47 protein-coding genes and 5 pseudogenes are annotated in these 57671 nt (G+C 59.1%); 42 read left to right on the top strand and 10 right to left on the bottom strand.

The annotated features are described in order from the left end of the window. Positions 1 to 156 precede the first annotated feature (156 nt). The 4 genes and pseudogenes from AOQ71_RS04725 to AOQ71_RS04710 form a co-directional block, all read left to right on the top strand. On the top strand, positions 157 to 963 hold the full coding sequence (locus AOQ71_RS04725) for a response regulator (protein WP_057742550.1): 807 nt from the start codon (positions 157 to 159) through the stop codon (positions 961 to 963). A 134-nt stretch (positions 964 to 1097) separates the two neighbouring features. Further along, on the top strand, positions 1098 to 1697 hold the full coding sequence (locus AOQ71_RS04720) for a nuclear transport factor 2 family protein (RefSeq protein ID WP_057742548.1): 600 nt from the start codon (positions 1098 to 1100) through the stop codon (positions 1695 to 1697). Positions 1698 to 1946: 249 nt separating this feature from the next. Beyond that, positions 1947 to 3212 carry a tyrosine-type recombinase/integrase gene (locus AOQ71_RS04715; RefSeq protein WP_057742546.1) on the top strand — a complete coding sequence of 422 codons (1266 nt, stop codon included), beginning with the start codon at positions 1947 to 1949 and terminating at the stop codon, positions 3210 to 3212. 275 nt (positions 3213 to 3487) lie between these two features. Next, positions 3488 to 3750: pseudogene (locus AOQ71_RS04710) on the top strand (transposase); the annotation flags it as partial. A 239-nt stretch (positions 3751 to 3989) separates the two neighbouring features. On the opposite strand, the pseudogene AOQ71_RS04705 reads toward AOQ71_RS04710, so the two are convergent. Continuing rightward, positions 3990 to 5040 (bottom strand): annotated as a pseudogene (locus tag AOQ71_RS04705) (IS110 family RNA-guided transposase). Positions 5041 to 5077: 37 nt separating this feature from the next. Between AOQ71_RS04705 and AOQ71_RS47180 the strand changes: the two are divergent. The 5 genes and pseudogenes from AOQ71_RS47180 to AOQ71_RS49610 all read left to right on the top strand — a co-directional run. Beyond that, a pseudogene (locus AOQ71_RS47180) lies at positions 5078 to 5278 on the top strand (IS3 family transposase); the annotation flags it as partial. Between the two features lie 148 nt (positions 5279 to 5426). Then, positions 5427 to 5624 (top strand): hypothetical protein, encoded by a 198-nt coding sequence (locus AOQ71_RS47175; protein WP_057742543.1) that lies wholly within the window; start codon positions 5427 to 5429, stop codon positions 5622 to 5624. A 348-nt stretch (positions 5625 to 5972) separates the two neighbouring features. After that, complete coding sequence (locus AOQ71_RS47170; RefSeq protein WP_245316714.1) at positions 5973 to 6299, top strand: DUF3322 domain-containing protein; 327 nt, start codon at positions 5973 to 5975, stop codon at positions 6297 to 6299. A gap of 7 nt (positions 6300 to 6306) precedes the next feature. Next, complete coding sequence (locus tag AOQ71_RS49880; protein ID WP_347336679.1) at positions 6307 to 6492, top strand: Wadjet anti-phage system protein JetD domain-containing protein; 186 nt, start codon at positions 6307 to 6309, stop codon at positions 6490 to 6492. Between the two features lie 29 nt (positions 6493 to 6521). Next, positions 6522 to 6788, top strand: a complete 267-nt coding sequence (locus AOQ71_RS49610) for a Wadjet anti-phage system protein JetD domain-containing protein (protein WP_347336678.1) — start codon at positions 6522 to 6524, stop codon at positions 6786 to 6788. Positions 6789 to 6974: 186 nt separating this feature from the next. Here AOQ71_RS49610 and AOQ71_RS04690 read toward each other — a convergent pair whose 3' ends face one another. Further along, entirely contained in the window at positions 6975 to 8141 is a 1167-nt protein-coding gene (locus tag AOQ71_RS04690) for an acyl-CoA dehydrogenase family protein (RefSeq protein ID WP_057742566.1), read from the bottom strand. A gap of 879 nt (positions 8142 to 9020) precedes the next feature. On the opposite strand from AOQ71_RS04690, the gene sfnG reads away from it, so the two are divergent. The 7 genes from sfnG to AOQ71_RS04655 all read left to right on the top strand — a co-directional run bounded on the left by sfnG (position 9021) and on the right by AOQ71_RS04655 (position 16466). Beyond that, entirely contained in the window at positions 9021 to 10127 is a 1107-nt protein-coding gene (gene sfnG, locus AOQ71_RS04685) for a dimethylsulfone monooxygenase SfnG (protein ID WP_057742541.1), read from the top strand. A gap of 8 nt (positions 10128 to 10135) precedes the next feature. Then, positions 10136 to 11053 carry an ABC transporter ATP-binding protein gene (locus tag AOQ71_RS04680; RefSeq protein WP_083513935.1) on the top strand — a complete coding sequence of 306 codons (918 nt, stop codon included), beginning with the start codon at positions 10136 to 10138 and terminating at the stop codon, positions 11051 to 11053. Next, positions 11053 to 11943: a branched-chain amino acid ABC transporter permease gene (locus AOQ71_RS04675; protein WP_057742539.1), complete on the top strand. Its 891-nt coding sequence runs from the start codon at positions 11053 to 11055 to the stop codon at positions 11941 to 11943. Before AOQ71_RS04680 ends, AOQ71_RS04675 begins: the two co-directional genes overlap by 1 nt. A 3-nt stretch (positions 11944 to 11946) precedes the next feature. Beyond that, positions 11947 to 13008 (top strand): branched-chain amino acid ABC transporter permease, encoded by a 1062-nt coding sequence (locus AOQ71_RS04670; RefSeq protein ID WP_057742537.1) that lies wholly within the window; start codon positions 11947 to 11949, stop codon positions 13006 to 13008. Between the two features lie 27 nt (positions 13009 to 13035). Continuing rightward, positions 13036 to 14364: an ABC transporter substrate-binding protein gene (locus tag AOQ71_RS04665; RefSeq protein ID WP_057742534.1), complete on the top strand. Its 1329-nt coding sequence runs from the start codon at positions 13036 to 13038 to the stop codon at positions 14362 to 14364. Positions 14365 to 14429: 65 nt separating this feature from the next. Next, positions 14430 to 15236 (top strand): ABC transporter ATP-binding protein, encoded by an 807-nt coding sequence (locus AOQ71_RS04660; protein ID WP_057742562.1) that lies wholly within the window; start codon positions 14430 to 14432, stop codon positions 15234 to 15236. A gap of 33 nt (positions 15237 to 15269) precedes the next feature. Continuing rightward, positions 15270 to 16466 carry an acyl-CoA dehydrogenase family protein gene (locus AOQ71_RS04655; RefSeq protein ID WP_057742531.1) on the top strand — a complete coding sequence of 399 codons (1197 nt, stop codon included), beginning with the start codon at positions 15270 to 15272 and terminating at the stop codon, positions 16464 to 16466. 34 nt (positions 16467 to 16500) lie between these two features. Here AOQ71_RS04655 and AOQ71_RS04650 read toward each other — a convergent pair whose 3' ends face one another. Together AOQ71_RS04650 and AOQ71_RS04645 are read right to left on the bottom strand one after the other, a co-directional pair. Continuing rightward, entirely contained in the window at positions 16501 to 16710 is a 210-nt protein-coding gene (locus AOQ71_RS04650) for a hypothetical protein (protein WP_057742528.1), read from the bottom strand. Between the two features lie 275 nt (positions 16711 to 16985). Continuing rightward, positions 16986 to 17888 carry a LysR substrate-binding domain-containing protein gene (locus tag AOQ71_RS04645; RefSeq protein WP_057742525.1) on the bottom strand — a complete coding sequence of 301 codons (903 nt, stop codon included), beginning with the start codon at positions 17886 to 17888 and terminating at the stop codon, positions 16986 to 16988. Positions 17889 to 18026: 138 nt separating this feature from the next. Between AOQ71_RS04645 and AOQ71_RS04640 the strand changes: the two genes are divergently transcribed. The 6 genes from AOQ71_RS04640 (at position 18027) to AOQ71_RS04615 (ending at position 25379) form a co-directional block, all read left to right on the top strand. Further along, positions 18027 to 18995 carry a hydroxymethylglutaryl-CoA lyase gene (locus AOQ71_RS04640; protein WP_057742522.1) on the top strand — a complete coding sequence of 323 codons (969 nt, stop codon included), beginning with the start codon at positions 18027 to 18029 and terminating at the stop codon, positions 18993 to 18995. Between the two features lie 7 nt (positions 18996 to 19002). After that, positions 19003 to 20187, top strand: coding sequence for a CaiB/BaiF CoA transferase family protein (locus tag AOQ71_RS04635; RefSeq protein WP_083513934.1), 1185 nt, complete (start codon positions 19003 to 19005; stop codon positions 20185 to 20187). A gap of 41 nt (positions 20188 to 20228) precedes the next feature. Next, positions 20229 to 21164: an MFS transporter gene (locus AOQ71_RS42020; protein ID WP_245316713.1), complete on the top strand. Its 936-nt coding sequence runs from the start codon at positions 20229 to 20231 to the stop codon at positions 21162 to 21164. A gap of 130 nt (positions 21165 to 21294) precedes the next feature. After that, positions 21295 to 21603 (top strand): hypothetical protein, encoded by a 309-nt coding sequence (locus AOQ71_RS47165; RefSeq protein ID WP_245316712.1) that lies wholly within the window; start codon positions 21295 to 21297, stop codon positions 21601 to 21603. A gap of 375 nt (positions 21604 to 21978) precedes the next feature. After that, a complete protein-coding gene (locus AOQ71_RS04620; RefSeq protein ID WP_057742513.1) occupies positions 21979 to 23799 on the top strand; it encodes an NEL-type E3 ubiquitin ligase domain-containing protein in 1821 nt (606 codons plus the stop codon). Between the two features lie 785 nt (positions 23800 to 24584). Then, positions 24585 to 25379, top strand: a complete 795-nt coding sequence (locus AOQ71_RS04615) for a YopT-type cysteine protease domain-containing protein (protein WP_057742511.1) — start codon at positions 24585 to 24587, stop codon at positions 25377 to 25379. A 179-nt stretch (positions 25380 to 25558) separates the two neighbouring features. Here AOQ71_RS04615 and AOQ71_RS44780 read toward each other — a convergent pair whose 3' ends face one another. The 3 genes and pseudogenes from AOQ71_RS44780 to AOQ71_RS50140 form a co-directional block, all read right to left on the bottom strand. Further along, positions 25559 to 25888 (bottom strand): hypothetical protein, encoded by a 330-nt coding sequence (locus AOQ71_RS44780; protein WP_157083379.1) that lies wholly within the window; start codon positions 25886 to 25888, stop codon positions 25559 to 25561. A gap of 414 nt (positions 25889 to 26302) precedes the next feature. Next, positions 26303 to 27145 (bottom strand): MFS transporter, encoded by an 843-nt coding sequence (locus AOQ71_RS42570; protein ID WP_245316711.1) that lies wholly within the window; start codon positions 27143 to 27145, stop codon positions 26303 to 26305. 97 nt (positions 27146 to 27242) lie between these two features. After that, positions 27243 to 27482 (bottom strand): annotated as a pseudogene (locus AOQ71_RS50140) (hypothetical protein); the annotation flags it as partial. Between the two features lie 2581 nt (positions 27483 to 30063). Here AOQ71_RS50140 and AOQ71_RS04600 point away from each other — a divergent pair. The 6 genes from AOQ71_RS04600 to AOQ71_RS04575 all read left to right on the top strand — a co-directional run bounded on the left by AOQ71_RS04600 (position 30064) and on the right by AOQ71_RS04575 (position 36608). Further along, complete coding sequence (locus tag AOQ71_RS04600; protein WP_245316710.1) at positions 30064 to 30423, top strand: hypothetical protein; 360 nt, start codon at positions 30064 to 30066, stop codon at positions 30421 to 30423. 54 nt (positions 30424 to 30477) lie between these two features. Next, positions 30478 to 31749 (top strand): divalent metal ion exporter subunit IhpA, encoded by a 1272-nt coding sequence (gene ihpA, locus AOQ71_RS04595; RefSeq protein ID WP_057742503.1) that lies wholly within the window; start codon positions 30478 to 30480, stop codon positions 31747 to 31749. Beyond that, a complete protein-coding gene (gene ihpB, locus AOQ71_RS04590) occupies positions 31746 to 32744 on the top strand; it encodes a divalent metal ion exporter adaptor subunit IhpB (RefSeq protein ID WP_057742501.1) in 999 nt (332 codons plus the stop codon). The genes ihpA and ihpB overlap by 4 nt, the downstream gene beginning before the upstream one ends. Next, a complete protein-coding gene (locus tag AOQ71_RS04585) occupies positions 32737 to 35931 on the top strand; it encodes an efflux RND transporter permease subunit (RefSeq protein WP_057742498.1) in 3195 nt (1064 codons plus the stop codon). Before ihpB ends, AOQ71_RS04585 begins: the two co-directional genes overlap by 8 nt. A 167-nt stretch (positions 35932 to 36098) precedes the next feature. Then, the gene (locus AOQ71_RS04580) at positions 36099 to 36371 is read left to right on the top strand and encodes a hypothetical protein (RefSeq protein WP_157083377.1); all 273 of its coding nucleotides are present in this window, start codon (positions 36099 to 36101) and stop codon (positions 36369 to 36371) included. A 48-nt stretch (positions 36372 to 36419) separates the two neighbouring features. Then, positions 36420 to 36608, top strand: a complete 189-nt coding sequence (locus AOQ71_RS04575; RefSeq protein ID WP_057742493.1) for a hypothetical protein — start codon at positions 36420 to 36422, stop codon at positions 36606 to 36608. 365 nt (positions 36609 to 36973) lie between these two features. Here the strand turns inward: AOQ71_RS04575 and AOQ71_RS44775 are convergent, their stop codons facing one another. Continuing rightward, on the bottom strand, positions 36974 to 37156 hold the full coding sequence (locus tag AOQ71_RS44775) for a hypothetical protein (protein WP_157083376.1): 183 nt from the start codon (positions 37154 to 37156) through the stop codon (positions 36974 to 36976). A 487-nt stretch (positions 37157 to 37643) separates the two neighbouring features. Between AOQ71_RS44775 and AOQ71_RS04570 the strand changes: the two genes are divergently transcribed. From AOQ71_RS04570 to AOQ71_RS04550, 4 genes are all read left to right on the top strand, one after another. Continuing rightward, positions 37644 to 37907, top strand: coding sequence for a P27 family phage terminase small subunit (locus AOQ71_RS04570; protein WP_245316709.1), 264 nt, complete (start codon positions 37644 to 37646; stop codon positions 37905 to 37907). Between the two features lie 261 nt (positions 37908 to 38168). Continuing rightward, positions 38169 to 38465: a hypothetical protein gene (locus tag AOQ71_RS04560; RefSeq protein ID WP_057742486.1), complete on the top strand. Its 297-nt coding sequence runs from the start codon at positions 38169 to 38171 to the stop codon at positions 38463 to 38465. A gap of 254 nt (positions 38466 to 38719) precedes the next feature. Next, the gene (locus AOQ71_RS47160) at positions 38720 to 38959 is read left to right on the top strand and encodes a hypothetical protein (RefSeq protein WP_057742479.1); all 240 of its coding nucleotides are present in this window, start codon (positions 38720 to 38722) and stop codon (positions 38957 to 38959) included. Between the two features lie 527 nt (positions 38960 to 39486). Beyond that, the gene (locus tag AOQ71_RS04550; protein ID WP_057742477.1) at positions 39487 to 40398 is read left to right on the top strand and encodes an ArdC family protein; all 912 of its coding nucleotides are present in this window, start codon (positions 39487 to 39489) and stop codon (positions 40396 to 40398) included. A gap of 94 nt (positions 40399 to 40492) precedes the next feature. Here the strand turns inward: AOQ71_RS04550 and AOQ71_RS04545 are convergent, their stop codons facing one another. Further along, a complete protein-coding gene (locus AOQ71_RS04545; RefSeq protein ID WP_057742474.1) occupies positions 40493 to 41551 on the bottom strand; it encodes a hypothetical protein in 1059 nt (352 codons plus the stop codon). A gap of 703 nt (positions 41552 to 42254) precedes the next feature. On the opposite strand from AOQ71_RS04545, the gene AOQ71_RS44770 reads away from it, so the two are divergent. The 10 genes and pseudogenes from AOQ71_RS44770 to AOQ71_RS04505 all read left to right on the top strand — a co-directional run bounded on the left by AOQ71_RS44770 (position 42255) and on the right by AOQ71_RS04505 (position 56640). Further along, on the top strand, positions 42255 to 42578 hold the full coding sequence (locus tag AOQ71_RS44770; RefSeq protein WP_157083375.1) for a hypothetical protein: 324 nt from the start codon (positions 42255 to 42257) through the stop codon (positions 42576 to 42578). Positions 42579 to 42582: 4 nt separating this feature from the next. Continuing rightward, the gene (locus AOQ71_RS04540; protein WP_157083374.1) at positions 42583 to 42867 is read left to right on the top strand and encodes a hypothetical protein; all 285 of its coding nucleotides are present in this window, start codon (positions 42583 to 42585) and stop codon (positions 42865 to 42867) included. Then, positions 42822 to 43547 (top strand): hypothetical protein, encoded by a 726-nt coding sequence (locus tag AOQ71_RS04535; protein ID WP_157083373.1) that lies wholly within the window; start codon positions 42822 to 42824, stop codon positions 43545 to 43547. Before AOQ71_RS04540 ends, AOQ71_RS04535 begins: the two co-directional genes overlap by 46 nt. A 487-nt stretch (positions 43548 to 44034) precedes the next feature. Next, positions 44035 to 46998, top strand: a complete 2964-nt coding sequence (locus tag AOQ71_RS04530; protein ID WP_057742468.1) for a CHAT domain-containing protein — start codon at positions 44035 to 44037, stop codon at positions 46996 to 46998. 244 nt (positions 46999 to 47242) lie between these two features. After that, on the top strand, positions 47243 to 50944 hold the full coding sequence (locus AOQ71_RS04525; protein WP_057742465.1) for a CHAT domain-containing protein: 3702 nt from the start codon (positions 47243 to 47245) through the stop codon (positions 50942 to 50944). A gap of 860 nt (positions 50945 to 51804) precedes the next feature. Continuing rightward, positions 51805 to 51996, top strand: a pseudogene (locus tag AOQ71_RS50135) (CpXC domain-containing protein); the annotation flags it as partial. Between the two features lie 72 nt (positions 51997 to 52068). Next, positions 52069 to 53103: a hypothetical protein gene (locus tag AOQ71_RS04520; RefSeq protein WP_245316708.1), complete on the top strand. Its 1035-nt coding sequence runs from the start codon at positions 52069 to 52071 to the stop codon at positions 53101 to 53103. Beyond that, a complete protein-coding gene (locus AOQ71_RS04515; protein WP_057742459.1) occupies positions 53100 to 54941 on the top strand; it encodes a CHAT domain-containing protein in 1842 nt (613 codons plus the stop codon). Before AOQ71_RS04520 ends, AOQ71_RS04515 begins: the two co-directional genes overlap by 4 nt. Before the next feature lie 145 nt (positions 54942 to 55086). Further along, positions 55087 to 56295 (top strand): tetratricopeptide repeat protein, encoded by a 1209-nt coding sequence (locus tag AOQ71_RS04510; protein WP_157083372.1) that lies wholly within the window; start codon positions 55087 to 55089, stop codon positions 56293 to 56295. 6 nt (positions 56296 to 56301) lie between these two features. Next, positions 56302 to 56640, top strand: a complete 339-nt coding sequence (locus AOQ71_RS04505) for a hypothetical protein (protein ID WP_057742454.1) — start codon at positions 56302 to 56304, stop codon at positions 56638 to 56640. Here AOQ71_RS04505 and AOQ71_RS42555 read toward each other — a convergent pair. Then, positions 56630 to 57578 (bottom strand): IS630 family transposase gene (locus AOQ71_RS42555; protein ID WP_157083369.1). Its coding sequence is split into 2 segments (ribosomal slippage): positions 56630 to 57241 and positions 57243 to 57578, totalling 948 coding nucleotides; the frame shifts between segments, so codons are not numbered across the junction. The two genes, AOQ71_RS04505 and AOQ71_RS42555, sit on opposite strands and share 11 nt — an antisense overlap. Between the last annotated feature and the right edge of the window lie 93 nt (positions 57579 to 57671).

Here is a 57671-nt window from a genome sequence, read left to right as displayed (position 1 = left end):
TTCCCTGGACGAGTTCAATTCGACGTTCGACAAAAAGTTCCCAGCCAATGGGAACTTTTCTTATGCTGAGGCGTAATCAGCCCCAGCAGGGGAACCCGGGCCTCCCCTCGTATTGCCTGGTTTCTCAAGGTTGGTCCGATGATGAATGGAGTGGGGATGTCCCGTTCACAGCTCGTTGCTGAACACTTGCCGTTGCTGCGCCGGTATGCGCGCGCCCTGACCGGCAGCCAGGCCTCAGGCGACGCCTATGTCGCAGCCATGTTGGAAGCCATGCTGGGAGATCCCAGCGTGCTCGACGAGAGCCATGGCCCGCGGGCCGGCCTGTTCCGGCTGTTCACCCAGATCTGGAATTCGGTTTCGGTCAATGACGATTCCGAGGTGGCGACGTTGCCGATGCCGCCGGAACGCCGGCTGTCCAATATCACGCCGCTGCCGCGACAGGCTTTCCTGCTGCTCTCGCTCGAGGGCTTTTCGGAAGAGGAAGTCGCCTTCATCCTCGGCACCGATGTTGCCGAGACGCGCCGGTTGGCCGATGCGGCCGGCCGCGAGATGGCGGCGGAGATCGCAACCGACGTGCTGATCATCGAGGACGAGACCTTCATCGCCATGGACCTCGAGAGCCTGGTGAAGAATCTCGGCCACAATGTCGTCGGCGTCGCGCGCACCCATGCCGATGCGGTGGCGCTGGCCAAGAACAAGCGGCCGGGCCTCATCCTCGCCGACATCCAGCTCGCCGACGGCTCGTCGGGCCTGGATGCGGTCAACGAATTGCTGCGCACCTTCGAGGTGCCGGTGGTGTTCATCACCGCGTACCCAGAGCGCTTCCTCACCGGCGAGCGGCCGGAGCCGGCGTTCCTGATCTCAAAGCCGTTCCAGCCCGCGATGGTGTCGGCCGTGGCGAGCCAGGCGCTGTTCTTCCAGCGCAACTCGCGCAACCGCGCGCCGAAGGCACCGGCGGCGTAAGAAAACGGGCCGCCATTTGGCGTCGAAGGTTTGATCCGGCGTGCTGCAGGGCACGCCGGATTTTTCGTGTCCGCTTGACGGGCATCGAATTCGCCGCTCATACCTCACCCATTGCCCAAATTGGAGACGAGCCCATGGACCCGCAACTGCTCGACCGCCTCGCCATTCGTGACCTCGTCGAGAACTGGGCAGTGTGGCGCGATGCCGGCGACTGGGAGCGGTTTGCCACCGTCTGGCACGAAGAGGGCTGGATGTCCGCGACCTGGTTTCAGGGGCCGGCACGGGAGTTCATGCGGGTCAGCCAGGAAGGCTTTGCCAGGGGCGTCCGCATCCTGCATTTCCTCGGCGGCACCAGCATCGACCTTTCGGGCGAGCGTGCCATCGCGCAAACCAAGATGACGATCTCGCAGCGGGCCCTGGTACACGACGTGCTTTGCGACGTCGTCTGCACTGGGCGGTTCTACGATTGCCTGGAGAAGCGCAAGGACCAGTGGGGCATCGTCCGCCGCCAGCCGATCTATGAGAAGGACCGGATCGACCCGGTCGACCCCGCCGCGAGCCTTCGCCTCGACCAGCGGGCGCTCGCCGCGCTGCCCGAAGGCTATCGGCATCTCGCCTACATGCAGGAGCTGATCGGCTACAAGGTCAAGCGCGACATGCCGGGCCTGATCGGTCCCGAGGTCGAGAAGCTCTATGGCGAGGGACGGGACTGGCTGGCGGGGAAGGCCAAATAGTCTGCAAGCCAAATAGTCCGCAAGCAAAATAGTCCGCAAGCCAAGTGAGCCCCAGACAAAAGTAAGGCGCGACTGGCATCACCGCGTCCGCGGTGAAATTCCATTCTCGTCCTCAACCGTTCGCCGAGGCTTCTAACCCATTGTAAGCTCTGCTATAATGGCGTCACTCGAAATTCGCCGCCGTTCACGGACGTTCGCCGCCTTCCGCTGCAATCCGTGTTCAATGGTGGGGCGGTTGGTGGGGCGGTAATGGCAAAAAGACAGTTGCACAAGCTGTCCGCTCGGGAAGCTGAGATTATCGTTGAGCCCGGCCGCCACAGCGACGGGGGTGGGCTTTACCTCGCGATTGAGGCTGGAGCACATGCGCGGCGCCAATGGATTTTCCTGTACCGCGCGCGCGGCACGGGCAAGCGCCGTGAAATCGGACTAGGCGCCGCTAAGGGCAAAGGCAGGGACGGCATCTCGCTGGCGGATGCCCGCCTCAAGGCCGCAGACACACGAAAGAAACTGGCCGAAGGCAAGGACCCAGTGGCGGAGCGGCGCGCCGAGGTAATTGCGACTGTCAGGTTCGGAGAATTCGCGGATGCCTTCCTCCTATCGATCAAGGCGGGCTTCAAAGGCAAAAACACGCTGGCTGACTGGACACGGGACCTGAAGGTCCGGTGCAAGCCAATCCGGGATATCGAACTCGCCAATATCACGGTGAACGATGTGTTGCGGATCTTGTCGCCCATATGGATTACGATCAACCGCACGGCGCGCGAAACGCGAAGCCGGATTGAGCGCGTGCTTGACGCTGCGGAGGCCAAAGGTCTTCGGTCGGGTAAGAACCCCGCCATGTGGAGGACTCTGAAGCCGCTCTTACCGAAGTCAAAGCGCTCGAAGCGCCATCATAAGGCCGCGCCCTACAAGGACGTCCCCGGCATTGTTCAGGCGCTACAGGCCAACCACGAAGCGGCGGACACCGCCGTCAATCTTGCGGCTGAATACATCATCTTGACGGCGGTCCGGACCGGAGAAGCCCGCCTGATGCGGGTGCGCGAGGTGGACTTCGCAGAGAGGCTTTGGACCATCCCTGCAGAACGGATGAAAACCGAAGACCATGCAGAAGGCAAAAATTTCCAAGTGCCTCTCTGCGACCGCGCGGTTGCGATTTTAAAAGCGGTCATCCCGAAGGAGGCTGTGCGCGAGGCCTATGTATTCGCCGGGCATTGGTCAAAAGACCATGCGAAGCCGCTCGGTATGAATGCCGTGCTCCATGCCCTCAAAGCCGTCTATCCGAGGATGACAACTCACGGGTGCCGGTCCAGCTTCCGCGATTGGGCAGGTGATGAGACCCGCTTCGAGCGTGAAATCGCAGAGATGGCACTAGCACACAAGGTGGGAGACGAAACGGAGCAAGCTTATCGGCGGGGCAATGCGTTGAAGAAGCGACGGCAGCTGATGGACGCTTGGGGCCGATACCTCGCAAGCAGTTCTAACGTGATCCGACTTCCTCATCGAGAGTCGGTATAACTCGCTGACGATGGCGTGAAGAGCCACTGGCTTCGCCCTTCAACTCTTGCGTTAGCGGAAGTTCAGGTAGTGCGAGTAGTGTTTCTTTGAAGGCCACGTCTTGAACTCATAGAGCTGGGGCGCGCTCGCTTCTCTTCTGGCAGCGGATCGTACCATTGGGTAACAAGCGGCCGGATGGCAGGTTTTCTCATAAGCTATTCTAGGAAAACAGGTGACCTTGCCCCACGGGCTTAATCCAGTTTGAAGTTCGTTCTGGCCCACAACAGGGCAAGAGCATGAAGCGCAGCCGCTTTTTGGACGAGCAGATCGTCGGGATTTGAAGGAGCATGAGGCCGGCGTTTCGGTCGCCGATCTGTGCCACAAGCATGGCGTTAGCGATGCCAGCATCTACAAATGGAAGGCCAAGTTCGGTGGGCTGGAGGTCTCGGAGGCCAAGCGGCTGAGGATGCTGGAGGACGAGAACACGCGGCTGAAGCGGCTGCTGGCTGACGCCATGCTGGACAATGCGGCCTTGAAGGACCTCTTGGGAAAGAATGTATGGTCGGCCCCGTCCGTGCAAGGGTTCGTAACAGCAAAAATGACGCTTTCAGTTGCATAAATGTATCCGGCCTCTCGCGAGTGGACTGCTGTTGCAGCCAGGCCATGATGAGATCCGCGCACGCCGTTCCCAATAAATGGTTCGGGCACGAAGCCCGCTTTTTTGCACAGGGCTTACGGCATGTTGATCCACTGTTTCGTCATCACTGTTCCTGAGCCTTGCAATCGAAGCCAGAAGCGTCAGGTGAAAGCAGGATCTCTGCGGTCGTAGAGAGCTTCAGGCTTGTTCAAGACCCCCCAGACAATGCGGGCCATCTTGGCGGCTAGAGCGACAACAGCCTTGTTCGGATGCATCCGAGCCTGCAGCCTGTCGAGCCAGCTTCCTAGGCGATCGCGCGTCCGGTCCAAATGCCGGAAGCAGGATCGTGCGCCATGCACTAGAAGCTTTCTCACATAACGGTTGCCGCGTTTGCTGACGCCAAGCAACGTCTGTTTTCCGCCGGTCGAGTATTGCCTGGGCACTAACCCCAGCCAGGCAGCAAGGTCGCGGGCCTTGCGAAACTGCAGCCCATCACCCATCGCGGCAAGTACGGTGGTCGCACCCAATGCGCGATACCAGGGATTGTCATCAGCCGGCGCGTGACGTCCTCTCGATCGGCGACCGCTTCGATCTCCTTTGTCACTTCGCGGATCCGTTCTTCGAGGCGGCGGAAATCGGCGAAGAGATCGCCCACCAGGCGACGCATCACTGGTGACAAATCGTTTCCTTCGTCATTCAAAGCGCGCGGCACTCGAGTTTGAATATTCCGGCACCCTGACGCAAAGGTACACCGTACTCGAGGCAGAAAGCCCGCATCTGATTGATCAGGCGTGTCCTCGAGCCGACCATCTGGTCACGGATTCGATGCAGCGCTTGAAGATCGACCTGGCCCTTCTCCTTCACGGCGACGAAGCGCATTGGCGGTCGCGTCGCGGCCTCGGCGATCGCCTCGGCGTCGATGATATCGTTCTTATTTGACTTCACGTAAGGTTTCGCGAATTGCGCGGGGATCAGGCGCACCTTGTGACCAAGTGCCTGTATCTTCCGAGCGAGCCACTGTGAACCGGCGCAGGATTCCATGCCAACTATGCTTGGTTGTGCGCGAGCAAAGAACTGAAGAAGGGTGTCCCGTCGAAAGCGAACTTTCTGAACAGGTGTGGCGTCGCAGCTCAGGCCAACGGCGTGGAACAGGCTCTTGCCCAATGTCGATTCCATAGAAGCCGCCGGTCGCGGCAAATTGCGATGGGCCATGATACTCTCCTCTTTTTGATCTGACCTTTCTATGATGAAGGAGGAGGACGCGCCCGCAGCTAAGCGGAAAGCTGTCGTCCATCTCCGAGGCGCCTTCGGAATGAGCGAACGGCGAGCGTGTAAAGTCATCGGCTGCTGCCGCATGACCATGAGATACCGGACGACCCGCGCGGACGAAGCCGGCCTTCGCCAGCGCATGAGGGCGATCGCCCTGGAGCGCCCTCGCTTCGGCTACCAGAACCGGCGCACGGCGAGAGCGGACTGTCACTTGCCATCTTTGACGAGGCCTTCAACCGCCTTAAGGCCATCGGCCAGTGTTCGGAATTTATGCGTGATCTCTGACTCCAGGTCATGCTGGCTACCCCGACGAAAAGCGTCATGTGTTCATGGAAGTGGTCGACACTGTCGTGAACGTGAACAGGCTGGGCAATCAGGTTATGATCGACACCGGATTCCTGACGGAGAAGGCCCGCGACGCCATCGTTGCCATCGATCCATACCGCAAGGGCTTCGACGTGTTCAAATCCGAGCTGATCGCTGCCGAGAAGGCTGAAGCTGTCCCGCGGGACCAGGCTGCGGAATGAGCGACGTTCGTACGACGGATCCGGGCGTCGAATTCCTCGAGCGGCTGCTGGAGCGGAGCGAGCGCAACCCTGATCGCTCACGGCCGGCAACCGCAGCCCCGGAGTACGACAGGCTCTCGACAGCGCAGCTGGTGAGCCGTTGCGCAGCGGAGACGTTCGGCGCCGTTGAGGTGCAGCGGGGCAAGAGGGAGCGGGACCACCTGATCGAGCGAGTCCGCGCTCGCGATCCTGAGCTGCTCGCCAGGCATCTCGGACGTCCGACTGCGCCGGCGACCGCGCAACGCATCAGAAGACTTGCTTCCTGTCGCAGCGGCCGGCGAACCGTGGGTCGAAACCCTATTGGACGAGATGACCGCTAGCTGGTCTCGCGGCGAGACCGCCTATCGCCTAACAGTCGCTCAGGCCGATGCCACCACGGAGTTCTTCACGTTGCTTGCGTCCATCTCGCGAGAGGAGGCTCGCGGACTGTACGCGCGTACCTTCTCTCTCAAGGCAACGGACGATCCGAAGGCCTTCGATCGCCACGCATCGAGGCTTGCCGCCGTCATCGCCGTTCGGATCGGCCAGCCTGGCGCGGCGGCCGACGTCGTCTGGACGAACATGGGGCTGGAGCGTTTCAGTCATCCTGTTCATATAAGAGGGCCTATTGCCTTGGATGGGGGCTCGGTCGTCTGATCGATAGCTGTGCCAAGCCGTTCGCCTCAGTCCATCCGGAGATGCTCTCGCAGCTGTCGATCTTGGAGCGGCGACCGCCATCCTGACAGTCGAGAATTACGCGAGCTTCAATCGGCAGGTTCGCGAGATCGAGGACGGCAGCCTGGTCATGTACACCGGCGGCTTCCCGACGTCGGGGGCATCGAGCTTCTAGCTAAGGTTCTGAAGCTCCTGCCGGCCGAGGTGCCGTTCCTTCGCTGCGGTGATGTGGACGCCGGCGGCCTGCGGATCTTCAGGAATCTTGAGCAAAATCTGCCCCGCGGGCCCCGTCCTCACTTGATGACCAGGGAGCTGGCCGAGCGAGCGGGCCAGCCGGCAGATGCCGATCCGAGTCTCGTCTCGATCGCAAAATCCGACAGTGCAATTTGTGAGCTTGCGGAGTGGTTGGCGTTCGGATCTGACGTGCGTCACCTGGAGCAGGAAGCGCTGGATCCGGCCCCCTCATATTAACTGGCTTTCACAATCGTGGTGACCCATCGTCATTTGTGCCGGCTGTTGACCGTTCGCAAAGTCCAGGGCCATATCACACGCCAAACCGGCCGCGTAGCAGTCCACGAAACCGGTTGAACGGTATCCTACGGCGTTGGTGCCTTCGTTTGGCGTGAATGCTCGGAAGGCGTCGGCGATCGCTTCTTGTTAGGAATAGAATCCCGGAACCGGGTAGCGGCCGGTCAGGATGAAGCAGCCCAGATCTTTCAGCTTGTAGTCAACCGGATCGTGCAACGAATGGGTTCGTAGGTTGCGCCAATAGCGGTCAAAGCCATGGCGTGCGTGGGTAGCTCTCGCGCCTGTAACCTCGAACAGTCGTGTTGCGATATCGAGCCCCGCCTTCATCGCGGCAACTTTAAAAGTGGCGATTGCCACCGCCGCCTCTCCTCTACCTTCGGCGCCAAGTTTGTCGCCCTCATCCCAGGCAGCCTTCAACTGCGCAAGTGCACGCTCCGAGAGGGCCTCGGCGCCGGCAAGCGCGACATGAAACTCGCCATAGTGTTGTTGAATATAAGCATCTTCCAATGCTGTCTCGACACCCGATCCCGGCCAAGGCCGCGATTGCTCTCGCGTGAAAGTAATCGCCTGCTCAAGCGCTCCCTGCGCAATGCCCAGATAGATCATGCCCAGCACGGTCTGGGCGAGGCAGGCGCGGAGCGACGCACGCGTACCGAAGGGACCAGGCGGCCCCAGCACTTCATGCTGCGCCACTGCAACACGCTCAAAGCTCACGGTGCCGCTGTCGGTCTGCCGCTGGCCCATATTGTCCCAGTCGTCCAGCACAGTGATGCCTTCACGTACCGTTGGCAAGGCAGCGATGTGGAATCCGCCTCGGGCATCATGTGTTGAAACCAACAGGCGATCCGAGTCTCGAGCGCCGGAACAGAAGCTCTTGATGCCGTCGAGGAGGAATCCTGTACCGTCTGCCGTGAGGTGTGTGCGCGCGTCCCGTGGATTGAGCGCGTTGCCCCAAAACCAGCCTTGTTCGACGGTGCCACGCAGCAGCGACGCCTGCTGTTCACGGCTAGCATAGAGCAGGATCGAGCCGATTTGGAGATGTTGGAAGGCGAAGAGATGGGCGAGCGAGGGATCGACCTGCGCCAACTCCCGCACCGCGCCGAAGATATCGATCCAGGATGCGCCGATACCGCCATACTCGCAAGGCACGGACAACAGAAGCAGGCCGGAGCGGCGCAGAAGATCGCGCTCCGCCTTGGCTGTACCTCCGCTGCGGTCGCGAGCGACTGCAGTTTCCGCCAACTGACCACGCACGTTCGACAGAACTGAGCGCCACCCAGCCCCACGAGATTTCACGCTCAAGATTTTTTCCACGGAAGATCTACCCCTACGCACATCGCGTCATGATGCAGTCCACAGTGACCCGTTGCGGCCGCCTGAGGCAGCAACGCAAAGAGCAACTCGGCCACGCGGGGCCGTGTTTCGAGAACGGCTGTGTTAGACCGAAAGCACCAAGGCGTCGATACCCAACGCTTCTTTCATCTGCTTGTTGGTGAAAGCGCAGGTCTATTGCAATGTTCGATCAGCAAGTGATGCTTAATCGAGCTGCTCGCGCATCGGCTTTCTTTCGCGATGCCACGCAGCCTGTGCTCGGTGACATGAATTGATGTGATGCAAGACGAGTTACGCTGTTCATGTTCTGCGAGGCGATGGACCGAGAGAATATCTTTGCCAGAGCCGGACGCAGCAAAGGCTTCATCAGGGCGGTCAATGCAGTCGTTGTCAGCGGCGACAAGCGAGCTGTCCCTCACGAGATCTGCATCGTGCAGTAACAAACGATCCGTTTGCCGCAAATCTAAGGAAGCGATTTTTACGAGTACGACGAAAAAGAGTTGATCTTAGACTCGTGCGCTCGTTGTTTCTCTGAGACTATTGATCGTCGATCAATGGTGCTCGAGAGGGGAGCTCGATGATTTGCAATGATCTCGTCGATGAGGCCGCAGGCGCCGATACATGTGGAACCGTGTGTTGCATGGCCCCGTGCGCCGATCTGTTGATGATGTCAATCTCGCATCGGCTTAACTGCACCGCAGATCGCCAAGACGTCTTCAAATCATAGCCTAGTTTCGAAACAGGCGTGCGATCGTTCGTATCGAACGACGTCCATGCGGTGAGGTGCCTGATTTCCGTCCGTTGTCCACATCGTCGCAAGCTAATTCACCTGAGGTGACAGTTATGACCACGAACAGCGACCCGATCAAATTTGCTTACTGGGTCCCGAATGTATCCGGCGGCCTTGTTATCTCATCTATCGAGCAGCGCACCAGTTGGGATATCGATTACAACCGGAAGCTTGCCCAGATCGCCGAGAAGGCCGGCTTCGACTACGCCTTGAGCCAAATCCGCTTCACTGCGGGCTACGGTGCCGACAAGCAGCACGAATCCGTCAGCTTCTCGCACGCACTTCTTGCTGCGACTGAGAAACTCAACGTCATCGCCGCGATCCTTCCCGGGCCGTGGAATCCAGCGCTGGCCGCGAAGCAGATCGCAACGATCAGCCAGCTGACCAACGCCCGCGTTGCGGTCAATATCGTATCGGGCTGGTTCCGCGGTGAATTCCATGCCATTGGCGAGCCGTGGCTCGATCATGACGAGCGCTATCGCCGCTCCGAAGAGTTCATCAATGCCCTGCGTGGGATTTGGAGCCAGGAGAGCTACACTCTAGGTGGTGATTTTTACCGGTTCCGTGATTATTCGCTCAAGCCGAAGCCGCTCGATCCTCTGCCGGAGATTTTCCAGGGCGGCTCCTCGCGCGCGGCTCGCGACATGGCGGCGCGGGTGTCAGATTGGTACTTCACAAATGGCAACACGCCGGACGGGCTGAAGGCGCAGGTCGACGACATCAGGACCAAGGAAAAGACGTTCGGCAAGAGCTGGCGAACCAAGATCGGCATCAACGCATTCGGCATCGTCAGGCAGACCGAAAAGGAAGCTAAGGATGTCCTCCAGGAGATCCTCGACAAGGCAATCCCTGAAGCGGTGGGCGGCTTCCATCACGAGGTCCAGAATGCCGGAAATGCCAGCCCCGAGCGCGAAGGCAATTGGGCCAAATCCACCTTCCAGGACCTGGTTCAATACAACGACGGTTTCCGCTCTGACCTGATCGGGACGCCGCAGCAGGTCGCCGAGCGCATTTTCGAGCTCAAGCGGGCCGGTGCCGACCTGATCCTGCTCGGCTTCCTGCATTTCCAGGAAGAAGTCGAATATTTCGGCGAGCAAGTGATCCCACTGGTTCGCGAACTCGAGGCCCAGAGCGCGCCACACGTTCAGGCGGCGGAGTAGGGCGACGTATGAGCCTCATTGCGACAGCGCCCGGTAACTCCCTGATCGTGGCGCGTGCGCGCGAGCGCGCCACCGTGCACTCGAATGTAGCGGGGGGAACGCCTCGTGCCGCGGGCGCTGTGCGCGTCGATGCCGGTGCGCCGGTATTGACGCTGCAGAGTATCTCGCTCAGTTTTGGCGGCGTGACTGCGCTTGACGGCATCGATCTTGCCGTTGCGAAGGGCGAGATCCGGGCCATCATTGGTCCAAACGGGGCCGGGAAGAGCTCGCTGCTCAATGTGGTGAGTGGGCTCTACCGTCCTGGTCGCGGCGTGGTGCAGCTCGGCAGCGAACGGTTCAGGCATGTGCCGACCGCGCGGCTCGCCGCGGTCGGCGTAGCGCGCACATTTCAGAACCTTGCGCTGTTCAAGGGCCTGTCGGTGCTCGATAACGTCATGATGGGCCTCGTGCACTGCCGACGGGCCGGCTTCGTGCGGCAGATCCTGTCGACGCCGCAGGCACGTCGCGAGGAAGCCAAGGCTCGCGCCGCTGCCGAGGAAGCGATTACGTTTCTTCACCTCGGCGCGGTCAAACATCAGCTCGCAGGCGGGCTCCCTTATGGAATCCTGAAGCGGGTGGAGCTCGCACGAGCGCTCGTCGCACGCCCACGGCTGTTACTGCTGGACGAGCCGCTCGCTGGCGTGACTCTCGGAGAGAAACGGGATTTGGCAGCACACGTCCGCAATGCGCGCGACGCGTATGACACCACTATTGTGTTGATTGAGCACGACATCGGCGTCGTCATGGGTCTCTCCGATCGAATCGCGGTTCTCGATTACGGCCGCAAGATCGCCGACGGCTCGCCGGATGAGGTGCGGTCCGATCAGGCGGTGATCGACGCTTATCTCGGTGTAGCTCATGAGGGCGAGACGGAGCTCGTGATCTGATGTTCGACTACCAGTTCTTCATTGAGGTCCTCGTCGGCGGGCTCTTATCGGGCGTCATGTACTCGCTGGTCGCGATCGGCTTCGTGCTGATCTACAAGACGTCCGGCGTCTTGAACTTCGCCCAGGGAGCGATGCTGCTGTTCGCGGCTCTCACCTTCGTGAGCCTGGTCGAGCGCGGCGTGCCGTTCTGGCTCGGCGCGGGGGTCACGCTCGTGATCATGGTGGCTCTCGGCGTGGCCGTCGAGCGCGTCGTGCTGCGGCCGCTGGTCAATCAGTCGCCGATGGCGCTGTTCATGGCGACGCTGGGCCTCTCTTATGTCATCGAGGGCGCCGCGCAGCTGTTGTGGGGCACCCAGGTCCACGGTCTCGATCTCGGCATCAAAGATATCCCGTTCGAGGTGGGCGGCGTCCTGATCAGCCAGTTCGACCTGTTCGCTGCGGCTATTGCCGGGACGCTGGTCACCGCCTTTGCGCTTTTCTTTCGCTACACGCGAACCGGGCTGGCGTTCCGCGCGGTCGCCGATGATCAGTTCGCCGCACTAGCGGTGGGGTTGCGGCTGTCCCGCGTCTGGGCGGCGGTGTGGACCGCAGCGGGGGTCGTCGCACTGGTCGCGGGTCTGTTGTGGGGCGCGCGCCTCGGTGTGCAGTTTTCGCTTTCGCTCGTCGTGCTTAAGGCGCTGCCCGTGCTGGTGCTCGGTGGCTTCGATTCGGTGGCGGGCGCCATCGTCGGGGGCCTCCTGATCGGCGCCATCGAGAAGCTGGCCGAGGTCTATGTCGGCCCGCTGCTTGGCGGCGGCATCGAGGCGTGGGCGGCCTATGTAGTGGCGCTCGCTTTCCTGCTGTTGCGTCCGTCAGGGCTGTTTGGACAGAAGCTGGTGGAAAGGGTCTGACCGATGACCACGCCCATTCGTTCCGCTGCTGTGCGCTGGTTCACGCCGAATCGCTTCGGCCTCGCGGTTTTGCTGATCACCGCCTACGCCGTCATTCCGTTCGCGGGCTCCGACTACCTGTTAGATGCGGTGCTGACGCCGTTTCTCGCGCTCGCGCTCGCGGCTCTGGGCCTCAACTTGCTCACCGGCTATGCGGGGCAGGTCTCGCTCGGGTCGGCCGCGTATCTCGCGGTGGGCGCTTATGCCGCCTATAATTTCAATCTGAGGCTGCCTGGCCTGCCGTTTCTCGCCAGTCTCGTGGCCGCAGGCTTTGTCGCTGCTGCGGTGGGGATCGTATTCGGTCTCCCAAGCTTGCGACTGCGCGGCTTCTACCTCGCGGTGTCGACGTTGGCGGCGCAGTTCTTTGTGCAGTGGGCGCTCACCAAGTTCGGCTGGTTCTCGAACAATAATCCATCCGGCGTGATCGACGCGCCGCCGCTGGCGGTGGCCGGCCTGAGCTTCTCCGGCGCAGTCGGGCGCTACGTCTTCTCGCTGACCGTCGTCGTTGTTGCGACGCTGCTCGGGACCCGGCTGCTGCGCTCGCAAGTCGGGCGGAACTTCATGGCTCTACGCGACCACGAGGTCGCGGCCAAGGTGATCGGCGTACCGCTGCTGCGCACCAAGCTGCTCGCCTTCGGGGTTTCGTCGTTCCTGATCGGCGTCGCCGGGGTGCTGTGGGCCTTCGCCTATCTGCGCACCGTTGAGCCCGCCGGCTTCAACCTGGACCGCTCGTTCCAGATCCTCTTCATGATCATAATCGGCGGCCTGGCCTCGATCCGCGGCGCGTTTCTCGGCGCGGCGTTCATCGTCGTATTCCCGCTGCTGCTCTCGCGGTTTGGCGCCGCACTGCTCGGCAACGTCTTCGATTCCGGCGTGCTGGAGATGAGCCAGCGCATCGTCATCGGCGCACTGATCATTGGCCTACTGATCGCCGAGCCGTGCGGCTTGATCGCGCTGGTCGATCGCGTCGCGGACAAGATCCGGCGCCGAGTTTTCCCTCCGCAGTCCCGTCCCATTCACAATTGAATTGTCTCCTGAATGAAAGGAAAATTTATGCTCCTGTCCAAATCTCTCCGCACTGCTGCGCTTGCCGCGGCGCTCGCCATCGGCGCTGCGCTGCCGGTTTACGCCGATGAGCAGTTTTTTCCGCTGCAGAGCTACCGGGTCGGCCCCTACGCGGCCGGCGGCACCGGCTTTTTCGGCGGCTTCATCGACTATCTCAATCTGGTCAATATCCGCGATGGCGGCGTCAACGGCGTCAAGCTGACCTGGGAGGAGGGCGAGACGCAGTATGAGGTCGAGCGCGGCGTTGAGGTCTATGAGCGGCTGAAGAACCATCCGGGTGTTGCGGCCTGGAATCCGCTTTCGGTCGGGATCGCCTATGCGATGATCGATCGGATCACCAAGGACAAGGTGCCGTTGATCACCATCAACCACGGCCGTACCGATTCCACCGACGGTCGCGTGTTCCCTTATGTGTTTCCGCTTCTGCTCAATCCCTACAGCGAAACTTCGGGTATCGTGAACTACATCGCCACGCGCGAGGGCGGCACCGATAAGCTCAAAGGCAAGAAGATCGTCGTGCTCTATCACGGCTCGCCCTATGGCAAGGAGACTATCCCGATCTATCAGCTTCTCGCCGACAAATACGGCTTTTCCCTGGAGCAGATCGAAGTGCCGCATCCCGGCAACGAACAGCAGTCACAGTGGCTATCGATCCGTCGTGCTAAGGCCGACTACGTGGTCTTGCGCGGCTGGGGCGTGATGAACCCGGTGGCATTGAAGACGGCGCAGAAGGTCGGCTTCCCGGTCGATCACATCATCGGCAATGTCTGGTCGAATTCGGAGGAGGACGTCATTCCCGCGGGCGATGCTGCCAAGGGCTATGTCGCGATCACGACGCAGGCCTCGGGCGCCGAATATCCAGTGCTGCAGGAGATCATCAAGACCGTCTACGGCGCCGGCAAAGGCAATCTCGACGACAAGAAGCGGATCGGCAGCGTCTATCACAACCTCGGCATCGTCAACGGCATCCTCAATGTCGAAGCGATCCGGATCGCCCAGCAGAAATTCGGCAAGCGCACGCTGTCCGGCGATGAGGTGCGGTGGGGCTTCGAGCATCTGCAGCTCGATCCGGCGCGAGTCGAGGCGCTTGGCGCCAAAGGGTTGTTCCATTCCATCAACGTGACCTGGGACAATCACGAAGGCGATGGCCGCGTGACCTTCCAGCAGTGGGATGGCGTGAAGTGGAAGGTGGTGTCGGATTGGATCGCGCCCGACTGGGCTTCACTGCGGCCGACCATCGAGAAGTCCGCGGCGGCTTACGCGGCTGAACACAACATCAAGATCCGCACCTCTGACGACACGGCAGTCAGCGAGTAAAAGGGACCCGAGACGACCAGGAGCCGGTGCGCCGGTTCCTGGTCCAGAAAATCCGGATCATCACCATGAGCGATCATCTTCTCATGCTCGAAGGCTTGGCCGCGACCTACAATCATGCCATTCGTGCCCTGTCCCATGTCTCGCTTACGGTGCGCCGCGGCGAGATCGTGGCCCTGCTCGGCGCCAACGGAGCGGGCAAGTCCACCACGCTCAAGGCGATTTCCAATCTGCTGCATGCCGAGCGCGGTCAGCTCACGCACGGACGCGTCGTGTTCGACGGGCGCGATACCGCCGCGCTCACGTCCGCCGATCTGGTGCGCCTCGGTCTGGTCCCGGTGCTGGAGGGCCGCCACTGCTTTCGTGCGCTCAACGTCGAGGAGAACCTGGTGGCCGGGGGCATTGGAGGAGGCTTGTCGCGTGGCGAGATCGCGGCAGGACTTGAACGCATCTACACATTATTTCCGCGCCTGAAACAGCGCCGGCGCTCTGCCTCGGGTCTCACCTCGGGCGGCGAACAGCAGATGACAGTGATCGGCCGCGCCTTGATGTCGCGCCCGCGGCTCCTGGTGCTGGACGAACCGTCGATGGGCCTTGCGCCACTTGTGGTCGAGACGATCTTCAGCACGCTGAAACGGCTCAACCGCGAAGAAGGATTGTCGATCCTGGTGGCCGAGCAGAACTCGACAGTGGCGCTGCGTTACGCCGACAGCGCCGCCGTGCTCGAAGGCGGTTCGATGGCGCTGTCGGGCGATGCTGCTGATCTGCGCGGGCGCCCCGAGATCAAGGCGCTCTATCTTGGGAGTCCTGAGGAGAGCGCGGCACATCTTGCCGCCTTGCGCGGTCCGTCACCGGCCGATCACGCGGCCGCTTGAACAGTTGTATTGGAAGACAGTGAGGAGGCTATCATGAGCAAGAACAACCTGGCGCGCGCCGCAGAGAACGACATCTATTCGCGCCTTGACGAAGCGATAGAGACGACAGTCAAGCTCTATGCAGGGCGCAATGACCTCGAAGGCCGGTTTCCGAGAGAAAATCTTCAGGCTCTGGCTGCGGCCGGATGGACAGGAGTCCTCAACGAGCTCCGTTTCGGCGGACTCGGATTGAGCCATGGCGACTTCGCGGAGGCTGCTTATCGGATCGGTCTGCATGATGCATCGACAGGCCTCATTTACGTCATGCATGTCGGCGCAGCGCAGACCATCAACCTGTTCGGCAATGATGACCAGAAGGAGCGTTGGCTCAAAGCGAAAGGCGGCACTTTGCTCGGCACATATTCGACTAGCGAACGGGCGTCGGGCGGACATTGGTGGTACAACTTCTCCGAGGCTTCGCGCGACGGCGCCAACTATGTCGTCAACGCAGAGAAATCCTTCACTACGAGCTCGGGTCATGCCGATTTTTATGTGATGCAAACACGCTCTCCCGGCGCCAAGGACCAGACCGATATCTCTTTCTTTATCGTCGATGGCAAGGCGCCCGGAATCGAAGCCGGGCCCTGGGAAGCGCTCGGCGTGCGGGCAAATCATTCCGGACCGATCCGCTATACGGACGTCAAGGTTCCAAGCCGCGACCGGCTTGGCGCTGAGGGGCAGGGCAAGGAGATCATCTATGACGGTGTCTCTCCGGTTTATCTGATCGGTCTCGGGGCCGTGTGGGAGGGGGTCGCACGAGGTGCTCTCAATGCGGCGGTCGCCCATACATCGAGCTTCGTTCACAAGGACAAGAACAAGAACTTGTCGGACTATCAGGCGATCCGTCAGGAGCTCGGCGCAGCGAAGGTGCTGGTCGAAACGTTGCGACCATGGCGCAACGAGCTCGCCGCCAAGCTGGATGAGCTGTGGCACGCTGGAAAGCCGCAGAGCGAGATCCTGATTCCATTGACGGAGTTCAAGGTCCACGCCGCCGAGGTAGCCAACAAGGTGGCGGCTGCGGCGTTGACCGTAACCGGTGGTTACGGTTATCGGCGTGGGCCGATCGAACGGTCGTTTCGCGATGCCCGGGCCGGTATCGCCATGGGGCCGTCCAACGTAATCGCGCGGGACTGGATCGGGAAGTCCCTGGTCGGCCTGCCACTCGAGCTGTTCTACGAGGGAGGCGAATAGTGCAAGTCATGCTCGAGGTGTCATCTTCTGCCTTTCAAGTCAGATAGACGTTGAGCATGACGATGTCAGGGAGCCCGCAATTTCTGGTCGCCGGCATCCGGCCGATCTTGTCGAGGGGGTAGTCGCACTGCTTGGCGAAGTCGCCGCGAAAGCGGACTTGGAGCGCGTATTGCGTGGTGCTATCCTCGTCAGCGCCGACACCCCTAACAGAAATTGTCCGGCTTCGTCCCGCGATGGTGACCATGTCGCTAGAGTGCCCCTGATGCTAGGCGGCCAAATTGAAGGCGAGCTTGGAGAACTGAAGGTCATCAGCCCGCAAAGGCTGATGATAACAAGAGCAAAGAGCCAAGTGTCGCAAGAATTAGGGGCTCGAAGCCTGTCTTCACTACACTTCCGTAGCCTGTTGTGATCACGCGGGCTCAAACTACGTCGCGTTCCGGTCTTGGACCAGCAAAACGGCAAGCCTTCAGTCTAGCAAACCTAACCTCCAGATATGGTCTATCTGATGTTTAGATGGGTTCAGTCCGCTGTGACCGTACTGGACCCGAGCGTCACAAATCGCATCAGGTGATCGGACGCGCGGTCTTGATTGTAGGCGAGGTAGAGATCGCTCTTGGCTTCAGCCGAGGTCAGAGGGCGCCGCACGACATCGCTCACGACGATCTTGCCGTAGCATTTCGGCAGCACGGCAACCCCCAAGCCCGCGGCGACAAGGCCCAGAATGGCACCGCCGTCCTCGGCTTCCTGAACCACCTTGGGCGTGAACCCCGCGCTTCCGCAGAGATGCACGACATGGCCATTCAATCCTCGTCGGCTGGCATTTGCAAAGAAGATGAACGGCAGCGGCTTAAGCGCCTGCACGGCGATAGCGCCGCGCGCGCGCAGTAGCGGATGCCCCTTCGGTGCAAACAACTCCAGCGGGTCGGACCAGAGCCGGCGAACGGTTACGTTCTTGGGGAGCGGATATGTCGGGGAGGGTCGCAGGAATCCGAGATCCAGCCGCCGGCCGGTCAGCATCTCGGCCTGTTCACTGGTGGAAGCATGAAGCAGCTCGAGGTGTATCTCCGGATAGCTTTGCGAAAAATATCGCAAGATCTTCGAGAACGACGCGTGGATGGGAGCTGACCCTGTATAGCCGATGCGAAGCAGGCCCACTTCTCCGCGCGCAGCCCGCTGCGCCGTCCTCATCGCTTGATCGAGCTTAGCAAGCGCCTCGCGCGCCTGTTCAAGCAGGATCTGTCCGGCCTGGCTCAACTCGACGCCGCGGCGTTGGCGCAGAAAGAGCGGCGCGCCCACCTCATGCTCGAGGGCCTTGATCTGGAGGCTGAGCGGAGGCTGGCTGAGATTGAGACGGCGTGCAGCTCTGCTGAAGTTCAGCTCCTCGGCGACTGCGATGAAATAGCGAAGCTGTCGGATATCCATCCTGGTATTTAAGAATCATATGGGTAACGCCGTCAAATCAGTATTGGACGAAAGAGGAACACGGCGGCAATCCTGTGCTCAGCGCAGAAATCGAGGCGCAGTCGCGGCCGCGGTCGCGACTGCGCCGAGCGAGGATAGATGGCAGACCTGCCAAACGAAGTGGAGATCCAGGAGGAGGGCCCGCGCGAAGGCTTTCAGATCGAACCGGGACCGATTGCCTCCGCGAACAAGATTCGCCTCATCGAAGCTTTGGCGCAAACCGGGCTTCGCCACATCCAGGTTTGTTCCTTCGTCAATCCTCGCCTCGTGCCCGGATGGGCGGATGCCGATGACGTTGCCGCCGGCTTTCGGCCGGCCCCCGGTGTTCACTATGTCGGGCTCTGGTTCAACGACAAGGGTCTCGATCGGGCCCTCGCACATTCGGACAAGCTGACGCTTTTCGGGTCGGTTGCGCTGTCCGCCTCCGATGCGTTCACCCGCAAGAACCTGCATCGCAGCCACGCGGAAAACCTAGAAGCGATGCGCAAGCAGACCCTCCTCCATCTGGCGAAAAACGTTCCGGTGCGGCGGATCGGGGTTATGGCGGCGTTCGGCTGCAATTTCCAGGGCGATGTCACACCGGCGCAGGTGATCTCTGCCCTTCGCGACGGCTTTCGCATTGCCGATGAATGCGGTGTCGCGATCGGCAACATTTCCCTGTCGGATACGATGGGCTGGGCGACGCCGCTACGCGTCGAAAAGCTGCTCGGGGAGGTGCGAAGCAGGTGGCCGCATCAGCGGATCACGCTGCATCTTCACGACACCCGCGGGCTAGCGATCGCCAACGCGATGGCGGGCCTGCGCATGGGAGTGACGAAATTCGACTCGACTGTCGGCGGATTGGGCGGTTGTCCCTTCGCCGCGCACAAGGGCGCGGCCGGCAACATCTGCACCGAAGAGCTCGTGCTGCTTTGCGAGGAGATGGGGATCAGTACGGGCGTCGACCTCGACGCGCTGATCGAAGTCGGACGGATGGCGGAAGAGATCGTCGGCCACAGCCTGCCGAGCGAGCTACTCCACGCCGGAAGCCTCAATTCATTTCGGAGCAAAGCGACAGGTGTCCGCTAAGCCGCTTATGGGACTGAAGGTCCTTGAGTTCAGCCACACGATCATGGGGCCGTGCGCTGGCTTGATACTAGCCGATCTCGGAGCCGATGTGATCAAGGTCGAGCCTGCGCCTGACGGCGACCACACGCGCCGTTTGCCTGGATTTGGCGCAGGTTTCTTCGCCGGCTTCAACCGCAATAAGCGCAGTATCGCGATCAACCTGAAGCATCGCGAGGGACGCGCGACGGTCCATCGGCTGGTGAAGGACGCCGATATCGTCATCGAGAACTACGCGCCCGGCACGATGGAGCGGCTGGGATGCGGCTATGCTGACCTGGAAGCGATCAATCCACGTCTGATCTATCTGGCGCTCAAAGGTTTCCTCACGGGTCCCTACGAGCAGCGGCCGGCGCTCGATGAGGTTGTGCAGTTTCAGGCGGGGCTCGCCTATATGACCGGTCCTGCGGGGCGGCCGTTGCGCGCGGGTGCTTCCGTCAACGATATCGCAGGCGCAATCTTCGGCGCCACGGCCGCACTCGCAGCGCTTCGCGAGCGCGACGCGACCGGTCGAGGCCAACGGATCAGCAGCGCACTGTTCGAGAGCGCGGCGTTCTTCATGGTCACACACATGGCCGGCGCGGTCGCGAGTGGACACCCGCCAAAACCCATGCCGGAGCGCCACCATGCCTGGGCCATTTACGACGTTTTCAACACGAGCGACGATCAGATTTTCGTCGGCGTCACTAGCGACAAGCAATGGAACCGGTTCACCGAGGAATTTGGGCTCACCGCCCTCGGCGCTAATCCTGAACTCGCCACCAATGTCATGCGGGCGAGCCATCGCAGCTGGCTCATACCCGCCGTGCAGGAAGCGCTTACCCCGTTTTCGAAGGCGGTGATTGCCGCACGTTGCGAACGCGCGTCCGTCTCTTGGGCGCCAGTCGGTAAGCCGACGGACCTGTTCAACGATCCACATCTGACCAGTCATGGCGGGCTGATAGATGTTGCGATCCACACGGCCGAAGGCACAACAGAGATGACGCGACTTCCCGCCATGCCCATCGAATTCGGCACGGAACGCGAGCGACCTGGATTGGCGCGCCAACCGCCACGTCTAGGTGAGCATACAGACGAGATTTTGATCGATGCCGGCTTCGACGCGCGCGAGATCGAGAGGCTGGCAAGGGAACAAGTCATCGTCGTAATGCCGTAGGTCATGCGTGCTGAACAAGGAAAACAAGTCGAGGCAGAGGGATGATCAAGGGCATGCATGGGCCGGCGACACGAACGACCGCAACACCCGCGGATGGCAGCGGAGTGAGGGCTTTGAACACCGATAACCCATCGGCTGCGGCTATGATCAATGCGCGCCTTGACCGTCTTCCGATGAGCCGGCCGATCTGGAAGCTCGTCTTGATGGTCGGCCTCTGCGCCTGGTTCGAAATCTACGACATCTTCTTCACTGCCTACATCGGACCAGGCCTCGTCAGAAGCGGAATTTTCACGACCTCGACTACGAATTTCTTCGGCTTCGCCGGACTGGGAGCTTTCGTGGCCGCCATGTTTGCCGGCCTGTTCGTCGGAACGCTCCTGTTTGGCCAATTGGCCGATCGCTTCGGGCGCCGGGCCGTCTTCACGGGCGCGCTGCTCTGGTATATGGCAGCAGCCGCCTTGCTGGCCTGTCAACACAGCGCAGGGCGGATTCTCTTCTTTTGGTTTCTCACGGGAATCGGCGCCGGTGCCGAGATCGTTACGATCGACTCCTACACGACCGTGCTCGTGCCGGCGAATTCGCGCAGGAGATCGTTTGCCTTCCTACAGGCTATACAATTTTCCGTCGTTCCGACCGTCGCGCTGGTTGCTTGGTGGTTCGTGCCGACGGCTCCCCTAGGCTTTGACGGATGGCGCTGGGTCATCTGGATCGGATGTCTGGGCGCGGTGGCCGTCTGGTTCATCCGCCTCGGCTTGCCGGAAAGTCCGCGCTGGCTGGCGCAGAGAGGCCGTGTTGCCGAGGCGGACGCGATCGTTTCCCGGCTTGAACACGAGATCGTAGCGCGCACCGGTATGTCTTTGTCCGAACCGGAGCCTCATCCTCCCGTGGTCCAGGAGCAGAAAGTGAGCTTTGCCGAGCTGTGGCAATCCCGATATCGAGGCCTTACCATCATGATGCTGGTCTTCAACTTTTTTTAGTCGATTGGATACTGCGGCTTTGCAAGCTGGATTCCGACCCTCCTGATCGCCAAGGGCATCAACGTCACGGCACAGTCTGCTCTATTCCTTCGTGATCGCGATCGCGAATCCTATTGGACCGCTGGTCTCGATGTCATTCGCCGAGCGAATCGAGCGCAAGTGGATCGTGGTGGGATCCGCCTCATCGATGGCGGTCATTGGAATAATACTCAAGGCAACTGTTCCCCACGCGTATGCGCAGCCGTGCGATTGGTGTGGTCTATTCGATCAGCCGCATCAGCGCGATGTTTTCGGGTTTCCTGACGCGTTTTGCCTCCGCGATTACGGTGTGACCGGTGTGTTCGCCCTGATCGCGGGGGCAATGGTGTTCGTCGTTGTGACGATCGGTGTGTTCGGCCCGCGCACCAACGGACTAAAACTCGAGGTGGCTTCAGGGTAGCTGACGCACAGTGACAAGACGTCGAGAACGAAGCCATTGTGGTCGACATCGAAGGGAGAACACAAAGATATTCTCCCAAGAAATTCATTCAAGACCCGTCAGCTTGCCGACAGCAAAGCTCCTTAGCGTCAGAATGTGGCTATCGAAACTGGCCGGTCCCGCTTGATCTCTCCGCGATCTGGCAGGGGAGAATAGGATGGTCCGTTAACAATATCAGGCGATTCGACGGCCCAGATTCCCTACGGACGTGCAAAGTTCAGGCTGCAACTGCCGGCGGGTGAATTGGCGGCGTGTTCGGCGGACTGTCGCCGTCTGCGACGGCAGCTGTCGGATGCGAAAAGCAAATTCCCTTTGGCGACCTAAGAGGCGGCATTCATGGACACAGGGCGGGCCCAGCGGGGCACTGGCATTACACCCGAAGCTTCCGAGCGAGCCCATCGGCAGGGTTGCCTATGCGGTCTCGCCCGCGCCACAACGGAGTGGGTGGGGGCCTTGACCAGAGCGCGGGCCTCCAGCCCTGCCGGCAATCCAACCAACCCTCAGGCCCCCGCCACCGGAGAGATGTCACTGCACGGGCTCTTGGAAGGCTGGGCTGCCGAAGAGGGGCAGGGCGAACACGAGAACCGGCAAGAGGCGGTAAGACGAACGAGAGCTTTGTGCGAGGAGGTGGTCAATGTCGATCAGGCGCCGCCGCTGGATCTTTCATCGCTGTCCCTGACCACCCTGTCTGCCGCGCTCCCGGCCGGACTTCGATGCCTGAACATCTATAACAATCAGCTGACCAACCTACCCGATACCCTTCCGACAACGCTTCAGAGTCTCGACGTCAGTGGCAATCAGCTGAGCGCCCTGCCCGTCCTCCCGGCCGGACTTCGGCGCCTGAACGTCGACGACAATCAGCTGGACAGTCTGCCCGATATCCTTCCGGCGACGCTTCAGGAGCTCAACGCCTGCGGCAACCGGCTGACCAGTTTGCCCGAGACCCTCCCGGCTGGAATCCGGCAGCTCGACGCCGGCCGCAACCGGTTGACGACGCTGCCCGAAGCCCTCCCAAGCGAGCTCAATTGGCTCAACATCAGCGGCAACGAGCTGACCAGTTTGCCTAACACCCTCCCGGCTGGACTCGTGACGCTCTACGCCGATCACAATGAGCTGACCAGCCTGCCTGAGACCCTGCTGACGCAGCTGGGCTCAGAGTGCACCATTGATCTGGATGAGAACCCGCTGCCAGAGCGGGTGCGAACCAACCTCGCGGCAGCCATGAATGTCGAGGGCTATGCCGGCCCGCAGGTCTTCTTTTCGATGGGCGGCGGAGCGGCGGAAAGTCAGGCGCGGCCCCTCGCCGTGGCAGTCGCGGCCTGGCTCAAGGACGAGCCGGCGCTGGTGGTCGCGTGGCAGGGCTTCGCCGATGAACCGGGTGCCCAGGAATATTCACGCTTTCTCGACAGGTTGCAGCTGCCGGGCACCGTGAACCATGGTGATGCCGCGTTCCGGCAGGCGGTGGCAGACGGTCTACGGCATGCAACGACGAGGCCGCGATTGCGCGAGCAATACTTTCAGCTGGCCATCGGAGCGAACGAGACTTGCGAAGATCGCATCATTTTGACCTGGAACAGCATGCAGACCGCACGTCTGAACGCTGATGTCGAGGACGGGGCCTATGACGAGCGGCTCGACGAGCTCCTCCAACAGGGTCGCGTCATGTTCCGCTTGGACGCGTTGGAGGGGATTGCGCGCGAGAAGGTCCGTTCGCTCCGGTTCGTCGATGAGATTGAGGTTTATCTCGCCTATCAGGTCAAGCTGCGCGAGCCGCTGCAACTGCGGCACATCGCCCCCAACATGCGCTTTTACGCCGTCGCCCACGTCACAGAGCACGACATTGCCGCGGCCGAGATATTGGTGCGAAACCTAGAGACGACGGGATTCACTGACTATCTGGCAACCCGCTGGCAGCCCTGGGAGACGGTGGTGAATCGCATCGCACCCGAAGCCCACGCAGCGACGCAGAGGCGGCTCGCCGATGCGATGGACGGTGAGTTTCAAGGCCGCTTGGCGCAACGGCTCGCCGAATATCAACTGACCGGCGACGCCGATGCAGAGCGGGAAATCGGAGCCCAGATCCTCAAAGAAATCACTTGCGAGATCAAGGGCACGCTAACGCACCAGGTGCTCGCAGACCGGGGCCTCGTGCTGTGAAGCCCGACCCTCATAACTGAGGCGGCTCTCAATCCCTGTTGCACTGGCCCAGTCATGACGTCGGATCGACCATTCGCGCGCATGTAGCGTTGATCTGCCAAATGTCCGGATCTTCGCACCTGGCCGAGCCGCGCTAGTAGGGCCAGCCGTCGGGCCAGCAAGTCTTGCAGGCTATCGCGCGGCCGAAGAAGACCCAATCCTTGCGCTGATCGAACACGACCGGCAGCTTTCCGCAGTATCGTTAACCGCGGAATTGGATGGGCCTGAATTTAATGAGGCTGACGAAATCCGCCGGAAAACGGATGGCTCTCGATCGGCACACGCTGATCTTTTCAAAGCCACTCACGAGGGCGGGCACCCTCGCTCCAACCTGTTACGTCGCGAACCTGAAGGCATGAGGCTGTCTGAGGATCATGAGTGGCATCACGTAAGCCTAGCGGTGCATCGAAATATTGAGTGCGGCGCAAACGGCCGGTGGGCTCGTCCGAACGACGTCCAGATGTCCCTTGTCGTGCGATCAAGTTCGACCGATACACAGATCACCGTTTGTGACGCGGTAGGACCGGCTGCCGCGCCATAGAATGCTCCATTGCCGTTTCTTGGAAAGAAACGGTGCATTGATACAGCTGTTACTCAAATCCAATGGTGCGGTTGTCGGTCAGGTCGTCTAGGCCCCGTATAGCTCAAAGCTCGTAAGACCTGCCACCGTCAGTTCGCCGTCAGCCTTGCTGCCTATCATTCGCTGTGATGGGACGGTGCAACCTTCATGCGAGGCGAGAATCGAGATGCACAATCGAATCGGCCAATCATCAACTCTTCCGCGCCAGAATGACGAATTGGACAATTCATTCAACAGCGACGGCTTTGATAAACAACTTAGCGATCTTGCACGCTACAGGAATCTACCGCCTGGGGATCTGCCCGAAGGAATGGGGTGCTGCGCAAGTAATCTGGCCAACGATACATCCTCCCCTGCAAGGATGAGCACCTCTGTGTTTCAATACAGGACTGCTGAATTGCGCGATGCGAATGTCCAAAACATTTGCGTTGGGCTCGTGGCTGGATGGCTTCCCAATCTCGCGCAAAGCCCAAGATCACGAATGACTGCGCTGTCACGCGGATCGAACGGCCACCACTCGGCGGCCAGCTCTCAACAACGGTATGAAGATAACTTTAGATCGTTGCGAGAGGACGGCGTAGAAGGCGCTGAAGCCAATTTTAGGGCACGGGCAACCTTGTTGAGGCAAGCGGGCTTTTTTCCAGCCAACGACGGTATCACGTACGCGTTCGGCGATACCGAGCAATTCTTGGAATTGAAGGACAAGATCGTGTCCGATGGGAGGACGTATTTGCTCAGCTTGGCTTTCGAGCGCGATGGGCGACAGGAACATCACTTAGTTGCGACATCAGCATCGGACGAGATAGTGACGCTCTTCGACCCAAACTACGGAGAATTTACCATTGAACCGGCGGATGTGGGTGAGTTCTTCAGAAGCCTCGCAAATCGGTACAGAAGTCCCCCCAACAGAATGGAACTGCTCTGTATCACCACACAAAGGGTACGGCTGACTAGGGACTAGCCGATGTGAAATGACTTCGATCCGCAAGGCAACAAGACCGGCCTCCTGACATTCGTCGAGAGTGGATGCCCCCGTCTGAGATAGCCGGGGCTATTTTGCGGGTTGCGGTCCGAGATGTGGTGCGTATCCGGAACGGCGCAATCGACGTCATTGTGAAGCCGGTTGGTTACGTCGTCAGGCTAATTGGCTGAGCGATTGACCTTGTGGCGTTCAGGACAGTCCGCTTTGGTGCGAGAAGCTGATTTTTTACGACGAACGAAGCGACGGAAAAAATTACAAAGTGGGCGATCGGCCTCCGCCACTGCGGGATGTGTCGGCGCCCATTCTGGCTGCGCCGGAACGGTGATCGCAGCCAGTGGCACCCACGCTCGTTCGAGCGTCACTGGATCGCGCAGTTGGGCGACTGTCTCGGTGCGAATGTCCAGCCACTCGAACGAGCGACCGTGGACGGCGACAAGCTGAGCGGGCCTGAGCGCAGCGAAATCATCTCGATGGAAAATCCTTATCACTCGACGGACTCGACTTGGATGTTGTCGAAGGGGTTCAAGATCATGTTGCCGACTTCATCAACTACAGGGAGTAGGGGGTTGACGGCCGCGAAGCCGGCAATTCAAAGGTCGTCCCACACAGAAACGCTGAAGGACGGGAACTCCTGCCGAACTATGTCGAGTGCGTTTTTGGTCCACAAGGCTTCGTGCTGCGCGCCTGCGTCACCCAGCGGATCGAATCTCGGCGTGTCCGCGCCAGAGTGCTTCGCAGCTCGCAGCAAGACATGCCGCCGTCAGCGGCGGCGACCAACCGCTATCGTGAAGATGGTGTCGCCATGCCTGCCGGCCTCCCTCACCAGCAGGAAGTTTGGAGCCCGGCCTGATTTGGGAATTCCAAATGCTTCCGGTTGGTTAGTGCGTGCGCCCAATCACCAGTTACTCCTTAGGCGCTACGGTGGCAGAATGGCGGAGCAATGCTGCAGCGAGCAAGGCTGAAAGAGCATAGCCGAGCCCCGGCACTATCAGCGTGACCCCATAGCCCAATCTCGCCGCTATAAACCCACTCGACGCGAAGCCCGCCAGTGCGAAAGCCGACATTGCCGAAGTCAGGAACGTGACATCGGTCCCCGCTTTGCCTGGCCGGGCGAGTCCGAGAAACCAATTTGTGAATGTGACATGCTGGACTGCGAGTGCCGCGAATACGAACCCAACACTTCCTACAGCGCTCACGCGAACGTCGACATAACGATCGATAATCGAAAGCGCTCCAAATCCGATGGCAAGGACTGCGCAGCCCCAGATCAAGCCCCGCTGTGGCGCCATTCGGGCCAGGATCGCGCTGGTCAACGGTGCCATGATAGTATACGTCACTACGTTCGAGAGCGCTCCGATCCATCCGATATCTGCCGCGGCAAAGCCGAGATCAACGAGCCGCAGCTGCACCGTTGCGAACGCCACAGCGATCCCGATAACGCCGGGCGCGATCAATGCGGCCGTCGTCCACAGGCCGTTGTTACGTAAGATCGCGAAGATAGACAGGCGCTGCGGCGAACGCGATAGGTCTTTGCAAAGGAACGGTTCAGGAATCGCAAACACCCATCCAGCGAAAGCGGCTAACACCACTGCTAAACTCAGCAAAGCCGGGCGCCAACCGACAATCTCGATCAATTGAAGGCAAACCGCGCCACCGATCACGTGGCCGATGACCCTGCCCCAGCCCAGCAGCGCAGCGCCGAGCGGACGTTCGCCGGAATCTAGGGCTTCCGCTATGTAGCCCAACGTTGCGATCCGCTGTGTGGCGGGCGAAGGTCGCAAGCGCCAGAGAAACTAGAAAGATCGCCACAAAATCGGTTCTCGGATTCAAAAATGCCATCGCTGCAAGCACGGCGGTCGTGGCGACTTGGGTCAACAGGATCCATGAACGCCTCAGTCCGAGACGGTTGAGGCTCCGTCGATCCACGACCGGGGCCCAAAGAAAGTTAACGGTGAAGGCAAAAAATGCCGTGCTGTACAAGCCGACCGATTCGAGGCTGGCGCCGTTGCCTCGAAGGATCACAGGAATGGCCGAATAGATGAACGCGATCGCCAGATACTGCTGACTCGCCAATGCAACCATGCCGATATGTGGCATGTAACGGTTTCCCATGCGCCTTTTCCTTCGAAAGAGCAGTTTGGCGCGTGCCCCAAAAGCACGGCTAGAACAGAGCCGCGGATCGATCCAGCGCAGGCAGCGCCTCGCACGGCCGGGTGTGCAACTCTCAAAAGGGTTAGAAAGCGCCGAGGCCAGCGACGGCTCGCTCGTTTCGATCGATCGTTCGAAGTCGCCTTGAAAATTGCAAAGTCTTCCGTTTGCGGCCGATTTTCCTCGTGCCTTAAAGGATTCGCCCCCGTTCCCGAGTGTCTCGCGCGATATCATTGCAGAGCACTCAGATTGAGGAGAGGGCAAGCGTTGTCCAATTCAGCCGCGTTCAGGCCTGAGCTTTGGTGCTTGCGGGACCGTGCAGTCGCAACGAGCCGCAACATCGTTATTCGTCGCCGGCGCCGCGTCGGGCTGGATCGGAATCCTTAGTACGGAGTGAGGTCCGGGCGGTAGTTGCTGCGTTCGCATCAGGCCGTACTCAGCGACGAACACCTGCAGTTGCCCCATCTTGTCGACCAAAAATTACTTGCCACGAGAACACGGTGGTCGAGGACGTTGCCATGGGGGCAAATACGTCCGGTAGTAATCATCCGACCTACGTGGCCATATATATTCCGATCAGCTCCACAGAGGTGGCGGCAACTTCAATGCTGGCCCAAAGCCCACCGAATTGGCTGCGCAGCTTGCGAAGGGCGCAATCATTGCGGCTCCGCAAGAACGAACTCCATATCTCATTATGTACTCCGCTGCGTTTTCCCGTTTTTCAGCCAGCGCCGTGAAGTGGCGTCGGGCGACGGCGGTGCGTATGAAGCAAGCAGCGTGCCGCTTGAAAATTACCTTCTTCAAGTGCCCCGTATCGGGTGAGCGCCTCGAATGCAGAAATTTGTCTCAAACCCAACAATCGCGTGGTTGGCGTATCGACGATACGGACTGTGTCGAACCACACGCAATCCGGTGTCATCACCGAGGGAGGGACCAGGGACAGCAGGTCCACTCCTTACACATCACCGTTCCGCCTCATCGCAGATGCCAGAGGTACAGAAGCAAACGACGGGCCGAACGCAGAAGATTTGCGTCTGCGCACCATGCGTCGCATTGCCGACATTTGGTTCGGCGCGGATAGTGCAGAGGAAAGAGTCGATTGCCGTCACGGCCGAATCTGCCAACGGCATCACCGCAATCCGCAGCAATATAGCTTTCTGGTGTGGAACACAAAACGGGTCGAGTTAAACACGCCGCTTGATCACGTCATCTATGCAAAATCCCGCATAACTCATCGCCGTTGCCGAGCTGAAACCTCTCTCGTGGTGTGCAGTTTGTCAGAACGGGCTCTCTTTTCCCTTCCAAGAGCAAAAAAGTTTCTCTGCCTAAGCGCAATATGAAATCTCCACATCATGGCCGCCGTCGGCCCTCGATGGACAGGGCTCCAGCTAACAAAACTACTTGCGTGTGCAGTGCGGTGGCGTATTATTGCAATGCGGTAGCACTTTGCTATCCTGCCCTCCTTGGGCGTTTCCTCCCTGGACTTGGGCCGCTTGTGAATCAAGCGGCCTCTTTTTCTTGCTCATTAATCCGAGGACTTGACTCGATTAAGCGAGAACTAGAATTGCGTTTGGTCAGTCGGCAGCCGCTGCTTCTTTAACTCGAACGTCAAATACCACCCGGAGGCGTCTTCCGCGGTCGCACTCGAGAGCGCCCTCTCCACCAGATCCATGTTCGAGAGAGAGTGGGAAGTGGCGACGGTGCCGTAGGTCGGCTCGCCGATGGCGTCGCCCGCCTTCTTCGCCGCGCGGAAGAGCCTAGAATTCAGCGCCTCGATGTCGGGCCGCGCCGCTTCGTACGGGAGAGCGGGTGCGACGACCGCGGACGTTCCGAACTTGCGGTTCTCGGCCCGCCTTCGCCTCGACCGTCGCGATCTCCGGAAGCACCGATCTCCACGGGGGCGGACATCACGAAGCTATCGTCCTCGGAGAGGACGATGCCGGACTCGACTAGACCCTCGATCGACCGCCTGACCAGGTTCGCATCGTAGCCGAGCTTAGAGGACATGGTCGCGAGCTTGGCCTTGCGTGCCGTCCTTAGATACGCGAGGAGCGCTCTGGACCTGGGGTCCTTGTGGTCGAGGGCGACCACTTCGGGTGAGCAGCCGGCCAAGATGATGTCCGGCTTGCCGTCACCGACGGGCGCCGAGCCGGCCCTCTAGCCGAGCCGATCCTGTTGAGGAAAGAGATCCCGCAACCGTCCTTCCACGGCCCGCTGCAGGGGCGCTTCGGGCCCCTTTTCCCGGCGCTGCGTATTGGATCATCTCGGATGTGTACATCTCTTCCCTCCCGGTCGAGGGTTATAGGGCGATTGCTGCATAGAAGCAGCAGCGTCTTAAGTTTTCCTGACGGTTCCGAGATGCGCTGTCTTGCCGGAAGCTTGACGGTCTCCAGCTTGCAACGCCGCCTCCCCGCGCGATTGCGTGCAGGTTGTTCGGCGACGTTATAATATTGCGGGTCGACACGTCGCTGCACTGCGTGGTACTCGGTTGTCTGCCGATGAACCGGAATGCCAAGTGGCCCAGTCAGCCCTTAAGTTTGGCCATGTTTTGCCGCGCTCGCTGCGGGGTGCGATGACCACTATCGTGCTGGCGATGTACCTGGTCGCTGGCGCGCTGCACGGCGTGTGCGACTTGGACGTCACGAATTCGTCGTCCAAATCCGTCATCTCGCTCGCCGAAAAAGGCGCCGGTCATTCCGACAAGGGCTCCTTGCCGGACCATCATTGTCACGGCTGTTTCTCCGTCTCCGTTCCGGCCCCTGTAGTTGCGGCGGTAGCCCTGATGCCCACCGTCAAGGTAGTACCCACGCTGCAGCTCGAGAGACGTGGGTTGCCGCCCGGAATCGATCCGCCGCCCCCGAAGTTCCTGACCTGAGACTGACCGCCGGGCGCGCCGCGCCCTGATTCCGTCTATTGTCAGGTTTTCATCATGTTCTCAAAGTGCGTCACGCGTCTCGCGTGCGCGACGGCATTGCTGGTCAGCCCTTGGCTGACGGCGGTGTCGCAATCCCAGAGCCTCAACATGGGGGCGGCGCTGCAGCGGGCTCTCGCGACCAGCCCGCGCCTGACCGCCGCCGAGCGCGACATCGGGATCGCCAGCGGTCAACGCATCCAGGCGGGCGCGCTGCTCAATCCGGAACTGTCCTATGAGCAGGACAATTCGTTCGGATCAGGCATCTATCGTGGCACGAAGTCGGCCGAGACGACGCTGCAGATCAGCCAGCTTTTCGAGCTGTTCGGCAAGCGCGAGGCACGGATTTCCGCCGGCCAGGCGGGCGTCGAGGGAGCTGCGATCGAGCGCAAAGCGGTACGCCTGCAGATCCTGTCGGAGACGGCAATCGCTTTCCTCAATGTGCTCGGACTGCAGCGGCGGATACAGATTTTGGACGAGCAGGTCGCCGCTCTGGAGCACCTGACGCCCTTGCTGCAGCGCCGAGTGGATGCCGGCGCATCATCGCCTGCCGAGACCGGCCGCGCGGAAGTCGCAGCGGCCTTGGTGAAGGCCGATCGCGAGCGCACCAAGGCAAGTCTATCGAGCGCCCGCCGCGAACTGGCGGTGCTCATGGGCGACACGTCGCCGAAATTCGCCGGCGTCTCCGGAAGGCTGGATGCCACCACCCGGGCGCCGTCGTTCCAGGCGGTGATCGCCGCCATCGACGCGAACCCGCAACTGGTTAGGTGGAACGCGATCTACGCCCAGCGCAATGCCGAACTCCTGCTGGCGCGGCTGAAACCCTACCCCGACGTTCGTCTCGCGGCGGGATGGCGTCACTTCAACGAGACCAACGACGACGCCGTGCGGCTCACCCTGTCTGTGCCGATCCCCGTGTTCGACCAGAACCGGGGCAACATCCTTTCCGCTCAGGAAAGCCTCGCCAAGACCCGGGCAGAGCGAGAGGCTAATCGCAACACGCTGATTGTCGTCGCAGGCCGAGCCTACGACACGGTCCAGGGCTCCCTGAAGGAGCTCTCGATCTTGCGCGAATCCGGCATCCCGAAAGCACAGGCGGCCGCGAACGAGATCGAACAGGGCTACGGCGCCGGCCGCTTCAGCTTGCTCGAAGTGCTCGATGCACAGGCCAATGTCACTCAGGCGCGTCTGCGCGAGCAAGAGGCGCTGCAGAACTATCACGTCGCCGTTGCCACGATCGAAGGACTCCTCGGCAATCCCTTCGCTCTGGCGCGGGAGAGCTCACGATGAGAAATTTAAGCGCAATCGTCCTCGCATTGGTCGCGGCCGCCGCAGGTGCCTTCGGGTATCGCTGGTTCACACCCAAGGACGCGCCCGCTGCGACCGAGCAGACGGCGAAGCAGGGAGGCAATGGGGCCAAGGGGGAGAAGGCGGGCAACGAGCACGTTGAGAAGGACGAGCACGGGGCCGACCGCATAGTGATAAGCGACGTCAAGCTGGCGGCCGCCGGTGCTACCTTCGCCGAAGCCGGGCCGGCTACCCTGACCGAGACCCTGTCGTTCAACGGCGTGCTGCGAGCCAATCAGGAGACGGTCGTCCAGGTAACCCCGCGCTTCCCCGGTATCTCACGCGCAATCAAGAGGCGGATCGGCGAAATCGTCGGCAAGGACGAACTGCTGGCGTCCATCGAGAGCAATCAAAGCCTGACTGTGTACGACCTCAAGTCGCCGATCAGCGGCACGATCATTGATCGGCAAATCTCGCTGGGCGAATACGTCTCAGAGCAGAAGCCGGCCTTCGTCGTCGCGGACCTCTCGACGATCTGGGTCGACCTGTCGATCTACCGTCAGGATCTCAGGCGCGTCCGCATCGGGGACGAGGTGCTGATCGATCCGGACGATGGCGCCGGCGACATCAAGGGCTCGATCTCCTACCTCGCGCCGGTCGGCGCGAGCGAGACCCAGACGGCCGTAGCGCGGGTGGTTCTGCAGAACCGGGACGGACGGTTGCGGCCTGGTTTGTTCGTGAGCGCCCGGCTGGTGTTGGCCGAGCGGAAGGTGCGCGTCGCCATTCGCGCCGGCGCGATCCAGACCTTCGAGAACAAGACCGTCGTGTTCGTGCGCGAGGATGACGACAAACTGGAGGCACGCCCGGTCGAGCTCGGCGACGCGGACCAGAAGTTCGTGGAGATCCGGGCCGGCATGTCGCCGGGAGAGAAGTACGTGGCCGAGAACTCGTTCGTCGTGAAGGCGGAGATGGGCAAGGGGGAGGCCGAGCATGATTGAGCACATTGTCGGATTCTCCATCCGCCAGCGCTGGCTTGTGGTCCTGTTCGCGCTCGGGCTTGTGGCCTTCGGCGGCTGGAACTTCACGCGGCTTCCTATCGACGCCGTGCCGGACATCACCAACGTCCAGGTGCAGATCAATACGCGGGCGCCCGGCTATTCGCCCCTGGAGACCGAGCAGCGCATCACTTTCCCGGTCGAGACGGCGATGGGAGGGCTGCCCAAGCTCGAATACACCCGCTCCTTGTCGCGCTACGGTTTGAGCCACGTGACGGTCGTCTTCCGGGACGGGACCGACATCTACTTCGCGCGCCAGCTCGTCAACGAGCGGATCCAGCAGGTCAAGGATCAGCTACCAGCCGGCGTCGAGGTCGCCATGGGGCCGATCGCCACCGGGCTTGGTGAAATCTTTCTCTACACGGTCGAGGCCAAGCAGGGCGCCAAGGCGCCCGGCGGCAAGGAGTTTACGCCGAGCGATCTGCGGACGATCCAAGACTGGATCATCAAGCCGCAGCTCCGCAACGTCCCCGGCGTCATCGAAGTAAACACAATCGGCGGTTTCGAACGGCAGTTCCACGTGCTACCGGATCCGGGCAAGCTGATGGCCTACAAGCTCGGCTTCCGCGACGTCATGACGGCCCTCGCCGCGAACAACGCCAATGTCGGCGCCGGCTACATCGAGAAAAACGGCGAGCAGTACCTCGTCCGCACTCCCGGCCAAGTCGCGAACATCGCCGAGATCGAGGACATTGTGATCGGATCGCGCGGCGGCGTGCCGGTCCGGGTCAGGGACGTGGCGCAGGTAACTGAGGGCAAGGATCTCCGCACGGGCGCCGCCACCCTCGACGGAAAGGAGACGGTCCTCGGGACCGCCATGCTGCTGATCGGCGAGAACAGCCGCGCGGTTGCCCAGCGGGTTGCGGCCAAGCTGAACGATATCGCCAAGTCACTTCCCGACGGCGTCGTTGCCCGCACCGTCTACGACCGGACCCATCTCGTCGAGGCGACGGTCAAGACGGTCGAGGAGAACCTGGTCGAGGGTGCGATCCTCGTCATCGTGGTTCTGTTCCTGATCCTCGGCAACTTCTGCGCGGCTCTGGTGACCGCCTGCGTCATCCCGCTGTCGATGGCGATGACCGTCACCGGCATGTTCGAGACGAAGGTCAGCGCCAACCTGATGAGCCTTGGCGCCATCGACTTCGGCATCATCGTCGACGGCGCGGTCATCATCGTCGAAAACTGTCTCCGTCTGCTTGCCCAAGCGCAGCATGACAACGACCGCCTACTGAGCCTGAATGAACGGCTCGACACGATCCGCCGCGGCTCGGCCGAGGTCATCAAACCCAGCCTGTTCGGAACGCTGATCATCGCGGTGGTGTATCTGCCGGTGCTGACGCTGACGGGGGTCGAAGGCAAGATGTTCACGCCGATGGCGCTGACCGTTCTGATGGCGCTCGCCGCCGCCGCGCTGTTCTCGATCACCTTCGTGCCCGCTGCCGTCGCCATCCTGGTCACCGGCAAAGTGTCGGAGAAGGAAAAACTCTTCATGCGGGCCGCCAAGCGCATCTACCTGCCGCTTCTGAAGCGGGCGATAGCCTTGCGTGGCGTCGTCGCGTTCGCGGCAGTCGTGATCGTGGGCGCGAGCGTGTTCGCGGCGGCCCGCATGGGCGGCGAGTTCATACCGAGCCTCGATGAGGGCGACGTCGCTCTGGCAGCGATCCGAATCCCCGGAACGAGCCTGACGCAGGCGCTCGACCTGCAGATGGCATTGGAAAAGCGAATCCAGCAACTGCCCGAGGTAAAGGAGTTCTTCGCGCGTACGGGGACGGCCGAAGTCGCCACCGATCCGATGCCTCCGTCGATTTCCGACGGTTACATCATGCTCAAGCCGCGCAGCGAGTGGCCCGACCCGGAGAAGCCGAAGGCGGAACTGATCGAGGAGATCGAGAGGGCGGCCAACGACATCCCGGGCGGCAACTATGAGGTTTCGCAGCCGATCCAATTGCGCGTGAACGAGCTGATCTCGGGTGTCCGCAGCGACGTCGGCGTCAAGATCTTCGGCGACGATCTCGACGCGCTGCAGGGATCCGCCAAGCAGGTTCAGGCGGTGATCCACGGCATCCGCGGCGCCACCGACGTGAAGACCGAGCAGGTTGCCGGGCTGCCGATCCTCACCGTCAAGCTCGACCGGAGGGCCCTCTCTCGCTATGGCCTCAGCGTCGGGGATGTCCAGAACATCGTCGAAATCGCCGTTGGAGGAAAGAGCGTCGGCAAGCTGTTCGAAGGCGACCGACGGTTCGACATCGTCGTGCGACTTCCGGAGCGTCTGCGCGGCAACATCGAGGCCATCCGAGCCATCCCGATACCCTTGCCAGCCGAGGATCCCGGTTCGGCGACGATCACGAAGACGGCCTGGTGGGGGGCTCTCGGAGCGCAGCCGCGCTACGTGCCGCTGGCCTCGGTTGCGACCGTCGAGTCCGCCCCGGGACCAAACCAGATCAGCCGCGAGAACGGCAAGCGGCGCATCGTCGTGACGGCCAACGTGCGCGAGCGCGACCTCGGTTCGTTCGTGTCCGAGGCACAGGATGCGGTGGCGCAGAATGTGAAGCTGCCAGCCGGCTACTGGATCGGCTGGGGCGGCCAGTTCGAGCAACTGGTCTCGGCCACCAAGCGGCTGACCATCGTCGTTCCGGTGGCGCTGCTGCTGGTGCTGCTGCTGCTGTTCATGAGCTTCGGATCGCTCGCCGACGCGCTTCTGGTGTTCAGCGGGGTGCCGCTCGCTCTGACGGGCGGCGTGTTGGCGCTCCTTCTGCGGGGCATCCCGTTGTCCATCAGCGTGGGCGTCGGCTTCATTGCGCTGTCCGGCGTCGCGGTGCTCAACGGCCTCGTCATAATCACATTCATCGAGCGGCTCAGGCACGAAGGGAAGCCCGTGATCGAGGCCGTCCATGAGGGTGCGGTGACGCGGCTCCGCCCCGTGCTGATGACGGCGCTGGTGGCTTCGCTCGGCTTCGTGCCGATGGCGATCGCGACAGGCGCCGGCGCGGAGGTGCAGCGGCCGCTGGCGACCGTCGTCATCGGCGGCATCATCTCCTCGACGATCCTGACGCTTCTTGTGCTGCCGGCCCTCTACGTACTCTTCCGGAAGGATTCCGGGCTGGCGCTGCTTGCCGAGGAGCCGGCATGAAGAGAACTGCGGCAGACCACGACGCTTTGCTAAGGACGGCAAGATGCCCGACCCGGGCGCCACCGTGCTGGTAACCTTGAACGGGCTGCGAATGCTCAAGCCGAACGGAGGTTAGTCACCCAGAAAAGGAGGGCATCATAGGCCGTGCCGCAGAACAGACGCAGAAGTTGGCGACGCTTCGGGCCGTATCACGCAATCCTGCCTTGCCGGTTGTCGAAGTCGAAGACGTCGAATTTGGCTATGCAATCGTACAGCGGTCTATCGAAACCATCGAGGACGGAGCGGCCAAGTACATGGTCGGCAGCGATTCCGAAGCGCTTCGTAATGCCATTCTGCGGGTCATTGAAAAAGCAGGCGACAAAGGCGTTGCTTACTCAGACCTGACGCGTGCCAAGGGTGTTAATCGGGCTATCGAAATTCGGCAGGTGACATCCTCTTAAGCCTAGTTCGGTACGGTACGGTACGCTTATTTTTTTGAGGGTACGCAATTGCAGCAACAAATAAGCGAGCTTCGCAGGCACATCGAGGACCAAGAGATTCTACTCGATGTACTCGAACACGATGGCCACAACGTTGAACCCGAACGCGCGAAGCTGGCGATTGAAAAGGCGAAGCTAGCCCGGCTGGTAGGCGACCAGCCCGTTGATGCTGGCGAGCTGCGTGATGCGCGGCGCTAACCTATGATTAAATATTTTTGTTCATGCTACCGTAGGTAATTGTGCAGGCCGGCAATGTCTCAAGTGATTGAGCTATTTTCCACAACGAATCGGGCCGATGTTCGCCGCCGAGCAGCGCGCCGGCTGGAAAACATTTCTAGTTCATTGAGGTTCTTGGACCTATCCAGTTTGCAAACCCAGGACGATGCCCGACGAGCGTGACGCCGCAACCTGCTAATGACCTCTCTGAGGTCGTCGTATGCCTCGATAGTTCGGCGCGCCTCTAGGAAGCGTACCGCTCGGCCTGAGCTAGTTGCTGTTAAAGCGTTGCGGTCCATTGCCAATAACGCAATGGACGAAAGTTGGTTCTGGCCGCTGAAGCCGCCTTACTGCACCTGCTTGAGATTGCTAGCCAATCTGTCCTCGTTGTTGGCCAACAGGTCATAGTCGTCGGCAAGCCGCAAATATGCCTGCCGTAACGGCGTATCAGGTGTACAGGAGGCCATCGTTCGATATTCCTCGGCTACGTGCCGATGCCGTGCAGCTTCTGCATTGTAGTCGATGGTCATCACGCCATCCTTGAGGCTGCTGTGGGAGGACGGTTGCGGTAGATCAAGAAATCACGTGATTTCGCGGCACGGCATGCAAGGCGACAGGAACGGCAATGTCGCCGCCGTAGTTGTTAAGGTATGCGACGGCTCTGCTTTGGCCTCGCGGCTACGATCTTCACCTAGGTTTTGCTGGTCCTGTGGCTGGGAGAACGTGAGCGACAGGCTGGCGCTGAGCGCCTTGAAAGGTATGAAATTCATCGCGATTCACGCGTTCGGTAGCGCTTGAGTCCGGTCTGTCACCCTGCGAGCGGGACCGTCATCCATGTGTGGTCAGGGGGGCTTCGATCTTAAGGAAATGAGAGGCTGTAACCGGCCCATGGGAAAATTCGTATGCAGGGGTCCCGCGTTGAATCAAGATTTTTAGAAAGGAAATTTAATGACGAAATCGAACGGTACGGCGCCCAAACATCTCCGAAAAGAGTCGGGCGAGTTCTTCAAGCATGTCATGCGCGACTTTGACCTAGACGAACATCACGTCATTCTGCTGACCAAGGCTTGCGAAGCTCTCGACCGGATCGAGGAGGCACGGGCGGCGATCAAGACCCATGGCCTTACCTACACCGACCGCTTTGGGACGCCTAGGGCGAGAACAGAAGTCGCGATTGAACGCGATAACCGGCTCGCTGTGGCCCGTCTCTTCCGCGAACTTGGTCTCGACCTTGCCGCCGATGGCAAGACCGCGCCGCCCGCATTGCCGGCCAATCGCTAATGCCCGTTCGTAAACGCAAACTGAACAAGCGGCAGACGCTATCAGCGTCCGCCCAAGCTTGGCTGCGCGGAGAGCCTTGCGGCTTCTTTGCCTATAAGAACGCTGATGAACTGGAAGCGTTGTGGAACGAACATGGCGACAAGGAAGCCATGTTTTGGCAACGGGGCATGTTGCGGCCACGATGGCCTAGCTTGTTCTTGGATAGGTTCTTGCAACCTTTGGCGGCCGGTCTAGGATAGATTCTCAAGATCGGAGGGGCGCATGGCAGGGGAAGCTTGGGTTGTACTGGGGACCGCTGTAGGGACAGCGGGTACGCTCCTTTCAACGTGGCTCACCGCTCATCTCAAGAAAAATGAAGATGAAGCTTACGATGGAAGCGCAATGAGCCTTCTGAGGGCGCAGCTTGAACTTCAGAAATGGACCGAAATAGATATGCTTGCCAATTTGATCGGTTTAGATGAGGACGACACGAGGCAGTATCTCATTTTGTTAAAGGCGCGCGGGGTTCTCGGAAGAAAGGCAGTAAGAAGTGGGGACTGCTCTCACGTAATCCTATGACTCAGGTAGACGATGAATAGCGTCAAAGTCACCGTTTCAGTTTTAGCGGCGAACATGTCCTAACGGTATACCAAGGGCAATCTTTTGGCGAAACGATCCTTCCGTTCTCTTCACCGTGAGTACGCGCGTAGTTGCTTCACATCATCTGCACTTATTTCTAAGTAACTTCCTGAGAAGATCGTGCTGGTTGCAACACGCTTTGTCTGTGATTGTCGACTACTGGTCAAAGCCATACTTATCGGGGCAAGGCAAAGATGAGCAAGTCGCAAGGCAATGCCATTTCGCTGTCCGCCACGCCGGACGAGATCCGGGATGCGGTGAGCCGCATGTTCACCGATCCCGACTATCTGAGGGCATCCGACCCTGGACGTGTCGAGGGCAATGTCGTGTTCACCTATCTCGATGCGTTCGATGAGGACGAAGCTGCCGTTGCCGAGCTCAAGGATCGTCACCGGCGTGGTGGTCTTGGGGACAGCGTCGTGAAAACCGGCTGAATGAAGTTCTTCAAGCCGTCCTGGCGCCGCTCAGGGATCGACGACGTGTCTACGGAAGCGAACGGAGCTATGTTCTCGATATCGTCAAGCAAGGTACCGAACGGGCGCAGGCGATAACCGACACGACCTTGGGGGAGGTTCGTGCCGCCCTCGGGCTCTTTAGCCTCGCGTGATGCGGGTGCGTCTTAAGGAGTCGGGAGAGTGAGAATCGATCCTGTTGGCGCGTCCGCTCGCGGACCAGGCTCTATGCGCTGCGCTTACCGACCCCCCAAAAGAAAATGGGGGTCTCGGCCTTTCAGGTAACGATCCTTCGCGCAAGAAGGGGCCTGCGGCCCCCAGGCCGTCAAGGCCAAGCCCCCACGAAGGGTGTGGGGGCGGAAAGCGGCTGGCCGTGTAGTCGGCTCGCTTTGCTCACCTCCGGCCCGCACCAGCTCCCGCGCGCTTTCCGGCCTGTGACGGCCAACCCCCGCTCATTGGCGCAGGCCTAGTTCCGGTTGCATGCGCAACCGGCAATTAGGAAAGAGCAGATGAAAACCGATCTCTATCAGAAGATCACCAACCAGATCGTGGCGGAGCTTGAGAAAGGCGTCAGGCTATGGGTCAAGCCGTGGAGCGCCGAACACACTGCGGGACGCATCACCCGCCCCTTGAGAGCAAACGGCATTCCCTATAACGGCATCAACGTCCTGATGCTGTGGTCGGCGGCCATTGAGAAAGGTTACGCCGCACCCATCTGGATGACGTACAAGCAGGCAAGCGAGCTTAAGGCCCAAGTCCGTAAAGGCGAGCATGGCAGCCTCGTCGTCTATGCCGACAAGATGATCCGCACGGAGACCGATAAAGCGACCGGCGAGGAGGCCGAGCGCGCGATCCCGTTCCTCAAGGGCTATACGGTTTTCAATGTCGAGCAGATCGATGGGCTTCCTTCGCACTACTACGGAAAGCCAGCGCTACACGTTGACGGCATCGAGCGCATCGAACGGGCCGAAGCGTTCTTCGCGGCGACCGGCGCCACCATCCGGCACGGCGGCCATATGGCCTATTACAACATCTCGCAGGATTTCGTGCAGATGCCGCCCTTTGAAAGCTTCCGCGATGCCGAGAGCTATTACGCGACTCTCGCGCACGAGGCGACCCATTGGACCCGGCATGGCTCGCGGCTTGACCGGGAGTTCGGACGCAAACGCTTTGGCGATGAAGGCTATGCCATGGAAGAGCTTGTCGCCGAGCTTGGCTCGGCCTTCGTTTGCGCTGACCTTGATCTCACGCCTCAGCTGAGAGCGGATTATGCCGCTTATATCGGATCGTGGATCAAGGCGCTGAAGAACGACAAGCGCGCGATCTTCGCGGCTTCATCGCACGCGCAGCGCGCGGCCGATTACCTGAATGGCGTGCAGCCGAATACCGACGAACGGCAAGGGGAGGCCGAAGCCGCCTGATTGTCGATACCAATCCGCGTTAAAAAACCGGCGAGCGTCACCGCTCGCCGTGTTGATTTTCGTACACGTGCACGCGACGTGGAAGGCTGAAGTTTTAGTGCGTGTAGCCCTTCACGAGAACCGGGCTCTCATTCAGAAAATCGTCAGCTTTCAGACGGTTCAGATCATAGTCGGATTGAGCGACGATGATCGGGCTCTGCACGAGGTCCGTGTCTGAGATGCTCCGGTCGATGCCGACAAGATGGCCGGCCCACACCGAACCATCCTTCGAACGCAGGAGGCTCAACTCGCCCATCACGACGCCCTTTTCGTTGCGATAGGTCAGCATGGCGCGCTTTCCGTCCGAACGGCCCGTGAGGTACCACCAGCGCGGATCGGGTTTGCCGTCTTCCGAATAGCCATGGAAGCGGCCACGAACCACGCCGGCACTATCGAGGTTCGAGACGCGGAATTCATACTTGAACTTGGTGGTGGTGTTGATTTTGCCCTGGCCGGGGGGCTGTTCGCCCGGCTCGTTCGTAAACGCTGCCATATCCTGGCGCAGATACAGGTATTCGGCGGCTGGATCGACCCACTGCGGCGCGTGGGTGGCCGCGACCTGCTGAATGCCACCGGCCAAGACACCCGCGATGCCAAGCGTCTTCGCCAGCACCAGCCACCGGCGAACCGCCGGATTCCGGATGAACTGGCTGGCGCTTGACTTTGCCCAGGCAAGCAACTGCTTGAGCGGCGAAATCGTCGGCGCGGCTGGCACGGTGGCGGAAGCTGCGGCGACGTCAGTGACAAGCGCAGCGTTCGAAGCGGTCACGGCAGCGTCGTGCGAGATGCGCGACGTAACCTCGACCGACGCGATCGCAGCGGCATCGTGCGAAATCCGCGCGGCCGTATCGTCCGTTGCGATCGCGGCAACGTCGTGAGAGATGCGCGCGACAGCATCGTCGGACTGCGGCGCCGCGGCCTCTCGGGGCAGCGGCACGACCACGGCATCCATTGCCGCGGCGTCATGCGAGATGCGCGCGTTGGCATCACCCGGCGCGCGCGCCGCAGCATCGTGCGAAATGCGCCCGACCGGCGCGGGGGTGTTGGTGGAGAGATGCGCCGGTGCATCGTGCGAGATGCGTGCGGTAGAAGACTTATTCCCAAGCTTGGCCATGGCCAATCCTATTAGGGCGGTGTTGAACCCCATACCGCTGCCCTCGACGCGTATGAGGACCACGCTCCAAGGTTAAAGGATCGATTCTGAACGCAGGCTGTCCGCATCCTTAACGTGTGGTAATGATGCGCTGGGCAGACGCTCGGATTTCTGGCGGCAAGTCATTGATCCAGCGGCATCAAAGTCCTCGTGGTAAACCCCGGGGAGGTGGCGAGCGCCATTGTGTCGCATGCCACCGGGCTACCGACCACCGCAGGAATTGGCGCAGGCAATGAGGGCGTCGCGGTATCCGCTTACGCGGTCACGATGTGAACCCGCTGCTCTCGCGCCACCGGGCAAAAGCTCCGGATTGATTCGCACGCTTGCTACGCTAATGCGAATTTGTTGCGTTGCTACCGGCACAAACTCAACAGCATTGACCCGCCTGCTTGCCGTGGCAGTCTCGTCGCGAAGGCAGAGAAAGCCAGCCTTCGGGGTGTGAGAACCTCTCGGTTAGCGTAACGGTGTCACGTCACGATGCCGCCTTTCGACCCTATGGGCCGGGAGGCGGCGGCGGAGTCTTTGCCTAGCATAGACTCTGGATGTCCAAGCCTCGCGGCCAAAGGCCGTCGCAGTCGTCTAACCGCGACTTCTCAACTCCCGCGCTCGCCAGTGGAAGGTTCTCTTCCCGGTGTCTTTCCGAGCTTTCCGGAAGGGAGTTCTTGTGAAGCGTTGCGTTTGTATCCTTTCGCTTGTTTTGCCCCTGCTCACTCATAATGTTGCAGCAGCCGATCAGTCCAAGACAACTCAGCCGCAAATCAATCCCATCGGCGGCATGGTGTTCTCCGGCGCCAACCATTGTTGCGTCGGCATCGGCACAGCTTCGCGTAACGCTAATCTCGACGTGTATCGGGGCGAGCTCAAGATTGGCTCATCGGGTGCAGGGTGTTCAGAAAAGAACGCAGGCTCGCTACGCTACGGAAATAAGCACCTTCAACTCTGCGACGGGACAAGCTGGCGAAATGTCAGCCTCGATAAGGCTGAATGAAGCCGTGCAGGCGCAGCGCGCGCTCGGTACCGCAGTTGCTCTTTTGGCCATTCTGGGCTCGATGCCTACGCTGGCGCAGTTCGCCAGCAAGCCGGGCGATGCCGTCGGCGCCGCAGGCGGCGCCTGCGACAGCACCATCATGAATTTCGGCTGGCCCGACGCCAACGGCAACATCCTGAAATGCGTTTCGAACGTGTGGCAAGCCCAGGGCATCACCGCATCCGCTGGGGCTCAAATGGGCAGGTGCAGTATAACAGCGGTGGTGCTTTGGCGGGCGATAGCGGCCTGACTTACAGCAACCCGAACCTCACCATCGGTTACGGCAGCCTGTATATCGGCACGAGCTTGGCAACGGCGGGCAAGCCCTACATTGGTGGGCTGAATGGCATAAGCTACCCGAGTGCAGATACAAACTGCATTGGCTGCTCGATCGAGGAAACGACAACCGCAACGATGTCTATTCAATCGTTCGTCGTCAACGTGCAGGGTTGTCTCGACAATCTTGCATGGATTTGGGCTTTCGAGATCGATCAGAGAGATAGGCAAGGGAACGAATTCGATCGTCGTTTGGTAAGGTCGGTAATATTCGGTCTGGAGCCGCTTTACTGCCTCATGATGCTCTTGCGGGAGATCGGCCGGCACCGGACTGCCGAACAGTCCTACATGGATGAGGGCGTAGCTCTGCTGACCATTGCCAAGGATTCGGTGCGCCTCTTCGAGAAACGCCCTGCTGCGGACAAACGTCGCCTTCTGAATTTTGTACTTTCGAACTCGACGTGGCGCGATGGGGAGCTTACAGCGACATTCCGTCAACCGTTTAATATTATTGCGGAAATGAGCAATGGGCCGCCTGACGAGGATGGCGATGGCGGACCAGATCCAGCTCCGCGTTCTGGTTGGTGGCCCCGGCAGGACTCGAACCTGCAACCAGACCGTTATGAGCGGTGGGAAAAGGGATGCGCCCTCTGATTTTCTTGATCTTTTGCAGCCTTTTGGCGGAGGGTGACGCTCCTGGTGACGTCGTTTCTGGTGCGAAACTGGTGCGGTTACTCGACGTCACGTCGGGCCATACCTCAAGGTGCTGTTGGTTCTGGCCCGCGCTCAGCTTAGTAGTCTTGAGCTATTCGACATGCGAGAAGTCGTTTGCAAAACTCGCGTGACCCGCCCTGGTCCGTTGCCTTCTGCCAGCACGCCTCCGGTACTCATCGACCTCGCTGGGCTCGACCGAATTCGCGTTCCGGCCGCTGCGAGATGGGACCTGCGATCCAGCGGTTGATGTCAGATTCATATCCCGATCTTCGCGCCGTGACGTATTCGACACCATCGCAGACCTTACGGCCCGACCGCAGTTCCAAAGGAATCGTGATTTGGATAGTGGATGATGTATGCTGCGGCTGTGAATCCAATCAAGGCTTGATCGACGGTCAAACCTTTCAACAATCGGACTAAAGAGACAATGCCTCGGGCGGGGGCCATTTTCGTATATGACAAAACGCTGGCTTTCGATCCTTTAATCGATGAGGAGCGTTCGCTGTTGCTTGGCATACGTGCACGTCGCTTTGGAGATTCGTTTCCATTCGAGCTATTTCCAGATCGGCACAACGCAATCAGCACCAAACTCCGGGTTGCGGAAACGGACGGCGGCTTTCAAGTCAACACGCTAGAAGCCAGTGGTAGAGCCTTACAGGGGCTTAAGGTAACGGCCAGGAGCGCGGATGACGAACAGTCTATTATTTTCCCAAGGCTTGGGTCTGAGCATGAGGTGCGGATTGTATGGCAAATCAATTTGGAATCGAAAGAACCAGTAGCCGTCGTAAGAATTAAGGAGCCGGGCCGTTTTTTGACGAAGTTAGAACGTGGCACGAGTGCGCAATTCGACCTAGCAGAAACCAAAACTATATCGCTGAATGTCAAACTCGGAGATGGAATCCGTCTCAATACGCGGGGTGAGGCATACGCTCATATCGTTCTTTTTAGGCTCGTCGACTGCAGCGAAGCGTCGATAGATCTTCGTTGCCAATATATCGATAGCAGTCTTACGATCACGGTGGAAACCGCTCGCCGTGTAGAAGCGACCTTTTTAGTTCGGCCGTCAGCGCGTAAAGACCTGCAGTTTATGTCGGGTCATCCGAGCGTATCGCGCCGACTTTCGGAAATTGCTATCGTTGTCGGCCCGCCATTCCAGCCACGTTTCTCCCTCGACATCTGCAGTGCTTTGACAGCGTCGGGGGATGTTCCGCTATCCATGAGGCCAGTACTTGGCCCTCCACGATCGTCCTTCCCACTCGTCACTATCGGGACCGCCGACAAGGCAGTGTGGCCTGTAGTCGGTCGTGTTTCGGAGGACATACTGCAGCGGTCGGTTCGAGGCATCATATACGTAGGCGAAGCCCCACCTTCAGCCATTGATGAATGCCTCAATTCGGAGAACATAGAGTTTGTCGGTGTGATTTCCGAGTCACGCCGCAAGCTAAGGCGTCTTTTGCGAAATTCAGTTCTTCGAGACCAGAACTTTGCCAAAGACCGGCCAGCCTTTGGGCGGCATGGTCAGAAGGACGTTGGAGCCTTATTCGTACAGAGTGCGGCCAGGAGCTGGAATGCGCTTGACGAGTTTGTCGTCAAAGCCGTTCAAACCAGACTCTCTGAGTTTTCCGAGCAGTTCGTTTCATCCTGGAAGGATCACCTCGATGCGCGGTTACCGGCGTTGCCATTTTGCCGGGATCTAGGGGTCAGCATGATGCTCTCCGTCGCGAATCGACACCGCGGACGCTGCATGCGCGATTCAGGATCTACCGAACTGGATTACAACATTCTACTCGAGAAGAAACTGTGGTTGTTCGAAGATGAGCAAACAGTTATCGACGATCGGGAGGACCTGATCTTGGATATTGCTCTGCGGACGACCGCCGAATACCTTGCAGTGCGTTCGTACGTGGACCTTTTGGATTACGCGAACTCGGAGGATTTGGAGCAAGTTGCTAGAGAAGAGCAGTCTTCGGAGTGGCCTCGCGCCGACGCCGACGCCTACGCCGAGGCGTGGTTAGCCGGTGCAGCAGGAAATCGCGAGAAGTTCACGAATGCAGCGAGGCCTTTGGCCCGTCGGGCTCTAGCCGACAGCCAGAACGCTCAGCAAGTACTTCGCTCGATTGCGACTGCCCTTCTTCATAACTATCGCAACGGATCGCCCGAGGAGCGGGCACGACGCGCAGGTCTCGCTGCTATCAATCCGCTGGTGATAGTTCTTGCCACCGGCGGCAACGACGACCGCGACTTGGGGTTAGAGATCTCTGGGACATACTGGGCTTCATACGCCGCAAGCTTTTCCGGAAACAAGCCGGGAATCTTATTGCCCACACTTGTGCGGCGGCATCAGATAGCAGAAGCGTTGCGTCACCAAAAAGCCATCCGGCTTGCAATCGGCATGATGGATGAAACGGAAGAGGCACAACAACTAGATCTGCGTTTGAAGCGAACGAGTCTTGGTCAGCTTACGGCTTCGCAACTCTGCCCGGCAGTTCTGAAAGTGCTGGCAAACGCCAACGCCGATCGAGTAATCGCATTTTCACCTTTGAACCTCGATTTCATGCCATTCGACACAAGCATCCTGGGCCTAGAACGACCGTTGGTGCGCCTTCCGGTTTCGACAGATATTGTCGGAAATTTTTTGCTTGTGAATGCCGCAGCGATCTCAGCAACGCTAAGCGAGGGAAGTAATTCAGCCGCAATACTCGTCCCCATCGGGCGCGCTACCGCAGTAGAAGCCTGGGCAGCCGGCGTCGGTGACCAAATTGGAGAATTGGCTCCGTTGTGGGGATTTACGCCGAACACTGTTCGACCTACCAGCACTGAACAAGAGTTGCTGGAGCTCATACAATCAGCAGAGTTGGTATTTTTTATTGGGCATGCAACTGCGGGTTATGGAGTCGCTCCCGGTGCGCTTGATCTCGGCCATCTCGAACTCACTTTCGCTCGGTTGCAAGAGCTTGAATGGACCGGCAAGTTGGCGTTCTTCTTCGGCTGCGAAACCGGTGCAATTGATGTTCCAGAAAGCGATCTCGCAGCTATGCTCTTGAGCCGCGGGGCTCGGGCAGTGTTAGGAACAACGGCTGAAATAAACACTGATATCGTCAATGCATTCTTGGGATCTTTCTTATCCGACGCTAGCTCGGGTGTACCATTGGACTATGCGTTCTTCGCGGCGCGGCGAGAGACGGTGATTGCGGAAGCCCTATTGCACGAGGGAATGGACTGGGATGCCGCCTTGATACGCGCTCATGAGGTGACGAGGGCCCGGCCAGGGCACACGCCATTCGCGGCAGTGTTGGCCGACGTAGGAATATCCTGGGAGGATGCATACGCGCGAGCCGTGTTCAGCCTTTCAATCACCATGGCCGGGGGCGCTGCGACTCGGCTGCGTTAAGCATAGGCGATGGATACTGGACGATGTGCATCTGGACAGCGGGTCGTTCTTAGCCGCAAATTTGGGAGCCGCGTCGTGGCCGGTTGGCAAGTCACTCGCCAGCCGATGGAGGCGAAGTCGGCGGGCGGCTTCTACTAGCTCGGCGCCCCACAATCTGATGGACCATCGAAAAATGGGTCTGTGCAGGCGGTGAATCGTGGCAGCCGCTTTCTCACGGAGAGCCGCGCCAGATGGAGAGCCAAGAATGAGCGAAATGCCCCCCGAATTCGTCGTGGCCCATTTAGGAAAGCTTCTAGCCGTCCGTACATGGAAGGGCCTTGGACAGATCGTAGCCGACAATCCGGTGTTGTTGACGCCTGCGCTGGAAGAAATGCTGGCATTGGGAGCGGGCGTTCCTGGCACGCCTAATGGAATCAAGGATCACCTCGAAGAAGTTCATAGATTCATTATTCGCTGTCGCACGGTAGGTATTGACGAGGCGATCCTCGAGTACGACGAGGAAAAGCTCATTCCGGCCGAGCTGAGCGCAAAGTACAAGTTCGCAATTCAATCTACTGGAGCCGATCCTTGGAGGGCGTGCGTTCTAGATCAGACGTTTAGTCGAGCGCCCCGATGGTTCCAAAGATCGCTACTGCTCAATACCGGTGTCATATTGCTCGGCCAACAATCCCCGGAGAAACAGCCGGGTCACTTGAAAGAAGCCGAAGAGTTGCTGAGTCGCGGTCTAGAAGGATGCAAGGACAGCCCAACCAAGGGCATGTTACTCAGTACACTAGGCGGATGCCTTGATCGACAGGCCGACGAAGGTGACCCCTCACTCCGCGCACGGGCGGTCGGAATCCACGAAGAGGCGCTCCGACTAACGCCGATACACTCGCCCCGTCGAGCACTTCATGCGCAAGCATACGCTTTATCGATTCACAACCTCGCCCTTAAAAGCGAAGAACTTGGCGACCTCACCAAAGCTGTTGATGCGTGGCATCAGGTCATATGTCTCGCCGCTCCGTTCACGTCAAATGATATGCATATAAGCGTGAATACCAATCTAGCTTCTCTATTGGTGCATATCTGTTCTATCACCAAAAGCATCTCACATTTAAACGAGGCCGACCGGCTCGTGAGTGAAGCGTTTGCGTTGTCCACAATTCGCTCAGCATCACTTCTAGCTATCGCTGGGAATATCGCATGGCGAAAGCTCGAATATTTCGGAGATGAAGATGCCCTCAACTCGGCACAAGCTCTGCTGGAGGAAGCGCTAAAGGCGGCGGATCATCAAGATCTGGAATTGCGACTAAGATGCCTCTGGTCGCTCGGCGACGTCTACCAATCCATGATAGTGCGTGGCTCGTCTGAGAAGATTCGCGCAAAGTGGCTACAGACTGCCGAAATGGCGCTAACAATTTCCGTGGGACCCAATAAACGAGCAAACAGCATGGGCAATTTCGCGCGTTGCTTGCTCCATCGATACAGGAATTCCCAGCGCCGAGAAGACATAGATCGAGCTATTGCATTGGCCAGAGATGCCTCGACTCTGGCGCAAAATCGAGCGCTATTAGTGACGCTTTATGCAACACTAGGGCATTGCCTTCATGATCGTTACAATCGAATTGGTGACGACCTCGACCTCACGGAGGCAGAGAGTGCAGCTACCAAGGCCGTTTGTTTATCTGATGATGGACAAATCGAACGGGCGAGACTCCTGAACGATCTTGGCGTCGTCTTGCGAGAGCGTTACGATCGGACCCGCGACATCAAGGTTCTTGAACGAGCAATTTCATGCCATATGGAATCAATTAAGCGTTCCACACCGGACAGATATAACTTATCTCTTTTTCATCACAATGTGGGCTTTTGCTTGCGCCAGCTCTACGAGCACGACAACAACGACGTTGCTGCCCTTGAACGCTCGATTTCTGAGTTAGAGTTGGCGATTTTGAACTGTCCTATCAACTCAGACCACCGCCCTTTGTTCTTGGCAAGTCTAGGAAGCAGCCTATTTGAACGGTGCCGCCGTAATTATCGACCTGTCGACGTTCAAAGAGTTATTGATCTGCGCCAGGAGGCATTTGACTCAGTTCCACCTGAATCTCCTGATCGAATTGCTTTTGCACACCAGCTCGCAGGTGCTTTCGTGCTGCGATATGTCGAAGCGGAACATAGTGAGTCCGATTTGGCCCGTGCGACTGCTCTGTTTGAAGAATCGTGCACTCGCGGCTTGATGTTGCATACAGAAGAAGCGTTGGTTTCAGCACTCAATTGGGCAGAATTTGCGTTTTCACGCGGCGCCTGGGACGAGGTCGAGAAGGCCTATCTTGCATTTGAAGACGCAACGCAACTCCTGATGAACAGACAAGTGAGGAGGAAAGCAAAGCAGGGATGGCTTATCAACTCTCATGCAATTGCCGCTCAAGCGGCTTATTCGTTTGCAAAACTGGGAAAAAGGCGCGATTGCGTTCTGGCCTTAGAGCGCGGCCGTGCGCGGATTTTTACTGAAGCGTTATCGCGGAACAACCAGGATTTGACTAAACTCAAATTGCAGCAGCCCGCGCTTTACGAGGAATACGTTCAGCTCGATGTTGAGTACGACCGAGTGATCGCGGAAACGGAAGCTACAAAGGAGCATCAACTGGAGGTGCTTCGCTTAGCGCGGCAGAAGCTTGACGAGATAGTTGAAAAAATACGAGCGCTTCCCGACTACAACACGTTTCTATCGCCGACGACGTTTGCCGATATCGTTGCTGCTGCTGCCGATACGCCGCTCGTTTACCTCTCTACGACCGGTGTCGGTGGTATTGCGGCAATAGTGAGAGAAAATCAGATCGACGACATTTCAATCGTCTGGTTGCCGCAACTGACTGAAGAGATATTTCGCTTGAAAATCTCCGCAAGCTCAGAGATCCACGTCTATTTCGCTTCCTACGAGAAATGTAAAAAAATTCCGGACGACAGCGAAGCATTCGACTCTTGGCGGGTTGCTATCGACTCGCTCTGTTCCTGGCTATGGGGAGCTGTCGTCGGTCCTGTGCTTGAGGAAATCGATGGTGCGCCGCAATTAACCGTCATCCCGACAGGGCTTCTCTCGATGCTGCCATTTCATGCCGCGTGGGCAACTGATCCAGTTAAAGGACGCTTATATGCTGACAGTCGCGTCCGGATTGGATACGCGACGAATGCTAGATCTCTTCGCCTCACTAGTCCTCGGGTCGGTTGCCACGAACCTTTGGATACATTGATCGTGGTTAGTGATCCTAGACCGACGTCGCTACCGCCCTTAAAAGCAGCTGAAAGCGAGGCTGAGATAGCTTCGCTTGCATTCAATAAGGTCGTTCGGCTCGACGGCGAACGGGCAACTCGTTTCAATGTGATCGCAGCGCTTAATGATAGCGCGGTCGCGCATTTTGCCTGTCACGGAAAAGCATATCCGGAAACGCCTCTCAAAAGCGGGTTGCTGCTCGCGAACGATGAGTGTTTGAGTGTGCAGGATTTTCTGACGCTGAACTTAACTCGTTCTCGCTTAGCTATCCTCTCGGCTTGCGAAACCGGACTAATTGGATGGCAATTGCCAAATGAAGTCGTCGGCCTTCCCTCTGCTTTGTCGGAGGCCGGGTTTCTCGGTGTGGTCGCTTCATTGTGGGAAGTTGACGATCTCGCCACGGCGCTCCTGATGACGGCTTTTTATCACGCGTGGAGGATCAAACGCCTCGATTCATCGTCTGCCCTATGGGATGCCCAGCGCTGGGTTCGTGATACATCAGACCGAGAAAAGTTTGAGTTCTTAACAGGCTGCTCCGGGGCTCAGAAAGTTCGGGATTACTACGCCGAAGTACTGGGTTTGATCGGAGCAGATGCCGGCAAAGATATCTTCTCCTTCTCACATCCATACTATTGGGCAGGTTTTATATATATCGGACACCCCTTGGGGGCGGGTGCCGACCGCCATATGTGAAATTCTCTGATCTCTTTTGCTGCATGCAGATCTTTAGCAATCGGTCATGACTGATGTGCTGAGGCAACACAGTTCCAGTGTCCCAGACGAAGTCAAGAGAAAAGTGCGCTGGCCCGGCACTTGAGCGAAGCCGGCGCCGATTTCCTGATGCCCGGAAAGAGCGTCCTGGGAATAGATTGGAATGGAAGTAAGTCAGAGCCGCGGCCGCTTCGGACTTTATCGTCTGCCCGGTTGAAATCGCAGTAGAGAGTCTGGGAGTCGGCTACGAGCGATTCCTCTGTGCCCCGATCGCGGTAGGCCGCGCATATCCCTTGAGGACCGAGCGGTCGTGTGTCGATCCGTTGGCCGCTTCGGAACAGGAATGACGGCTCGCGCGCCACGAAATATGAACTAAATCATACAATCACGGATATTGTGTGATAGTCTGGTACGAACGCTGGGCGTGTGCGGCGAGGGCTCAATTGTTTGCTTTACTAGCCTTGTGCTCGCACGTGACGATTTCGAGCTGCGCGGGGCAGCCGGGAACGAGTGGAGGCGTGCCCATCACTGCTTGTCCCAGTGGAGATGGATCGAGCCTCGTGACATGTTAGCGGTATGTGAACAGTCACAAGGTACGTTAGGCGACCCTTGCGGATTGCAATAGGCCCTCTCCGAGTCAGTGAAGCCGCTCGCGGCTGCCGACACACATTTGCCTTGGCGTGCGCACCGTTGTTTCCAAGGTGTTCAAATGATCGATGCAGCACTACATGGGCGAAGAATCACGCTCCTATCGTTGTCGCCTCGAAAGCAAGAAAAATGAACGAAAGTCATCATCCAATTTACCGCGTCTCTCCACGATGAGGATTTGAAAGTGTGCAGCTATGGGTAACTGTCTTCGGCAGACTGTTTCGTTACGCTGTTCCTGCGGTGAAGAATATAGCGCCAACATCGTTCTGATAGTCGATCCGAGTGAGGATCCTCAACTGGCGCAGGCCGTGCAGAGCGGTACCCTCAATTTTGCGGTCTGCCCACGATGCAACAAATCCATGAGTGCCCCTTACCCTGTTCTCCTTATTCAAGAAGACGAGATCCCGCCTATTGTCATGGCATCCCCTTTCCACGTGAGCCAAGAGGAAGGGGCATCCATGTTCGAATCTTTGCTAGGCCTTTGGGTATCTCGGATTGGACCAGATGCACCAATCAAAGTGAGTTCCGCTGCTTTTCAGTTACATCCTTTAATAGTGCCCTTTGAAGATCTTTCGCGGTTCACGGACGGCTTCGGAAAGCGGCCAAGAGGCGTCGCCTGGAAAGCGGCCTTTCGTTCTTTGACCACGACGCCAAATCTCGCAAAGGATGCATTTGCCGAACTGGCTGCTAAGAGCCTCACGCTCTGGACTCCCGACGAGCCTTCAGACGAACTAGCCTTTCTGAAAGGGCGACTTGGTACCGCAATCGATGATTCCGATAAGGCCATTACGTATCTCTCGGAAGCGCTTGCTGTCTTGAAGCCGAATGAGTTTCCTCATTGGGGGACCTGGAAATACGATTTGGGCTGTCATTACGCTGAGCGAGCGACCGGCGAGCGAGGGAGCAATGTGGACCTTGCTGTGGCGTGCTTCGAAGATGCGCTTGGCCACATTTCTCTCACTGAGGATCCCTTAGCTTGGGCGATGTGCAGCAGCAACCTTTCTGCACTCTATGGAGAGAGACTTCTCGGCGACCGAGCGGAAAATTGTGAGCGTGCCCTTCATCACGTCCAGAATACATTTGCTGTCTTTACCCCTCAGTCCTACCCCGAAAACTGCGCGCGAAGTCATATAATGGCGGGACAGGCATTGAGAGATAGACTACTTGGAGACAAGAATGAGAATATTGAAAGAGCGATAGAACACTATCAACGCGCACTTGATCACTTTCATTCGGTAGGAGACCCAGACGAGTCTGCCACGATTCACGCATTGCTTGGGCAGGCATATCTAATCAAGACAGGAGGAACCAGTTCTCCTTATGCGGCGGATGCAGTACGGCACATCGAAATCGCCTTGCATGCGATCACAAAGGAGCGTGACGAATTCAGATGGGCAGGCAATGTTCTTAACCTTGCGCTCGCGTATCAATGCCTACCTGGCGACATATCGATGAGTTTGGAACGAGCAATTTATTACTACGGGGAGCGATGAGCATTCTTACGCAGGATCGCTTCCCTGCTGCCTGGGCGGATTGTCAGGCGAACCTTGGAAGGCTCGTTCCTAAACTCTATGGCGATAGCGACGAGGACTGGCGAGTGAAGGCTATTGCGCATCTTAGGGCGGCTCTAACCGTGTACTCGGAGGAAGAGGAGCCCATCAAATATATGCAGGTCCAAGAAACTCTCGCCGACATCTATTTTTCTTCGCATCAGCATCAGGAAGCACTCGAAAGGTATCTGGCAGTACTTCGAGTGAAGGGGAAGCTATTTGATCGAGCCTTCACTGAGGCAGGTCGATACTTAGAGCTTGAGTCCGTTGCAAAGGCGTCTTCCCGCGCGGTCAGTATTTTGATCCTTCTGGGTAGGGCGCATGAAGCTTTGCAAGAACATGAGCGCTGGCGCGCAAAACTGCTGAAGGAGGCGGTGGAGTGGGAACGTGTGGCCGACGTGCTCATGGAAGACACGGAACGATCGCTTCTGCGAAATACTGCGCGTGAAGTCGAACGGATCCAAGCGCAGCTACGAGCGCCCTTGGACCCCACGATCAGTCCTCGGCGCCTTTCCTACCAGCTGCAAAAGACTCATGAATCCTACAAAAAATTATTGAAAGAATCTCACGGAAGCTCAAACGGCGAAATGTCGCCGATGCAAATATTCTCCCACATACCCGTTGGAGGAGCACTTGTCGTTCCGGTGCGGAGCAAGGAATTATTCTTGTTCTTTTTTGTTGTCAGACATGGACGACAAGAGGTCTCTAATGAAGATGTCGTAATAACGCCGCAGCCGTCCTTCACTATGAGCCGGGGGAGAATAGATCCACTATATAGGGTGGATCAAGCGGTCCATATGGAGCCCGAGAAGTTTGCTCAGTATCTGTCTTATATTGCCTCGCATCACATAGATCATCTAATTGATAAGCTCGCGGACTGCGAGCTTGCGGCGGGGTCGACGATCTTAGTGTTGGGTACCCCATTGGAGGTTCTAGGACTGCATACTGCCACCGTCTGGACCAAACGAGGGCGATCCGAATTTCTCGATCAGTACAGTATTCGTTACGCTCCGGGCAGCGAGTTACTTCATCTCTGCGAAGAGCGCTTGATTCGTCGTGGGCGACCCCGGTCATCTTTGGTTGCTATCATAGACCCCTCTGAGGATCTCCCATTCGCGGGTTTGGAGGTAGAGATGGCAAAGGGGACGTTCGATACCAGCGAATGCCTGTACGGACGTGCCGCGACAAGTGAGACGATGATGGATGCGGTTTCCAAGCATTCGTATTTGCATTTTGCCTGCCATGGATTTTCTTCGTTGGAAGATCCTCTCGATTCCGCGTTGACTCTTGCGCAAGGTAACCAGTTTTCGGCAGCGCAGGTGATCAGAGACCTCGATTTGAGTAAATGTCACTTGGTCATTCTGTCGGCGTGCCAAACTGGGCTTGTGAATTCGACAACCCTCGAAACTGAGTATCTTGGGTTACCGATCGCCTTTCTTCAGGCAGGAGCGCCAGCGGTGATAAGTACCCTTTGGAGTGTCGAAGACGAATCGGCGATGCTTTTGATGCATCAATTTTACAAATTGCATAGACGCTCACGACTTCCCGCCTCTGTCGCCTTGGGAGAGGCGCAGCGATGGCTTCGTTCTGCAACCAATGCCGAAATTGCAGGAGTTTTCGAGGAGATTTCGACGGCTGCGATTGATCGCGGAGAAGCTAACGGTCTAGTGGAAGAGTCATTCGAGCGGTACGCAGCGGCACATAATAATGGGCGGCCGTTCGAGCAGCCTCATTACTGGGCACCTTTCATATACATGGGTGCCGAGATCTTGCCCGGGTAGGGACCTGTCGAAAGCAAAGTCCAGGGAAGGGACATCCTGTCATCCAGGATGGACGGAAATCCGCTCCTCTTGGCGGAAAGCAGGTTGTGCTTTCCTGCATAGATGTCTATAAATTGTGCCGGAGTTGGCTATCGGCGAGCGAGGAGTGGGCACGCTCATTGACCTCTTTAGCGTTCTCGACGAGAGTGATAAAGATCGCTTCCCGAACCGGCTCGCGATTAGTCCGGACGCGTCGATACATGCAGCGAGGCTAGCTTTGCGTGGCTTCGGTGATCCTCAAGGGGCGCTCACGGGATTAGAGGAACAGATCAAGCTGGCGCGGATCTTGATGCGCTCAGTCCGCTTCGATGTCGTTGAACGCGTAGTCTCGGAGCGCGGCTGGTCACCTCAGAAAATCTTTTCGCTGGGTGCCGACCTGCACCGGCTCTCCGCTTTGCTCAACGTTCAACTGCACCAGCTCGACACTGCGCGCGGACACCTTTTGCGCGCGATCGCGTGCAGGCCTGACGATCCCAATCTCGCTTTCTACCTTGTCGACGTGTATTGCCAGGAACGCCGCTTCGTAGATGGATTCACCCTACTCGATCGGACCTTCGAGGCCTTTGCGCCGGGACGGCCGGAACACCTCCTAGGCCTGTACAGGCTTACGCTCGACGCCCATACCGCGGGCGCGCTCACGGATGCAACGCAGCTCTACGAGTCGATCCTCCGTAAGCCCAACATTGGCGTTTTTGCCGAACTAGCAACACGACAGCTCCACCATATCGAGATCGGCGCCAACGCGCTGCCAGCGAGCAACGTCCTAAATTACCACTACGCGCATGGGTGGGATAAGTTGAAGGCTAGCGACTTCGAGGGGGCACTCTCGTCGTTTTGCGATATCCTAGCATGGAGGCCCGATCACGAGGCAAGTTGGTTCGCCGTAGGAGACATCTTCACGCGGGGCGTCAGCCAGAAGGGGCTATCCGGGGAAGGGCAAGATAACATCCGGATAAACATCTGCCCGGATCTCGACGACCTCAGGCGGGGCGAGCTCTTAAATGCCGTCCAGTCGCTTCGGATTGCCTCGTCCTTCGATAATGATCCGAACGTCGCGTGGGAATCTCACCAACTGCTAACCGCATGTTACCTAGAGCTAGCCGAACCCATGCAGGCGGTCCGGACCGCGACGGTCCTGACGGAGAAAGATCCCGATCGCGCCGCGTCCTGGGCCACTCTTTCGATGGCTCGTCTCGTCAACCTCGAGTTCAAGGGGGCAGTGGATGCTGCATCAAAGGCGTTGTCCATTGATAGCAGCGATTCGGCAGCCAAAATGGTCCTCGCCACGCTCAAGACAATTGTCGATAGCGCGTGAAACGCGATGGCGGGCCATGATGAAAGGGTTTTGGAAACTTCTACCGGCACGGATCAGCGGCCGGAGTCCTCGCTTGAGCCGGAACTCGAAAACGAGTTGCATCGCTTTGGTCTCTCGGGCGATCTCGCCGCCGCGGTGCTTAAGAAAGATGCGACCGAGGTCGTCAGCTTTGCCTCCGCGGTAATCCTTCTGCCCATAGATTTCTTCGCGTCCTCGACGAGCCGCGGGTTCGACGAGGAGATCCTAGGCTTGGGCCTGCGGCACTCGGTTCAATTATTGCGCCCGCACGGACCTTCGCAAATCCTCGGCGAAACTCTGTTGAGCTTAGAGCGTTTCACATTTTGATTGAAGCATAGCCTGAGTTTGCGAAGTAGTTGGCGCATTCGCGAGGCTGGATGTCCTGGACGAGGTGACCGATATGGCGCCAGGTGTCCTCGATGGTGCGCTTCTGAGCTTGCCGCATCCAGTGTTTGATCTTGGAGAAGGCTTGTTCGATCGGGTTGAGGTCGGGCGAGTATGGCGGCAGGTACCAGAGCCTGGCGCCAGCCGCCTTGATCATCTGTCTGACAGCGTTCGACTTGTGGCTTCCGAGATTGTCGAGAATGACGATATCGCCCTCGCGCAAGGTCGGCAGGAGGAGGTGCTTCACGTAAGCGCGGAAGCATTCGCCATTGATGGGGCCGTCGAAGATGCAGGGTGCCGTGAGTTGGTCATGGCGGAGCGCACCGAGGAATGTGAGGGTACGCCAGTGACCGTGCGGAGCAAAGCCGCGCAGACGCGCCCCTTTGGGTCCCCAGCCTCGCAAAGGGGCCATGTTGGTCTTGATCCAGGTCTCATCGATAAAGACGAGCCGGCCCGGATCGAGCCCGGCCTGCCAAGATCGCCAACGCAGGCGCCTACGAGAGACGTCGGCGCGAGCCTGTTCGAGGGCGAACAGTGTTTTTTTTGAACCGCAACCCTTCCCGGCGCAGGAACAGCCAGACCGCATTGTGTGAGACCTTGACGCCACGGGCTGCCAGTTCCGCCTTCAGACCGTGCAGCGTCAGGTGCGGCCTCTCGGTGATCCGCTCGACGATGAAGGCGCGGTGCGGATCAAGCACGGGCTTGCGGTGGCCACCCATCTTGCCAGGCGTTACCGAGCCGGTCGCTCGATAACGCTGTGACCACTTCACAACTGAGGAGACCGCAACGCCAAACCGTTCCGCCACAGATCGGCAGCTCTCACCTTTGGCAACAGCGGATACTGCGCGCTTACGCAAATCGTTGGAAATTGGTCGGACCATCGGATGCTGGCCTCCAGCCCAGCCAGCATCTTGAATCATATTCGCCCCAGATCCGGAATCCCTCCCGATTCAATAAATCTGTGAACCGCTCTA

This window comes from Bradyrhizobium manausense, assembly GCF_001440035.1.
Taxonomy (GTDB): domain Bacteria; phylum Pseudomonadota; class Alphaproteobacteria; order Rhizobiales; family Xanthobacteraceae; genus Bradyrhizobium; species Bradyrhizobium manausense.
Note: the sequence above shows the minus strand (reverse complement) of the source record. Positions and strands in the feature narration are given on the sequence as shown.

Bases quoted from the DNA above. Each gene is read 5' to 3' on its own strand.
- AOQ71_RS04725 (WP_057742550.1), top strand. From the start codon at position 157: ATGTCCCGTTCACAGCTCGTTGCTGAACACTTGCCGTTGCTGCGCCGG.
- AOQ71_RS04720 (WP_057742548.1), top strand. From the start codon at position 1,098: ATGGACCCGCAACTGCTCGACCGCCTCGCCATTCGTGACCTCGTCGAG.
- AOQ71_RS04715 (WP_057742546.1), top strand. From the start codon at position 1,947: ATGGCAAAAAGACAGTTGCACAAGCTGTCCGCTCGGGAAGCTGAGATT.
- AOQ71_RS47175 (WP_057742543.1), top strand. From the start codon at position 5,427: ATGGAAGTGGTCGACACTGTCGTGAACGTGAACAGGCTGGGCAATCAG.
- AOQ71_RS47170 (WP_245316714.1), top strand. From the start codon at position 5,973: ATGACCGCTAGCTGGTCTCGCGGCGAGACCGCCTATCGCCTAACAGTC.
- sfnG (WP_057742541.1), top strand. From the start codon at position 9,021: ATGACCACGAACAGCGACCCGATCAAATTTGCTTACTGGGTCCCGAAT.
- AOQ71_RS04680 (WP_083513935.1), top strand. From the start codon at position 10,136: ATGAGCCTCATTGCGACAGCGCCCGGTAACTCCCTGATCGTGGCGCGT.
- AOQ71_RS04675 (WP_057742539.1), top strand. From the start codon at position 11,053: ATGTTCGACTACCAGTTCTTCATTGAGGTCCTCGTCGGCGGGCTCTTA.
- AOQ71_RS04670 (WP_057742537.1), top strand. From the start codon at position 11,947: ATGACCACGCCCATTCGTTCCGCTGCTGTGCGCTGGTTCACGCCGAAT.
- AOQ71_RS04665 (WP_057742534.1), top strand. From the start codon at position 13,036: ATGCTCCTGTCCAAATCTCTCCGCACTGCTGCGCTTGCCGCGGCGCTC.
- AOQ71_RS04660 (WP_057742562.1), top strand. From the start codon at position 14,430: ATGAGCGATCATCTTCTCATGCTCGAAGGCTTGGCCGCGACCTACAAT.
- AOQ71_RS04655 (WP_057742531.1), top strand. From the start codon at position 15,270: ATGAGCAAGAACAACCTGGCGCGCGCCGCAGAGAACGACATCTATTCG.
- AOQ71_RS04650 (WP_057742528.1), bottom strand. From the start codon at position 16,710: ATGGTCACCATCGCGGGACGAAGCCGGACAATTTCTGTTAGGGGTGTC.
- AOQ71_RS04645 (WP_057742525.1), bottom strand. From the start codon at position 17,888: ATGGATATCCGACAGCTTCGCTATTTCATCGCAGTCGCCGAGGAGCTG.
- AOQ71_RS04640 (WP_057742522.1), top strand. From the start codon at position 18,027: ATGGCAGACCTGCCAAACGAAGTGGAGATCCAGGAGGAGGGCCCGCGC.
- AOQ71_RS04635 (WP_083513934.1), top strand. From the start codon at position 19,003: ATGGGACTGAAGGTCCTTGAGTTCAGCCACACGATCATGGGGCCGTGC.
- AOQ71_RS42020 (WP_245316713.1), top strand. From the start codon at position 20,229: ATGATCAAGGGCATGCATGGGCCGGCGACACGAACGACCGCAACACCC.
- AOQ71_RS47165 (WP_245316712.1), top strand. From the start codon at position 21,295: ATGTCATTCGCCGAGCGAATCGAGCGCAAGTGGATCGTGGTGGGATCC.
- AOQ71_RS04620 (WP_057742513.1), top strand. From the start codon at position 21,979: ATGGACACAGGGCGGGCCCAGCGGGGCACTGGCATTACACCCGAAGCT.
- AOQ71_RS04615 (WP_057742511.1), top strand. From the start codon at position 24,585: ATGCACAATCGAATCGGCCAATCATCAACTCTTCCGCGCCAGAATGAC.
- ihpA (WP_057742503.1), top strand. From the start codon at position 30,478: ATGTTCTCAAAGTGCGTCACGCGTCTCGCGTGCGCGACGGCATTGCTG.
- ihpB (WP_057742501.1), top strand. From the start codon at position 31,746: ATGAGAAATTTAAGCGCAATCGTCCTCGCATTGGTCGCGGCCGCCGCA.
- AOQ71_RS04585 (WP_057742498.1), top strand. From the start codon at position 32,737: ATGATTGAGCACATTGTCGGATTCTCCATCCGCCAGCGCTGGCTTGTG.
- AOQ71_RS44775 (WP_157083376.1), bottom strand. From the start codon at position 37,156: ATGACCATCGACTACAATGCAGAAGCTGCACGGCATCGGCACGTAGCC.
- AOQ71_RS04570 (WP_245316709.1), top strand. From the start codon at position 37,644: ATGCGCGACTTTGACCTAGACGAACATCACGTCATTCTGCTGACCAAG.
- AOQ71_RS04560 (WP_057742486.1), top strand. From the start codon at position 38,169: ATGGCAGGGGAAGCTTGGGTTGTACTGGGGACCGCTGTAGGGACAGCG.
- AOQ71_RS47160 (WP_057742479.1), top strand. From the start codon at position 38,720: ATGAGCAAGTCGCAAGGCAATGCCATTTCGCTGTCCGCCACGCCGGAC.
- AOQ71_RS04550 (WP_057742477.1), top strand. From the start codon at position 39,487: ATGAAAACCGATCTCTATCAGAAGATCACCAACCAGATCGTGGCGGAG.
- AOQ71_RS04545 (WP_057742474.1), bottom strand. From the start codon at position 41,551: ATGGCCAAGCTTGGGAATAAGTCTTCTACCGCACGCATCTCGCACGAT.
- AOQ71_RS04530 (WP_057742468.1), top strand. From the start codon at position 44,035: ATGCCTCGGGCGGGGGCCATTTTCGTATATGACAAAACGCTGGCTTTC.
- AOQ71_RS04525 (WP_057742465.1), top strand. From the start codon at position 47,243: ATGAGCGAAATGCCCCCCGAATTCGTCGTGGCCCATTTAGGAAAGCTT.
- AOQ71_RS04520 (WP_245316708.1), top strand. From the start codon at position 52,069: ATGTTCGAATCTTTGCTAGGCCTTTGGGTATCTCGGATTGGACCAGAT.
- AOQ71_RS04515 (WP_057742459.1), top strand. From the start codon at position 53,100: ATGAGCATTCTTACGCAGGATCGCTTCCCTGCTGCCTGGGCGGATTGT.
- AOQ71_RS04505 (WP_057742454.1), top strand. From the start codon at position 56,302: ATGGCGGGCCATGATGAAAGGGTTTTGGAAACTTCTACCGGCACGGAT.